This is a genomic window from Deinococcus sonorensis KR-87 (genome assembly GCF_040256395.1).
In the GTDB taxonomy this organism is placed as follows: domain Bacteria; phylum Deinococcota; class Deinococci; order Deinococcales; family Deinococcaceae; genus Deinococcus; species Deinococcus sonorensis.
The window spans coordinates 57,672-113,975 of the sequence record NZ_CP158300.1; the positions used below are offsets into that span (position 1 = coordinate 57,672).

A 56,304-nucleotide genomic window follows, 5' to 3' on the forward strand; every position below is an offset into this window, starting at 1 on the left:
AGCGGCCGTACTGCACGGTGAACGGCTGGTCCAGGCCGAGCTGGTGCGAGATGCTGCGGACCGTCTCGGCGGTCGCGTTGGGCCCCGCGATCATTCGGGCCGGATTGGCCGGCACCTTGTACCCGACAAAGAACGTCAGCAGCGAGGCGAAGAGGAGCACCACCACGCTCCAGGCCAGACGACGGGCCAGAAAGGTCAGCATTCAGGTCGCCTTCTTTCCGCTCTTGACGTCGAGGGCGTCGCGCAGGCCGTCTCCGAGCAGGTTGAAACTCAGCACCGAGAGCCCCAGGAAAATGCCGGGGAAGATCACCAGCCACGGACTGACGGTCAGGTACTGCGAGCCGTCCGAGATCATGTTGCCCCAGTCGGGCGTGGGCGGCTGCACCCCGATGCCGACGTACGACAGCGCCGCCACGAACAGCACGGTGGTCGAGAAGTTAAGGGTGCTGTAGACCATCACCTGACCGAGAATCTGCGGCAGGGCGTGCCGGAAGATGATCCGCGTGTCGCTGGCGCCCAGCGCCCGGGCCGCCTCGACGTACTCGCGCCGGCGCACCGAGAGCAGTTCGGCCCGGATCACCCGTGCCAGATAGAACCAGCCCACCCCCCCGATCACGCCGATGATCACCCCGATGCCGGGCCGCAGCACCGCCGCCAGGAAGGCCGCCAGCAGCAGCACCGGAAAGCTGATCAGCACGTCGGTGACGCGCATGATCAGCGTGTCGGCCAGCCCGCCGAAGTACCCGGCCAGCGTGCCGAGCACCAGGGCGATGCTGGTGGCGATCAGGTTGGAGAGCACCGCGACCAGCAGCGACGTGCGGGTCCCGAAGATCAGGCGGCTGTACAGGTCGCGGCCCAGGGCGTCGGTCCCGAACCAGAAGGTGTGCGTCGGCGGCAGCGGCGCTCCAAGTTCAGACAGTCCATTCGGGTACTGCACCGCCGGGTCGTGCGGCGCCAGCCACGGCGCGAAGATGCAGATGATGATCAGCACCGCCGTGATCAACAGACCCAACAGCGCGCCGCGCTGCCGGCGGAACCGGCGCCACGCTGCGGACGACGCGCCCCTGGATTTCAGCTGCGGCCGGGGCATCGGAGGAGCATCAACGTTCACAATAAACCTCGCTGAACAGCTGGAGGCGGGCCCGGGTGAGGGTCGCCCGGGTGAATTCAGACCAGTGAAACCGCGAAGCTCCCGGCCTCGACGTCCGCCAGGAACCGCTTGAGTGCGTCGAAGTACGTCTGTGGGTCGTCCCACATGCTCAGGTGGCTACCGGCCTCGCAGATCGAGACGCGGCTGTTCGGCATCCGGCGGCCCATCTCCTCGATGTCCTCCGGGCGCATGGTGTCGTGGCGGCCCACCGACAGCAGCGTGGGCACCGTGATGCGGTGCAGGTCGGCCCAGCGGTCCCAGTCCTTGAAGGTCCCGGTCACCACAAACTCGTTGGCCCCCTGCATGGTGTTGTACACCGGCGTGGCGAGGTGCCCGAACATGCGCTGCACCGGCTCGGGCCACGGCACCACCCGGCAGATGTGCTGGTTGTAGAGCTGGGTGAGCAGTTCAGTGTATTCCGGGTGGTCCAGCGTGCCGGCCTCCTCGTGGCGCAGCATGGTCTGCACGTCCTCGGGGGCCATCCGGCCGCGCAACTCGCCCAGGTAGGTGAGGTACGAGGCGATGCTGGCGGTCATGTTGCTGACGATCAGGCCCTTGAGGTGCTGCTGGTACTTCAGGGCGTACTCCAGCCCCAGCATGCCGCCCCAGGAATTGCCGAACAGGTAGAACTGCTCCAGCCCCAGCGCGGCCCGCACCTGCTCCACCTCCTCGCGGAAGCGCTCCACCGTCCAGAGTGACGCGTCGTCCGGCTGGTCGGAGTAGTAGCTGCCCAGCTGATCGTAGTAGTAGAAGGTGTACTCGTCCGGCGAGAGCCACTGCTCGAAACACTCGAAATACTCGTGGGTACAGCCGGGACCACCGTGCAGCAGCAGCAGGGTGATGGGCCCGTGCCCGACCTTGCGGGTATACACCGTGTACCGCTGGTCCACGGAGATCCGCTGAACGTTCGCTTCCTCTGATCCGGTCATGTCCAGCTCCTGTCAGGCCCCGCTCAGGATGATTGGCGCTTCCCACTACAGCGACGACGTGATTCAGTGATGGATTGAAGAGTAACGGAAATTTACTGTATCGTCAACCGAAGCGAAATCCATCTACAAAAACGGAGGTTTGAGGAATTTATGCTTCCAAGACAGATCGCCCCGGACCTTGACGACATCGACCGGACCCTGCTGGAACTGCTGCAGGAAGACGCGGACCAGAACCACGCCGACATGGCCGCGCGGGTGGGCCTCTCGGCGGCCGGCGTCCACAAGCGGCTCAAGCGGCTGCGCCAGGAGGGCTACGTGCGCCGGCTCACGGCCCAGCTGGACCGCAGCCGGCTGGGCCTGGACCTGCTGTGCTTTCTAAAGATCACGTTTCGCAGCAACCTGCAGCCGGAGAACCTGGTGGACCTGCAGCGCGCCATCCGGGCGCTGCCGGAGGTGCTGGAGTGCTACACCCTGACCGGCAGCAGCGACGCGATCCTGAAGGTGGCCGTCACCGACCACATCGCGCTGCGCGACTTCCTGAGCCGGCTGTCGCTGCAGCAGCAGGTGATTGAGCGGGCCGAGACCTGCATCGCGCTGGAGGAATTCAAGGAAGGTGGCGCGCTGCCCCTCCGGGACCCGGCGTGAGCGCCCCCGCCGACCTGAATGCCGAGGGCATCCGCTACCTGCGGGTGCTGTGGTCGGACAACGCCAACGTCATCCGGGCGCGGGCGGTGCGGACCACCCAGCTGCCCGGCACCCAGGTGAGCATCTCGGCCGGGCAGCTCGCCCTGCCGGTGATGCAGGACAGCGTGGTGCCGGGCGCCGGACTGGGGCCGGTGGGCGAGGCGCAGCTGATGCCCGACTGGAGCACCCTGCGCCGCCTGCCCTACGCGCCGGGCGAGGCGCAGGTGCTGGGTGACCTGTGGCAGGACGGGCAGCCGTGGGCACATTGCCCGCGCACCTTTCTGAAGCGGCAGATTCAGCAGCTCGGGGAGCGGGGTCTGAGTGTCCAGGCGGCCTTCGAGAACGAGTTCTACCTGCTGCGGGCCGGGCCGGACGGGTATCGGCCGGCCGACACCACGGTGTATGCCCAGACCGGCAGCATGAACCTGCACCGGGCCTTCATTCACGCGCTCACCGACGCGCTGGAGCAGCAGGGGCTGGTGCCGGAACTGTACTACCCCGAGTCGGGGCCGGGCCAGCAGGAGCTGTCGGTGCGCCACACCGACGCCCTGGGCAGCGCCGATCAGCAGGTGGTGTTCCGCGAGACGGTGCGCGGCGTGGCCCAGGCGCACGGCTACGTGGCCTGCTTCCTGCCCAAGGTGTTCGAGGCGTCGGCCGGCAGCGGCTGCCACATCAACCTGAGCCTGTGGCGCAATGGGCAGAACCAGACCGGCGACCCGGGTGATCCCACCGGCCTGTCGGAAGAGGCGCGCCATTTCATCGCGGGGGTGCTGGCGCATCTGCCGGCGTTGTGCGCCCTGACGGTGCCCACGCCCAACTCGTACCGGCGGCTGCGGCCCCAGGCGTGGGCCGGTGCCTACCGCACCTGGGGCTACGGCAACCGGGAGGCGGCGGTGCGGGTCACCCGGGGCAGAGCCGGGGCCAGCCGCTTCGAGCTGAAAACCGCTGACGCCACGGCCAACCCCTACCTGGCGCTGGGCGCGCTGCTGGCCGCCGGGCTGGACGGCCTGACACAGCAGTTGCCGCTGCCCGACGAGGTCACGCGCGATCCGGGAAGCCTGACTCCGGAGCAGCGGCTGGAGCAGGGCATCGAGCCGCTGCCGGCCTCGCTGGACGCGGCCATGGCGGCGCTGGAACAGGACGGGGCGCTGCAAGGCGCGCTGGGCGCGGCGCGCGCACAAGCGTATCTGGCGGTGCGGCGGGCCGAATGGACGGCCCTCAAGGACCTGAGCCTCACGGATGAGCTGGCACTGCTGGCGGAACGGTACTGACATGCTGGAACTCGAACATCTGGCGTTCTACGATCACCACGCCCACGGGCTGTACCACGAGCCGCTGTGGCGCACGGCCCCGCTGGAGGCCTACTTCACCGAGGCCTACGACCCGCACATCCTGCAGCGCTTCGTGCCGGACACGCTGTTCTACCGCCGCAGCCTGCGCGATCTGAGTGAGCTGTACGGCTGTGACCCGAACGCGGACGCGCTGCGCGAGGTGCGCGCCGGGGTGGATTACCCGGCCCTGTGCCGCGACCTGTTCCAGCGGGCCAACATTCAACACCTGCTGCTGGACGACGGCTTCTGGCCGGACCGGCTGTGGAGCGTGGCGCAGGCCCGGGAGCGGCTGCCACTCCCGGTGCAGCGGGTGGTGCGCATTGAGAGCGAGCTGGAGCTGCTGCTGCCCCACCACGACGCGCCCGGCACTCTGCTGGACGCGCTGGAACAGGTGCTGCGCGAGGCGGGCCGCAGCGCCGCCGGGTTCAAGAGCATCATCGCGTACCGCACCGGGCTGGCGGTGGAGCCGCCGACCCCCGCCGCCCTGGAGCGCGGCTTCCGCCAGGACCGCGAACGCGGCGGACGGGTGCAGGACAAGGCGCTGCTGGACGCCGCGCTGCTGCGCGGGCTACAGGTGGCCACCGACCTGGGGCTGCCGGTGCAGTTCCACACCGGCTACGGCGATCCGGACCTGGACATGCGGCTGGCCAGCCCGCTGCATCTCAGGGGCGTGATCGAGACGCCGGCCTTCCGGGACCTGCAGGTGGTGCTGCTGCACTGCTACCCCTACGTCCGCGAGGCCGGGTATCTGGCGAGCGTGTACCGGGGCGTGTACCTGGACCTGGGGCTGACCATTCCCTACACCAGCGTGTCGGCGATGCAGACGGCGCTGCACGAGGCGCTGCACCTCTCCCCCATCAGCAAGCTCCTGATCTCGACCGACGCGCAGCGGACCCCGGAACTGTACTGGCTGGCGGCCCGCTGGGCCCGGCGGACCATTGGGGCGGTGCTGAGCCAGACGGTGGCGCTCGGCGACCTGACGAAAGCGGAGGCCGACTGGGCCGCGTCCCGGCTGCTGTGGGACAACGCGGTGGAACTGTACCGGGCCCCTGTGGCTGAGGAGCAGGCCAGCCATACGCCCTGACGCCAGCCGGCAGGTCAGGGCCACTGCACCCGAATATGAGCCGGCTGTACAGTCTGTCAGGCGCTGTTTTATAAGATGAGCAGCATGGCATCCTCACGAACCCTCCATCTCCTGCTCGTGGATGACAGTGAGCAAGATCAGCTGCTGGTCACCAGCGTGCTTCAGCAGTTGAAGCCCGCGCCGGCATACCGGACGGTGCAGACCTGCGAGGAGGCGCTGGAGCTCCTGCGCAAGCTCTCGGAGGTGGGCGAGCCGCTGCCGGACCTGCTGCTCCTCGACCTGCATCTGCCGCGCATGAACGGCCCGGAGCTGCTGCAGTGTCTCAAGGCGGATCCCACGTTTGCGTCAATGCCGGTCATCGTGTTCAGCACGTCGGCCTCCGCGCGCGACATCCGTCAGTGCTATCTGGAGCGCAGCGCCGCCTACATGGTCAAGCCCATTGAGTTCACGCAGCTGGCCGAAGCGCTGGAATGCCTGGTCGCGTTCTGGGGCAACCCCGCGGTGCGGCTGCCCAGCCACGTCCAGCGCGCTCGGCCGGCTTCCACCGCCTGAGCAGTGTGGACCCCCGGCCAGGGTCCAGCGGGCGTGCGGACCACGGCTCCGGAGGAATGACCCTGACCACGTGGGGAAAGAAGCGGGGCCGGCAGGGACGTTCCCTGCCGGCCCCGCCCGCATTCCGTTGCTCAGGCGGGCGTGCTCTCCGGCTGCACCTTCACCGGGGTGCCCATGAACAGGTTGTTCAACGACTCGCTGAGCGTCGGGTGCGAGAACACTCCCTCCCGCAGCTGCGTGGCCGTCACGCCGCCCATCATTGCCACCTCCAGCACGCTCAGCACCTCCCCGCCATCCAGGCCCAGCACCGTCGCCCCCAGCAGCTGATCGGTATGGTCGTCCACCACCGCCTTCATCAGCCCGCGCGTCTCGTCGGTCTCGATGGCGCGCGCCACGCGGGCCATCGGCAGGGTGTAGATGCGCACCGGGCGGTTCTGCTTGCGCGCCTCGGTTTCGCTCAGCCCCACCCGCGCCAGCTGCGGATCGGTGAAGACGGTGTACGGCACCGGTCGGTCGGAGGTGGAGCGGACCTTCCCGTGCAGCAGCGCGTCACGCAGAATGCGGTAGTCGTCGTAGGAGATGTGGGTGAAGGCGGGGCCGCCCTTGACGTCGCCCAGCGCGTACACCCCCTCCGCCGTGGTCTGCAGGTGCCCGTCCACGACGATGTACCCGTGGTCGTTCACCTCGATGCCCGCCTCCGCCAGCCCCATGTCATCGGTGTTGGGGGTCCGGCCGGCCGCCACCAGCAGGTGCGAGCCGCGCAGGGTCTGCTCGCCGTCCTTTCCCTGCACCACCAGCTCGACGCCTGCATCGGTGCGCTGTGCCCTCAGCGCCTGGGTCTCCAGCATGAACGTCACGCCGTCCTGCTCCAACGCCTGCTGCAGGGCTTCCGCCACGTCCGGGTCCTCCCGCGCGGCGAGTCGCGGGCCGTGCTCGATGACCGTCACCCGCGACCCAAACCGCGCGAAGGCCTGCCCGAACTCCAGTCCGATGTACCCGCCGCCCAGGATCACCAGATGTTCCGGCAGCTCTTTCAGCGCCAGCAGGCTGGTGGAGTCCAGGGCCCCCACCTCGCGCAGGCCCGGCAGGTCCGGCCAGGTGGGCCGCGCTCCGGTGTTGAGAATCACCAGGGGGGCCTGCAGGTCCTGCTGGCGTCCGTCGGCCAGCGTGACCTGAATCTGGCGCGGGCCAGTGAAGCGGGCGCGGCCCATCAGCAGCTCGGCGCCGGAGCTGGTCAGGCTGTCGGTGCTGCCGGACCGGAACTGCTCGACCACCTGATCCTTGCGGCGCTGCACCTGCGCGAAATCCACGCTCACCTCGCCCGTATGCACGCCGTAGTCCTGGGACCGGCGCGCCAGGTAGGCCACCCGGGCGCTGGCGATCATGGTCTTGGTGGGGGTGCAGCCCTCATTCACGCAGGTGCCGCCCACATGGGCCTGTTCGATCACAGTGACGCGGCGTCCGCTGCTGGCCAGCGCGCTGGCCAGCGGCCCGCCCGCCTGACCGGCACCAATCACGATCACGTCGCGCACGGAGTTGCCGTCGGTGTTCCTGGTATCCATACCTGACCTTAAAGGTCCACGTGGCCGGCAGGTGTCTGGTGGACAACAGTCTGGAGTGCCGGGCGAGGCAACAGCGCCCACCCTGATCTCGCGCAAGATGGCCGCCGTCCGTGGCAGGATGCGGGCATGCCTGACCTCTCTTCCCCTTCCGGCTGTGCCCTGGTGACTGGAGCCTCACGCGGGCTCGGCCGCGCGATGGCGCTCCGGCTCGCCCAGGACGGCTGGCCGGTCGCCGTGAACTACGCCCATGACCACGACGGTGCCCGGCAGACCGTGCAGGACATTCTCCAGCAGGGCGGCCAGGCGCAGGCCTTCTGCTTCGACGTGACGGACGAGGCGGCAGTGGCCGCGGGCGTGGCCCAGATCCGGTCGGAACTCGGGCCGCTGCAGGTCCTGGTGAACAACGCCACCGGCCCCCAGCCCCTGGTGCCTCTGGAGCAGCAGACCTGGCAGCATCACCTTGACCAGCTGACGTTTTTCGTGAAAGCGCCGCTGCTCCTGCTGCAGGCCAGCCTGCCGGACCTGCGCGCCCTGCACGGCCGGGTAATTCACATCGGCAGCGAGGTGGTGGACCTGGGCAATCCGGAGTTCGGCCATTACGTGGCCGCGAAGGCAGCGATGGTGGGGCTGACGCGCTCGTGGGCCGTGGAACTGGGGCCGGCGGGCATCACGGTCAATCTGGTGGCGCCGGGATGGATTCCGGTGGAACGCCACGCCGAGACCGATCCTGACGCGCTGGCCGGGTATACCGCCGGCGTGCCGCTGGGGCGACAGGGCGAGCCGAAGGAGGTGGCGGCAATGGTGGCCTTCCTCGCGTCGCCCGGAGCCAGCTTCATCACGGGGCAAACGCTGGCGGTCAACGGGGGCAAGACGCTGGCCTGAGCCGGCTGGAGTAGGGCAGCTCCAGGCGAGCAACTGGCCAGGCGGACGATAGGCTCCAGTTATCCCGCCGGTCTGAGGCAACTTGCCCGAGCAATCCCACATGCTCAAGGCAAAAAAAAGACGTCCTCTGCGGACGTTGATAGAGAAAATATAGCGTCATATGCACCGGGTGTCAACCGCATGCAGGTCCCAGTAGTGGCTTTCTGTGGAGGACGGGTGTTCAATGAAGCATGAACGACCCGGTGTGCCCCAAGTGCAACGGCGTCCACATCGTCAAAAACGGGCATGCCCATACCGGCAGGCAGCGCTATCTCTGTCGTGCGTGCCGGTATCAGTTCACCCCAGACGGCACCTGGCACCGTATTGCTCCTGAACAAGTGGCTCAAGTGGACCTGCTGCTGACCGAACGCCTCTCCCACCGCGGCATCTGTCGTGTGGTCGGGGTCAGTCGGTCCTGGTTCCGACTCCACCTCAAACAGCTCAACAAGACCGTGCAGCACAGCATTCCCGAAGAACAACCACACCCAAAAAAAGCTTGAGCACTCCAGCACCAGCCGCGCTGGTGCTGGAGTGCGACGAATGATGCACGTTCGTGGGTCGTCAGGATCGTCGGCTCTGGATCTGGCTGGCGATGGACCGACGCAGCCGACGAATCGTCGGCTGCTGGTTCGGGCAACGCGACGCGCCAGGCGCGCTTGGCCTGTGGCAGAGCCTCTCCACACCGTACCTGGACGCGATCTGTCACACAGACCGCTTGGCCGTGTACAAGCAGGTGGTCTTCGGAGCGCTTCATCGCATCGGAGGAACCCAGCATATTGAGCGATTCAACGCCACACTTCGAGCCAAAGTGTCGTTCCTGGTGCGGAAAAGCTTGTCCTTCTGCCGTAAGCAGGCCAACCGCGAGCTTGTGGTCTGGCTCTTCATTCACCGCTATAACGCGTCATTACTCTGAACCCACGACCCAGGTCCCGGTGGCCACAGCAGTGCCTGATGTTCAGTCTCCGGTCTCGGCCAGCAGCGGCTCGGCCAGCGCCAGCACCCGTTTCGGATCCAGCACGCCCTTGAAGAACAGCACCCGCTCCCCGAAGTCCTGCACCCCCACCCCGGCCCGCTCCAGGTTCAGCCGCTCGCTGACCGCCACGATCACGTCGGTGCGCCCGGATCGGCGCAGCAGCTCGAACTTCTTGATCAGGTACTCCGGCCGCCAGTACCCCACGATTTCCAGCAGCACACTTCGCCCGTCCGGATGCACCAGCCGGAAGTCCGGAATGATCACGCCGCCCGGCACCGGCACCAGGTCCACCTCGCGCTCCAGCCGCCAGGGGCTGCCCAGCTTGTGAAACCGTTCCTCGAAACCGCTCTCCAGCGCGCTGTCGTGCTCCTTCGGCTCCGGATAGTGCGACACATAGCCGTCCTCGCTGGTCAGCTCAAAGGTCCACTCCTCGTCGGCCGGGTCCACCCAGGCCAGGTCGCGGCGCGGCTTCAGGGCGGCCGTCAGGTCCCATTTCGTCACGTGCAGCAGCGCCGGCAGGAATTTTGCAAGCGCCAGTCCGTAGCGGGTGGTGCCGCCGAACAGCGAGGTGGGGCCGTCCATCGTCAGGGTGAACCCCGTGTCGGCGTCGCCCTCCACCGTGACCATCAGCCCGAACAGCTTGGTGTACTTCAGCAGCTGCTTGTAGCGGGCCGGCTCGTTGCGCCGCGCCGTGATGATCAGGGAATAGGCGCGGTACAGCATGCCCTGGGCCTGAGCGAGGTTGAAGCGCGTGAGCAGCGCTTCCGGCTCCGGCGGTTCGAAGCGGGTCAGCAGCTGCTCGCCCGGCAGATCGGCGTACAGCAGCCGGTCGATTTCCTCCGGCGTCTGACCGAGGGTGGCCGCCACCTGCGCCAGCACCGCCCCGCGCCGCAGCCGGCTGGGCGGGTGCGCCTGCACCAGCTCGAAGACCCGGCTGCGCACGCTGGCGGGGTCGGTCAGGCTGCCGGTCTCGAACTCGCTGTGGTCGGTGGCCAGGATGTGCGCCAGGCCGCGCAGCACCCGGTAGTCGCTGCGTCCGGCTTCCAGCAGCTTCAGCTCATCTTCCAGCTGGGCGCGCTGACGACCCAGGCTGCTCTGGAAGGTCTGGATCAGCAGCTCCGTGAGCTGGCGGTTGCCGGGAGTGGGATTCAGGACCCGCGGCTGCACCAGCCCGGCTTTGACCCGGAACATCAGCAGGTCAGTCGGAAGCATTGACCTGCTCCCACACCTCGGCCGCCACGTCCGGCGCGGCGGCGGGGCGCCACTGGCCGCGCCGCTGCTGGCTGACCCGCTCCTCGCTGGTGCCTTCCGTGACCACCTCGTACAGCACCGCCTGTTTGCCCTCGGCCCGGCGCAGGATGCGGCCCAGCCGCTGGATGTGCTCGCGCTCGGTGGCGGTGCCGGACAGCACGATGGCCACGCTCGCCTCCGGCACGTCCACGCCCTCGTTCAGCACCCGGCTGGTCACCAGCACCCGGTACTCGCCACTGCGGAACCGCTGCAGCAGCGCGTGCCGCTCCTTGACCGGCGTCTGGTGCGTGATGGCCGGAATCAGGAAGTCGCGGCTGACCCGGTACACCGTGGCGTTGTCGTCGGTGAAGATCAGGGTGCGGTCGTGGGCGTGGCTGGCCAGCAGTTCCTCCAGCACCCGCAGCTTGCCTTCGGTGCCGTAGGCGAGGCTGCGCGCCTCGCGGTGCGCCAGCATGGCCCGCCGGCCTTCCGGCGAGCCGCTCTGCATCACAAACGCTTTCCAGCCGTCCAGCGAGCCGAGCCGGATGCCCGCCTTCGCCAGGAAGCGGTTGCGCGTCTCGATCAGCTCCTGGTAGTGCTGCTGCTCGTGGTCGCTCAGTCGCACCATCAGCTGCACTTCGCGGTAGTCGGCCAGCGTGTCGCCGCGCAGTTCGTCGGGGCGGCGCTGGTACACCACCGGCCCGATCAGGGTGTCCAGGTCGCGCTCGCGACCATCCGAGCGCTTGGGGGTGGCGGTCAGGCCCAGCCGGTACGGCGCCACGCTCAGTTCCGCGATGGCCCGCGTGAAGTCGCCAGGGAGGTGGTGCGCCTCGTCGAAGATGATCAGCGCATACCGGCCGCTCAGCTCCTCGGCGTGAATGGCAGCCGAGTCGTAGGTGCTGACCAGGATCGGGGTCTCGTCGCGGCTGCCGCCGCCCAGCAGGCCCACACTCGCGTCCGGGAAGGCACTCAGCAGGCCCGAATACCACTGGTGCAGCAGGTCCAGCGTCGGCACGCAGATCAGGGTGCTGCGTGGGGTGGCCTGCATGGCCAGCTGCGCCACCAGGGTCTTTCCGGCGCCGGTCGGGAGCACCACGGTCCCCTGGCGTCCGGCCCGTTTCCAGGCGGTGAGCGCTTCCTGCTGGTGCGGGTAGGGCGTGATGGTGCGGGCGAAGCGCAGCTCCAGCGGCTCAAAACTGGCGGCCTCGTCGCGGTACGCCACAAGGTGCCCGCGCAGCAGCTCCGAGACCTCGCGGTAGCTGCGCCCCGGCGCCCGGTAACTCTGGCTGCGCGCGTCCCAGGTAAAGAGGTGCCGCACCACCTCCGGCACCTCGCGCATCGTCAGGGTGCCCCGGTCGAGCCTGAGCACCGCGGTCATGTGCTCAGGGTACGGTGCCGTGCGTCAGGCACGGCACCCGCCCATCCTGAGCGAGTCTTAATCCGCCGCCTGATCACTGCCGGCTTCCGCCTGCCGCTGCTTGGCGGCCCGGTAGACGGTCGCGGCCTCACCCTCGGTCAGCCCGGCCAGGCTGCCCACCTCGAAGCCCAGCACCCGCGACGCGAACACCGAGTGGTCCAGCGTGCTGATGTCCGTCTGGCGCAGCGCAATGCCCAGCTGCTCGTGCAGGCCACGGGCCCGCTCCTCGCCGATGGGCGGCGGCCCCTCCTCGCCTCCGGTCACGCCGCTCAGGCCGCCGGGGGTGTACCCCACCACCTTCAGCGCCTGGAAGCGCGGCAGCTGCGGCGCGCCGCTCAGTACCGCCTCGGTCAGCCGCTGCAGTTCCGCCTGCGCCTCGCGGGTGATGAACCAGGTGTTGCCGTACTTCTCCACCTTGGCGCGCACCTGTGGGAAGCGGTACAGGAAGGCCCCGATGCCGTACTGCACGGCCGCCCGCTTGAGGGCGTCGCTGTAGAGGTCTTTGGTGTCGCTGTCGGCGCGGGGGCTGGGCTCCACGGTGCCCACGTCGCTGCGGGTCACGCCGCACACGGTCAGGCGGCATTCCAGCGCTGGAAAGCCCACCGTTACAGGGGGCAGGGCGTACTCGGTGCTCCACTGGCCCGGCACCACGTCGTCGAGGTGGGCCGCGACCGTACGGGCGTCCACGAACACCACCACGACAGCGTAGGTGTCACCCTGGTTCTCCTTCGGGTTGGCCTGCACCTTCCAGCGGATGTGCTCAGGCGCAAACGGCTGGCGCAGCTTGCGGACCACCGAGGCGTTCAGGGTGGTGGGGGTGGCGGTGCGGCTGGAGCGCGGCGCGGTCGCCGCAGGCGTCTTGGCAGTCATCGGTCTCCTTCCGGGGACTTCGCCCCTGGCACCGGGCATCCGGCGCGATAACCTATTCTACTCTATACGTAATTGGCAAATGTGCTTCAATTACTTGCAGAATGGATGCGCTTTCATGAGTGCTCTAGCATATTCATTAAAGTAAAGATGGACCTTTGCTTTAGCATCGCTTAAGCTACTGGGGATGGGTGCGATGTCTCCTACCCCCGACCGGCAGGCGGGCGCGGACGGGCAGTTTCGGCTGCTGGACGCGCTGCCGCAGATGGTCTGGCAGGCCAGCTGCAGCGGTGAACTGCGCTTTGCCAACCGGGCGTGGCAGCAGTACACCGGCCTGCACACCCTCCAGCCGGGGCTGGGGTTTGAGCAGGCACTGCACCCCGACGACCGCGAGGCGGCCCTGCAGGCGTGGCAGGCGTGCTGCGCCAGCGGCCAGCCCTTCGTGCAGGCCGTTCGGATGCTGCGGCCGGACGGCAGCGTCCGCTGGTTCGAAATCGAGGGGCGGGCGCTGCCGGAGGCGCTGTGGCTGTGCAGCTGCACCGACATTCACGAGCGGGTGGTGGCGGACGACTGGCAGCAGCAGACGCTGGCGGCCCTGCAGGCCCAGCACGACCGCGCCCGGCAGGACGCCCGCCAGGCCGAGGCGCTGCTGGCCCTGACCCGCCTGCTGGCCCACGCGTCCGATGAGGCGGAGGTGCTGCGGGTCCTGACCGACGAAGGCGTTTCGGCGGCCGGAGCCGCCATGGGAGCAACGGTGCTGGCCTCCGCGGATGGGCAGACGCTCGAATGGCTCAGCGGGCTGGGCGCCCCGGAGACCCTGATGCAGCGGCGAACGCAGGAGGTGCAGCAGAACATCCGGTTTCCATTGACCGAAGCCCTGTTGACCCGTGAACATGTGTACGTGTCCACGCGTGAGGAGCAGCTGGAGCGCTACCCCGCCTGCACCCTGGACGCCGCCGGGCTGCGGGTGGAAGCGTGCGCCGCCCTGCCGCTGCAGGTGGGCCAGCAGACCGGTGCCCTGGCACTGATGTTCCGCGAGGCGCAGGAGTTCTCACCGGAACAGCGACGGTTTCTGGAGGTGCTGGCCGGCCAGCTGGGGCAGGCACTGGAACGGGTGCGGCTGGCCCGCACTGAACGCGAACACCACCGGGCGACGGAACTGCGCGCGCAGCAGAGCGTTGCCGCGCTGAAGACGGTGATGGACAGCATTCCGCTGATCCTGTACGCCGTGGACCCGCACGGGCAGCTCACGGTGGTGGACGGTCAGGGACTTGCCGTGCTGGGCGTGAAGCAGGGGGACCTGGTGGGGCGCTCGTTGTGGGAGCTCGCCCACACCGTGCCGAAGATCGTCCAGCCGACCGAGCAGGCGCTGGCCGGCACCGCGGGGCAGCACACCTTCCAGATGGCCGGGCACGACTTTGAAGGCTGGTTTGTGCCGCAGCCCGGCAGCGGCGGCATGATCGGCGTGCTGCTGCCGATCACCGAGCGGGCCCAGGCGCAGCGCGATCTGCTGGAGGCCAACGAGCAGTTGCGGCGCAGCAACGCCGAGCTGGAACGCTTCGCCCACGTGGCGGCCCACGACCTGCAGGAGCCGCTGCGCACCGTCACCAGCTTTGCCGGGCTGCTGCACCGGCACTACGCCGGGCAGCTGGACAGCCGAGCCGACCGTTACCTGAACAACATGGTGGGAGGGGCCGAGCGCATGAAGCGGCTGGTGGACGATCTGCTGACCTATACGCGGCTCAGCCAGGACCAGCGTCCCCACATCCCCGTGGACCTGAATCAGGTGCTGCAGCACGCGCTGCGCCTGCTTCACGGCCCGCTTCAGGCCAGCGGCGCGTCGGTGCAGGCCGGTCCGCTGCCGCAGGTGCGCGGCGACCGCGCCCAGCTCACCACCCTGCTGTACCAGCTGATCGGCAATGCCCTGAAGTTCCGGGGAGCGGAGCCGCCGGTCATCCGGCTGAGTGCGGCTCGTCAGGGCGGTCAGTGGCAGCTGAGCGTCCACGACAACGGCCTGGGCATCGGCGCCGAGTACCGGGAACGCATCTTCGAGCTGTTCGAGCGGCTGCATACCCGCGAGCAGTACGACGGCAACGGCATGGGGCTGGCGGTCTGCCGCAAGATCGTGCAGCTGCACGGCGGAGAGATTCACGCCGAGGACGGCACGGGCGGCGAGGGCAGCACCTTCGTCTTCACGCTGCCCGCCACCTGAGGCGAGCCGGTACACTGAGGGCCACCATGACCGATATGACCTGTGCGGGGAGGCCCGCTTGATCCTGGTGGCGGGCAGCGCCAACGTGGACTTCCTGACGCCGGTGCCGCACATCCCCGCGCCCGGAGAGACGGTGCTGGGCGAGGGCTACAGCACCGCGCCGGGCGGCAAGGGCGCCAACCAGGCGGTGGCCGCCGGACGGATCGGCGGCGCGGTGGCGCTGCTGGCCGCGCTGGGCCAGGACGCCTTCGCGCCACTGCTGCGGGCCTCACTGCAGGCCAGCGGCGTACAGGACCTGACCGTGACGGTGGACGCGCCCACCGGAGCCGCCTTCATCAGCGTGGCGGCCGGGGGCGAGAACGCCATCACGGTGGCGAGCGGAGCCAACGCCCGGCTGGCCCCCGGTCACCTTCCCGCGCTGGACGGCGTGTCGTGGCTGGTGCTGCAGCTGGAGGTACCGCTGGAAACCAGTCTGGCCTACGCCCGGCAGGCCCGCGCCCGGGGCGCGTCGGTGCTGCTCAACGCCGCGCCGGCCCGGGCGCTGCCGGATGAGCTGCTGCGCTGCATCGACCTGCTGGTGGTCAATGAGGGAGAGCTGGAGGCGCTGGCCGGCGTGAGCGGCCCGGTCGAGACGCAGCTGGAAACGGTGAGGCAGCGCGGCCCCGGCACCGTGCTGGTCACGCTGGGCGAGCGTGGCAGCGTGGCGCTGGACCCCTCCGGACTGCAGCACTGCCCGGCCCATCCGGTGCAGGTGCAGGACACCACCGGAGCCGGCGACACCTATGTGGGTGTGCTGGCCGCCGCCCTGCACGACGGGAAGGCACTGGCCGAAGCGATGCGCCGGGCCTCGGTGGCCGCCGCGCTGGCCTGCACCCGCCCTGGCGCGCAGCCGAGCATGCCCACCCGCGCCGAACTGGACGCGGCGCTGGCCTGAAGGCCGCGCCGCTTCCGGAAAGGGCAGAGTTCAGGCGCGCAGCGCCGGGTCGTGCAGGATGCAGCGGGCAAAGTGGCCGCCGCCCAGGTCGTACATCTTTGGTAACCCCTCGTTGCACACCGGGCGAGCGTGGGGGCAGCGCGGCGCAAACGGACAGCCGGGCGGCAGGTGCGTCAGGTCGGGAATCTCGCCGCGCGCCTGCAGCTCGCTGCCCCTCAGGTCCGCGTCCGGATTCGGGGCCGCCTGTTTGAGCAGCTGGGTGTACGGGTGCTGTGGCGTCCCGATCACCTCACCCGCCGGCCCGATCTCCAGCAGGTGGCCGGTGTACATCACGGCCACCCGGTCACTCATGTAGCGCGCCCCGGCCAGGTCGTGGGTGATGAACAGCATGCTCAGCCCCTCCTGATCGCGCAGGTCCAGCAGCAGGTTCATGATGTCCAGCCGGATGCTGACGTCAAGCGCGCTGGTGGGCTCGTCGGCCAGGATCAGGCTCGGTTGCGCGGCCAGCGCCCGTGCGATCACCACCCGCTGCCGCTGCCCGCCCGACAGTTCGTGCGGCCGTTTGGAGGCGTAGCTGGCCCCGGGTGAGAGGCCCACCCGCTCCAGCAGGGCATTCACCTGCGCCTGCACGGCGCTGCCGCGCGCCAGCCCGTGGATTTTCAGCGGCCGGCCCACCTGATACCCCACCGTGTGCAGCGGGTTCAGGCTGGCGTAGGGGTCCTGAAAGATCATCTGCACCTGCCGGCGGTAGCGCCGCAGCGCCGCCGCGCCCATGCGGTCCGGGACCGGCTGGCCGGACAGCGCCACCGTGCCGGCGGTGGGCTCGTGCAGGTGCGCGATCAGGCGGGCGATGGTGCTCTTGCCGCTGCCGGACTCGCCCACCAGCCCCAGCACCTCGCCGCGCCGGATGCTGAACGACACGTCGTTCACGGCGGTGAGCCGGCGGGCGCTGCGGCCCACCGTGAAGTCCTTGCGCAGCTGCTGCACCTCCAGCGCGCTGGGCGGCGGCACCAGCCGCAGCGCCTCAGACGACGGAACGCTTGTCATAGACGGCCACCTCCTGGGCGGCGGGACTCTGAACGGTGGCGGGGCTGTGCAGGAAGCAGGCCACGCTGCGACCCGGCTCCAGCTCGGCGCGGGCCGGCTTCTGCACGTCGCAGGTGCCGGGCATGCGGCTGGGGCAGCGCTCAAAGAAGGGGCAGCCGGGCAGCGTCACGCTGAGGCTGGGCGGGCGGCCCGGAATGCCCTCGCGCCGCTCGCGCGGGCCGTCCAGCGGCGGGAACGCACTCATCAGCCGCCGGGTGTAGGGGTGCTTCGGCTCGGCGTACAGCTGGTGGGCGGGGGCCTCCTCCACCACCTCACCGGCATACATGATGGCGATGCGGTCACTCATCTCGACCAGCAGGCTGAGGTCGTGGGTGATGAACACCACCGCGATGCCCAGCCGCCGGCGCACCGCGTCGATCTCCTGCAGGATCTGGCGCTGCACCACCACGTCCAGCGCGGTGGTCGGCTCGTCCATCACGATCAGGCGCGGTTCCAGCGCCAGCGCGATGGCGATCACCACCCGCTGCTTCATGCCGCCCGAGAGCTGGTGCGGGTAGGCGTTCAGGTAGTCCTCGCGGATGCCCACCAGCGCGAACAGCTCCTTGGCCCGCGCCTCCAGTTGTGCCGGGTCCCGGACCCCATGCGCCTGCATCGCGTCGTACACCTGCTCGCGCACCTTCAGCACCGGGTTCAGGGCGTTCATGCTCGCCTGGAACACCAGGCTGTAGTCCTTCCAGCGCACCCGCCGCAGCTCCTCCGGCGACAGGGCCAGCAGGTCCTGACCGGCCAGCCGAGCCTCGCCGCCGAACACCACGCCCGGGGCGTCCAGCAGGCGGGTCGCGGCGAAGGCCAGCGTGCTCTTGCCGCACCCGGACTCACCGGCCAGCCCCAGGAACTCGCCCGGCTGCACGTCCAGGCTCACGTCGCGCACGGCCCGCACGTTGCCGTTCGGGGTCACGTAGCCGGCGTCCAGGTTGCGGATCGCCAGCAGCGCCTGACCCTCGGGGGCGGCTTTCACCGGCGCCGCGCTCTTTTTGCGCAGCACCCGGGTGGCCCGGCCCGCATGCACCACCTTGGGGTTGGTCACCTCGTCAATGCCGAAGTTGATCAGCGCGAATGCGGTGCCCAGCAGCGCGATGCACAGGCCCGGCACGGCAATCCACCACCACGCGCCCTGCAGCAGCGAGCCCTTGGCCTGCGCCCAGTACAGCATGGTGCCCCAGGTGACCTGCCCCACGTCGCCCAGGCCCAGGAACGCCAGGCTCGCCTCGCTCAGCACCGCGTACAGCGCGGTGCCGAAGAAGCTGGCGGCGATCAGACCGGCGAGGTTTGGGAGCATTTCCGAGAAGATGATCCGGCCCGCCCCTTCCCCGGAGGCGATGGCCGCCTGCACGAAGTCGCGGTTGCGCAGCGCCAGCGCCTGAGAGCGCAGCACCCGCGCGCCCCACGCCCAGCCGGTCAGACTGATCACCAGGATGATGGACCACACGCCGCCGCCGCGCAGGAAGGCGCTGGCGATGATCAGCAGCGGCAGCCCCGGCAGCACCAGGAACACGTTCAGCAGCACGTTGATCGCCTCGTCGGTGCGGCCCCCGAAGTAGGCGGCGGCCAGCCCCATGGCGGTGGCGATGGCCGTGGCGATCAGGCCGGCCGTGAAGCCGATCAGCAGCGTCAGGCGCGCGCCGTACACCAGCTGGGTCCAGATGTCCTGCCCGAGCGCCGTGGTGCCCAGCAGGTGTCCGGGAGCGCCGGGTTTCAGCCAGGTGCCGAACTCCTGCGAGGTGGGACTGTAACGGGACAGCAGCGGGGCCAGCAGGGCCAGCAGCAGCAGCACCAGCAGCAGGCCCAGGCCCGCCGACGCGCGCGGCGAACGCCGCAGGACGGCAAAGAGCCCGCTCATGCGCCCTTCCCGTCCCGCACGCGCGGGTCCAGAATCACGTACATCGCATCCACCACGAAGTTGGCGATCAACACTGCCAGCGCGATGAACAGGAAGATTGCCTGCATCAGCGGGTAGTCCAGGGTGGTGACCGCGTTGTACAGCTGCAGCCCCAGCCCCGGATACGAGAACACCGTCTCGGTCAGGATGGACCCGCCCACCACGAAGCCGAGCGCCATGCCGAAGGCCGTGAAGCTCGGCAGCAGGGCGTTTCTCAGCACGTAGCGGTTCAGCAGCCGCCGCTCGCTAAGGCCCTTGGCCCGCGCGAAGGCGATGTAGTCCTCGCTCATCACGCCCATCACGTTGTTGCGCATGGTGATCAGCCAGCCGCCCGCCGCCGTGATCACGATGGTGATGGCTGGCAGGGCCGCGTGACGCAGCATGGACAGCCACCACTCGCTGCTCAGCGGCGTGAGAAACGGGTCGAGGTTGCCGCTCAGCGGAAAGACGCTGCTCTTGAAGGCCAGCAGGTACAGCAGCAGCAGCGCCACCCAGAAGTACGGCATGCTGTTCAGGAAGAGGCCCAGCGGCGGCAGCGCGTCGGCCAGGCGTGTGCCGCGCCGCCACGCACTGTAGAGGCCCAGGGCGCTGCCCAGCAGGAACGAGATGATGGTGCACACGCCGATCAGCCCGATGGTCCACGGCGCGGCCTGCGCCACGATGTCCCACACCGGAGTGGGGAACTGCCCGATGGAGCGCCCGAAATCGCCACGCACGATCTTGCCCAGATAGGTGAAGTACTGGCTCAGGGCGCTGCTCTGGTCGTTGAGCCCGTAGGCGATCTTGAGGGCATCCACGGCGCTCGGGTCGAGCTTGCCCTGGTACTTCGCCATCATCGCGCCGATCGGATTTCCCGGCACCAGCCGGGGCAGGATGAAGTTGAGGGTCACGGCCACCCACAGCGTGAACAGCAGGAGGCCAAACTTGCGCAGCAGATACGGCATGGTGCACTCCAAGCACGGCGGGGGAGCCCCAGGAGGAGCCCCCCCGCCCATGAACAGGTCTTACTTGGGCTTGACGTTCAGGTACATCAGCCGCGCGCCCAGCTGGTCATCGGGCGAGCCGTCGTTGTACGGGTTCTCGTTGCTGGGGAAGCCGGTGAAGCGGCTGGTGTTGAACAGCGCGAAGTTCAGACGGTCGGTGAGCGGCATCCAGGGCATGTCCTTCATCACGGTGCTGATGACGGTGCCCATCAGCTGCTTCTGCTGGGCCGGGTCGCTGGTGGCACGGAAGCTGGCGAGCGCCTTGGTGACCACGGGGTTGGTGTACCGGCTGAGGTTCGAGGCGGCCGTCTTGCCGACCGGAGCGCTGAAGTCCGGCGCGAAGCTCTGGTAGTACAGGTAGTAGGGGTTCGGCCCGCCGCCCCAGCCCCAGCTGATGCCCATGTCGTAGGTGCCGCCCTGGAAGCCGCCCGAGTAGCTGCTCCAGGCCTGCTGGTCGATCTGGGTGCTGATGCCGACCTTCTTGAGATTCTCGCTGATGACCTGCCCCATGGTGATGAAGTCGGTCCAGCCGGCGCCCACCAGGATCTTGTAGGTGGGCAGCGGCTTGCCGTCCTTGCCCAGACGCACGCCCTGCGCGTTCTTCTTGTACCCGGCCTTGGTGAGCGCGGCGTCGGCGGCGGCCGGGTCGAACTTCACCTGCAGGCTCTTGGCGCTGGCCGGGAGCCACTGCTGCTGCTGCGCCGGAATCACGCCGCTGCTGTTGGCCGGCTGGGCCGCGCCCGCGTAGGCCTTCTGCGCCACGTCGGCGGTGTTGATCGCCTGCGACACGGCGCGGCGGAACGCCGGATCATTGAACGGCGCCTTGGCGGTGTTGTAGTACAGGTAGTTGTCGCCGGTCACCGGCCAGAAGTAGCTGTAGTTGGGTCCCTTGGACGCGTACTCGCCCTTGGGGTCCGAGATGCCGATGTAGCCGTAGTCGGCCTCACCCTTCAGCAGCTTGAGCAGCGCGGCGTCGTTGCTGTTGGTGGCGGTCCACACGATCGCGTCGATGTACGGCTGGCCCTTCATCCAGTAGTTCGGGTTCTTGAGCACCCGCAGCGCCTGCTGGCTGTAGGCGTCGAACACGAAGGGGCCGGTGCCGACCGGCTTGGCGTTGGTCTCGGTGACCGGGTCCTTGATGGTGCTCCAGATGTGCTGCGGCACGATCATCTGGTTGGCCACGTACTGGAAGATGGGGGTGTTGGGCGCGCTGAAGGTGAACACCACCGTGTTGTTGTTGGTGGCCTTCACGCTGGAGAGGCCGCTCTTCCACAGCCCGGAGGTGTCGATGGCCGGGTACTGCTTGATGTAGTTGAAGGTGAAGGCCACGTCCTGGGCGCTGAAGGCCTGCCCGTCGCTCCACTTCACGCCGTCGCGGGTGGTGAAGGTCAGGGTCTTGTTGTCCTTGCTCCAGCTGTACTTGGTGCCCAGCACCGGCGTGGCCTTGCCGTTCAGCGCGTTAACGTAGTACAGCGACTCGTAGATCACGCTGTTGGTGGGCAGCAGGTGCTGATCGCCCGGGGCGAAGGGGTTGAGGTTCTGGGCGCCCCACTGCGTCGAGCGCACGACGGTGAAGACGTTCTTCGGCTGCTGTGCGGCGGCGGTCACGGCCAGCACGGCGGTGGCAAGGGCGGTCAGTCGGAGCAGGGTACGGTTCATGCAGTCACCTCGGTCAAACGGAATCGGGCCGCGCTGGTGCGGAGGACGGGAAAGAGAGCGGCGCTCTGGCCCGCGGAACAGGGAAGGTCGCCCGCCGGGGGCCGCTGTTCACGGGGTCATGTGGCCCCCTTCATCGGCCGGACCGGGTCCGGCGGCTGAACCACACCGGGCGGCGCGGTGGAGTCGCGCACCACCAGGCTGGCCGGAAAGCGTGGGTGGGCCTGCTCCGGCACTTCCCGGCGGATCAGTGCGATCAGCAGCCGCGCCGCCGCCGCGCCCATCTCCTCCAGCGGCTGCCGGATGGTGGTCAGGGCCGGGCGGGTCAGCGAGGCCACCTGCACGTCGTCATAGCCGACCACCGAGAGGTCGTGCGGGACCCGCAGGCCCAGCTGCTCGGCGGCCCGCAGCACCCCGATGGCCGAGCGGTCGTTGGCGGCGAAGATGGCGGTGGGCCGCTCAGGCAGGCTCAGCAGGGTGCGGGCGGCCGCCTCACCCCCCGCCTCGGTGAAGGCGCCGTCCGCGATCAGGTGCGGCGGCAGGCCCACCCCGGCGGCGTTCAGCTCCTGCGCGAATCCATCCAGCCGGTCGCTGGCATCGTGGCGCGACACGGAGCTGAGGCCGCTCACGTGACCGATGTGACGGTGCCCCAGGTCCAGCAGGTGCTGGGCAGCCAGCCGTCCTCCCTGGCGGTCGTCCACGCTGACCGTGTAGGCGCCGGCACTGCCGACCGTGACGACCGGCACCGCCGGCCCGAAGACCGTCTGTTCGTCGGCGGCCGGAATGATCAACAGCACCCCGTCCACCAGCGTGCGCAGCAGCATCGCCCGCTCGCGCTCCACTCGCACGTTGTCGCTGGTGGTGAAGATGGCGAGGTCCAGGCCCGCCTGTTCCACCACGCGGCTGGCTCCGTGCAGCAGCTCGGTCACGTAGGGCCAGTTGATGCGCGGCGCGATCACGCCCAGCAGGTTCATGCGCCCGCCGGCCAGCACCCGGGCGGCGGCGTTGGCCACGTAGCCGCTCTGTTCGATGGCCTGCTGCACCCGCTGCCGGGTCTGCTCGGTCATGCCTTCGCGGTTGTTGATGACATTCGACACGGTCATCTTGGAGACGCCGGCCAGTCGGGCGACGTCGGCAAGTGAGACCGTTCTGGAGCCTGTCTCCTCCATCACGTGACCCTTCCTTTCCGGCTTTGCTTTACCGATAAAGTAAGGCACGGCCGGGCCACTGTCAACCGGCAGGCGCAGGCCGGAGCTTCTCTTGAACCCGGTTCAATTATCATGGCGGGGTGACGCTCCCCTCCCCCACCCGCCACGACGGCCCGGACGGCAGCCGCATCTACGCGTTTCCGGTGCGGGTCTTCGGCGACTTCACCGCCAACATCCACCTGCTGATCCACGGCGACTACCGCGCCCTGATCGACACCGGCAGCGGCAGCGAGCAGAGCAACCAGGACCTGCTGGCCGGCATGGCGGCCGTGCAGACGCAGTACGGCGAGCCGGTGGACTGGGCCGGGCTGTCCCGCATCGTGGTCACGCACGGCCACATTGACCACCACGGCGGCCTGGACCTGCTGCGGTCCCTGACCCCGGCCCCGGTGGCAGTGCATGAGCTGGACGCCCCGGTGCTGACCCGGCACCGCGAACGGCTGGCGCTGTCCCGGCGGGCGCTGCGCATCTTCCTGGCCACCGCCGGGCTGAATGCCGAGCAGCAGGCGGCCATGACCCGGCTGTACGGCTCGGCGCGCAGCACCTTTCAGGGCGGCCCGGTGGAGACCATCCTGCTGCACGGCGACCTGCTGGATGACCGGCTGGAGGTGCTGCACACCCCCGGCCACAGCCCGGGGCAGGTGTGCCTGCGGCTGGGCGACGTGCTGCTGAGCGCCGATCAGCTGCTGGCCCGCACCACCCCGCACCTCGCGCCGGAGAGCATCCTGCCCGGCACCGGCCTGAACCACTACCTGCATTCGCTGACGCTGCTGGAACGCCAGCCGGGGCTGCGGCTGGCGCTGGGTGGCCACGAGGAGCCGATGCCGGATGTCTACGACCGCATTCAGCAGATCCGCGACTCGCATCAGCGCAAGCTGGAACGCATCGTGGAGCTGTGCCGCGAGCCGCGCAGCATCGCCGAGGTGCGCGACCTGCTGTACCCACAGGTGCGCCACTACGACGTGCTGCTGTCGCTGCAGAAGGTGGGCGCGCTGATGGAGTACCTCAACCAGCGCGGCGACCTGCAGGTGGCCAATCTGGAGCCGCTGGAACAGGACCCGGCCGTGTTCCCCCTCTACGTAAGCTGAGCGCTACGGCTGCGCCTGCAGCGTCTCCAGCAGCCGCACTCCGTCCGGGCTGCCCAGGCCGGTGCAGGCGTCCCAGCCGGGCTGGGCGGTGTAGGCGCCGTTGCTGCCGTCGGTGATGTCGCGGATGGCCCCCAGCGGGTACAGCCGCGGATTCAGGAAGCCCAGCGTGCCCTTGCCGGACTGCTGCCGCGCCTGATTGAGCCGCGCCACCAGCCCGGCCCACAGCGGCGACACCGCGCTGGTGCCCCCGATAACGGTGTCCAGGCCGTCCACCCGCACCTGATAGCCGGTCTGCGGGTCGGCCACGCCCGACACGTCCGGCACGCCGCGCCCCACCCGCTGGCCGGGATTGGCCGAGACCGGCACGCCCGCTGCCCGCTGATAGTCCGGCAGGTCGAAGGTGTCGCTGACGCCGCCGCCGGTGGCGCCCGCACCGGGGCCGTTGTTCCAGACCACCTCGGCGGTGATGCGCTCACCCTCCACCGTCAGGCGGGTGCCGCCGCAGCCGGTGCAGGCGGGACTGGAGGCCGGGAAGTCGGTGTGGGCGCGGCCGTCCGCGGCGCGGTCGCTGGACCCGTCGTCGCCGGCGGCGGCCAGCACCGTGACCCCCAGCATGCCCGCCTCGGTGAAGGCGTCGGTCATGGCCTGCATCGCCTGTACGGTCCAGGCGTTCTCCGGCGCACCCCAGCTGATCGAGATGACGCTGGGCCGCCGCACCGAATCATGGACCGCGCGGGTGATGGCGTTCAGGAAGCCGGCGTCGGTGTTGGGCGCGAAGTACACCGCGATGTGCGCGCCCGGCGCCAGCGCGCCGGCCACCTCGATGTCCAGCATCACCTCGCCGTCCGCCCCATTCGGATCGCCGGTCGGCCGGTTGCGCGCGCCGTCCACCGACACCGCGCTCACCTTTGGCTGCGGCACGCCAAGCCGCTGAAAGTAGGCCTTCAGGTCGGCGGTGCGGTAGCCGCCCCCCAACTCGATGATGGCGATGGTCTGCCCGCGCCCATCCAGCTCCGGCGGAAAGTTATACACCTGGGCCAGCTGAAGCGGCGTAAAGCTCTGGGTCACGGCCTGCGGGTGGGCGATGCCCGGACCGGCGCCGGGATAGCGGAACTGCGGACGCGCCTGCGGCCGGTCGTCCAACCCGAAGATGCCCTGGATGATGCCGTCCAGGTCGGCCGGCACGCTCAGCTCGCCGCTGCGCCCCCGGAACTGCTGTCCCTGCCAGCGGTACAGCTGCAGCTGCACCGCGAAGGCCGCCTCCAGCTGCGCCACCGTGCCGCCCAGCACCACCGTGCGGCGCTCGGCACTGGCCTCCACCACCGTCAGCTGATGCTCATGGGCGAAGCGCTCCACCCGGTCCAGGTCATCCGGGGAGGTGCCGTAGGCCTGCGCGAAGTCGTGCCGGGTCATCGGCTCGGCGGTGGCGGCGCGGGCCGCAAACTGCTGGCGGCCACGCAGCCGCAGCGTCACCTGCAATTCTTCGGCCGGGTCCGGCTGCCCGACCTGTTCGGCCTGAGCCGGCACCTCACGCGCGCTGCCGGCCAGGGGAATACGCTGCTCATCTGAGGACATCGGGACCTCCTGGCCCCAGCATTTCCCGACCATTCATGAGTTTGCTCAGGCGCGCCGGCCGGACCCCTGGGCCGGGCTTCAGGACGGCTCAGACGGCTCCCATGCGCCTCGGCCCGCCGCGGATGGTAAGCCGACCTTCTATACAAGGGTGCGGCGGGGCACGTATAACCGGACCATGAGCGACGCAGAACAGGGCCAACAGTCCCAGCAGGACACCCACGGCACGGCCGTGGAAGGCGTGGGCACCCCCGCCGACCCGCGCATGGCGAGCGGCGAAGGCACCCAGACGCTGACCACCCGGCAGGGCCACCCGGTCTACGACAACCAGAACCTGCGCACGGTGGGCAGCCGTGGCCCGGTCACGCTGGAGAACTATCACTTCCTGGAGAAGATCAGCCACTTTGACCGGGAGCGGGTGCCGGAGCGGGTGGTGCACGCGCGTGGCGCGGGCGCCCACGGCGTGTTCGAGGCGTACGGGAAGGTGGGCGACGAGCCGGTGAGCCGGTACACCCGCGCCAAGCTGTTCCAGGAGCCGGGCAAGCAGACTCCGGTGTTCGTGCGCTTCTCCAGCGTGATCCACGGCGGCCACTCGCCCGAGACGCTGCGCGACCCGCGCGGCTTCGCGGTGAAGTTCTACACCGAGGACGGCAACTGGGACCTGGTGGGCAACAACCTCAAGGTCTTCTTTATCCGCGACGCGATGAAGTTCCCGGACCTGGTGCACGCCTTCAAGCCGGACCCGGTCACCAACCGTCAGGACGGCCAGCGCATCTTCGACTTCATCAGCCACACGCCCGAAGCGATGCACATGATCACCTGGCTGTTCTCGCCGTGGGGCATTCCGGCCAACTACCGCGAGATGCAGGGCTCGGGCGTCAACACCTACAAGTGGGTCAACAAGGACGGCGTGGGCGTGCTGGTCAAGTACCACTGGGTGCCGCAGCAGGGCGTGCGCAACCTGACCCAGGAACAGGCCGAGCAGATCCAGGCCAAGAACTTCAACCACGCCACCCAGGACCTCTTTGACCACATCAAGGCCGGCGAGTTCCCGAAGTGGGAGCTGTGCGTGCAGATCATGACGGACGGCGAGCACCCGGAGCTGGACTTTGATCCGCTGGACGACACCAAGATCTGGCCCGAGGAGCAGTTCCCGCTGCTGCCGGTGGGCATGATGACCCTCAACCGCAACCCGGAGAACTACTTCGCCGAGGTGGAGCAGGCGGCCTTCGGGACCGGCGTGCTGGTGGACGGTCTGGACTTCAGCGACGACAAGATGCTGCAGGGCCGCACCTTCAGCTACTCGGACACCCAGCGCTACCGGGTGGGCACCAACTACCTGCAGCTGCCGATCAACGCGCCCAGGAAGCACGTGGCCACCAACCAGCGCGACGGCCAGATGGCCCTGCGGGTGGACACTGCCCCCGGCCAGAACCCGCATGTGAACTACGAGCCGAGCGTGCTCAACGGCCTCACCGAGTCGGCCCCGGCCGGCGCTCCGCACGAGCCGTACGTGGAAGGCCGGCTGGTCCGCCAGAAGATCGAGCGCACCAACGACTTCCAGCAGGCGGGCGAACGCTACCGCCAGCACGAGCCGTGGGAACGCGACGACCTGATCAGCAACCTGGTGACGGCGCTGCAGCCGGCCGAGCGGGTCATTCAGGAGCGGATGGTGGCGCTCTTCACCCAGTGCGACCCGGACTACGGGCGCCGGGTGGCTGAGGGCCTGGCGCTGATTCCTCAGAAGGAACCGGTCGCGAACGACTGAGCAACGAGCGAGGGCGCCGCACCCCACAGGGGAGTGCGGCGCCCTCGCTTTGCCCCTACTTCAGCCAGATTGTCCGGACCGCACCACGCGATACCCACGGGTGAGGGCGAGTCCCTCCTGGCGCGGATTCTTCCCTTTCGGACGCCCTCCGTTCGGAAACTACGGCGTCGGCTACTGGCACACGCACTGGCACATACTGGCACAACCCGCGCCCGGGCAGCCCGCTGAGTGAACGGCTGAGCGAGCTCGCATGGTCTGTAGCTCCGCGCATCGAACTACACCATCAGCTATCCGGTGGCCGCGCACAGAGAAGCCTTCCGCGACAAGATTACTTCACAGGTACTGATGGATCGACTGCGCCGCTGCGCTGCAGTTGGTCGTCGACAAGAAGATCAGCGCCGAAGCACTCGAGGCCGCGGCCGTGAAGGCGCCTATCACCCCGGCGCTGTGCGACGCTGAAAACGAGCGTTGTGATCGGGCTGGTCCTCCTCAGTGCCGCTACCCTGCCGTGTGTGTAGACCACCGGCGAGGAGAGCGGCGAGACGTTCTTCAACCTGCCAAGCGTTAGCGACGCACCGCTCACCGAGCAGGACGCCCTGCGCCTTATCCCCGGGCGCGTCTGCCGCTCCCGCCTGCTTTCCAGGCGGTGCGCCGCGTGGCTGAAGACTTTCCGCCCAGCGATGCGGGTCGAGGTGCATACCGACAGGACGGCCCTGAGTCCTCCTCCGAGTACGGCATGAGCAGTTCAATTATCATGTCCTGCACGCGGCAGTAGAGCGTCTCCCCTGAGCTCAGCAGGGTGTGCGCGAACCAGCCAGTCATCAAGGCCAGATGCCCGCCGTGGTCGGCACTCCGGAGGATCCGTTTTTACCGGCATCGACCACGAGGAGCTGGAATGACGTTACATGCGTTCGTTTTCACCCGGAAAGCTCCGATTAAGAGCGTCCAAGGCCTGGTCCATTGCTGCAGCAGCGTGCTGGACTGCCTTGTGGGCTTCGGCCAGGTCGGCCCGGATCTCGTTCAGGCCCCGGGTGGGGAGGGCTGGTCTGGAGACGTACCGGCTCGGCTGCCACGAGTGGTCGTTCTCGGCAATCCGGGCCTGGGGGACCGATTCGTGGATGGCGGGCGATTCCGGGTCGTTCCGGGTGGCGATCAGGGTGGTCAGACGGTCGACCACCTCCGCGCTGAGGATGTGCTGCCGGCCGTCCCTGACGCCCAGCTGCGACGCGTCGACCATCAGGACGTCGTTGCCGGCGGCGACGGTGCTGGTCGGGCGGTCGAAGACGGTGAGCGCCACCGGAACATTCGCGCCGGTGTACAGCGCGCTCGGGAGGGCCACGACGGCCGTCAGCCAGCGGGCGACGTAGTCGTTGCGGATGTCCCGTTCGCTGCCGCTGCGAAAGAGGGGGCCGTGCGCCGTCGTGAACACCGCCCGGCCGCCGGGCGCCAGGGCCGCGAGGCCGTGCAGTATGAGCGGCCAGTCCGCGAAGCGCGGCAGCGTTCGCGCGGCGAGGAAGCGCGGATCGAGGTTCCAGTCGGTTCTGGGCCTCAGCGGGAGCCCGAAGGGCGGATCGGCGATCACCCGGTCGAAGGCGCCCGGTTCGGTCTGGGGGGCGGTGAGCACATCTCCGAGATGCAGGCTGAACCGGGTCAGCCCGTGCAGCTGCAGGTGGCAGGCGGCGACGATCAGGTTTTCCGGGCGGATGTCCTGGCCGACGAACTGCACGCTGTTCGGATCCAGGCCCTGCGCGGTGAGGCGGGCGGCCACGGCCAGCCAGGTGCCCCCGTACCCCAGCGCGAAGTCGAGGACGCGCATGCCCGGCCGGACGTCCAGCACGGCCGCGCTCAGCTGCGACAGGGTGCGTGGGGTGAGGTGGTCGGCGTCCCGCTGCGAACGGCTGGCCTGTTCGAGCAGCTCCGTGAAGGCCGCCGCGATCACCTGCCGGCCGGTGCCGTCCGGGCTGGACAGTTCGGTGCGCTGGATGCTGAGGTTGATCAGCGTGGACAGCTCGGAGAGCACCTCAGGCGGCAGCCCATGGTCGTGCAGCTGAATTGGGTGGTCCAGCCGGTCACCGAGCAGCGGCGCGAGGGCCGCTTCGATCTGCTGGAGCAGCGCGGCGCCGGTGGGGTGGTCTTCCGGGGCGGTGGACAGGGAGAAGTCCTGCGAGACGTGCAGCAGCGTGAGCGCGCCGATCAGCGGCGCGGCGTCATGCACCGTGAGGTAGCTGCGGATTCTCTGGAGCGCCGGGGTGAAGAGGTCGTTCGCGGCGGGCGGGGTCATCAGGAGGCCTCAGGGATCAGCGCGGACAGCCGGGCTTCGATCGCTTCTGTCTGCAGGGCGAGCACCGCGTCGACCGCGCGGCGGTAGTTGTCCCGGGCGGCAAACGCGGCCGCGTAGTCGGCCTGGCGCTGGAGCGAAGGCAGGTTGATCCGGACGTCCCGGAGGGTCGAGAGCGGGATGCTCTGGACGGCGGTGCCGCTGAACATCGGGGCCAGGTACCGGCGCATGGCGTCGGAGCGCAGCAGGCCGGCGATGAAGTGCGGGTCGGCGACGTCGGGGTTCACGGTCAGGACCATCAGGCCGTTGGTGGCGACCGCGTCGCCGATCTGCTCGGGCACGACGGCCGTTCGGACGTCACTGGTTCTCAGGGCGATCAGCACCTGACCGGGGCGGACGAGCGCGTCCCGGTTTTTGCGCAGGTCGAGGTGTTCACTGCGGCCCTGCTCGTCCGCGGCGTCCAGGCTGTCGAGATCGGTGACCTGTAAGAGGCGGACGCGGGGGGCGGTGGGGTCGACGTGGCGTTTGTACGTCAGGCCCTGGACCAGCACCCCGATCTCGGCGAGGGAAACGGTGGACACGTTCATACCGGACAGGTTCACACATCGGCCGAACGGTTGTCAAATTTCGCACATTGAGAATTGCACTTGATGTCAAGAGCAAAAAGCACTACAGTGTGGAGGTGACCCTGCCTGTCTCTGCCTCCCCTGCCACACCCCCAGACACGGCAGAGGCCCTGTCCGGACGCCTGCTGTTCGGCCCCGACAGCTGCCCGATGCCGCTGCTGCCGCCCGCCGCCGGGCTGGTCGACCTGGGCGCGTGGCTGGCCACCGACGCCACCCAGCCGGGCAGCACGCCACTGACGGTCGCGCTCGTCCCCGGCACCCGCCGCTTCGCCGCGCTGCTCGCCGCGCTGGGCGTGGTCGACGCCCTGAAACTGCGCCGCCCCGACTCCGGCCAGGTATTCGACACGCTCTACCAGGCCGGGCAGACGCTGAAACCTGGCGAAGAAGGCCCGCAGGCCCGCTGGCGCAATCGACGCCCACCCACCGAACACCGCAGAACACCTGAGGGCACCGAACACACCGGTCCCCTGATCGGCAGCTCGATCAACGCCCAGGGCGAGCGTCAGTTGAGCTTCCAGGTGTACGTGCGCCGCCGGGTCAAGACCCGCGGCGCACCCAGCCGGATCAAATGGACGCCCGGTGAGACGCACCACGTTCCCGAGCGCATGCGCGACGACATCCTCGCCACCGGCGAAGATGCCCTGGACGGCAGCGCCCTGCAGCAGCACCGCAGCCGCAGCCTGGGCATGAGCCCGTGGCGCGAAGCGCTGTTCTCCGGCGTCACGCCGTACGACTACACCTTCTACGACCGCCAGGACGTGCTGCTCATCGGCAGCGAAGCGGCGCTCACCCAGGAAGCCCGGCTGCCGCTGTACCTGCGTGGCCCGGACGGCGCCCTGCTGACCGGCTGCCCGCTCGAAGCGCTGCGGGCCCACCCCTGGGTGGACGGCGGCGGCCTCAACTGCGCCTTCCTTCCCGCCGTCAGCGACGCCGAACCAGACGCCTTGCTGGCCGCCACCGCCGAGCACACCGTCACGATCTTCGACGGAGGCCACGCCTACACGCGCTACGGCGCGCACCTGGGCGGCCACCACCTGGTGCTCCTCGACCCGGCCCGCCCCGGCTTCGAGGCGGGCGACAGCGCCCTGCGCGAGGCTTTCCGCGCGCGTCAGGACGACGCCGAACTCCCCGCCACCCTGGCTGAGCCGTGGCCGGGACGCGCCCTGGCCTTCCGGAGGTATGCATGACCGCCCACGACGTCAGCGCCGACCTCACCGCCGAATTCGGCCTGAGCCTGTGGATCGACACCTGCGCGGACACCCGCGCCGCACGCCTGCAGGTGCCGTTCCCCGCGCTGGCGGCGTTTGCCCGCCGGGTCTCCGCGCTGGGACAGGTGGCCGCGGCCTGCGGGCAGGACGACGTGTTCCTCCCCGCCCTGCGGCTGCTGCGCCGGGCGCGCTACCTGCTCGCCACCTCGCCGCTCTCCACCGGCCACCCGCTGCTGTGGCCGGACGCCGGCCTGGAGGACCTCAAGCGGCTGCGCCGGCTGCTCCCCGCCATGCACGAGGAAGCCGCGCCGCTGGCCGAGGAGCTGTGGACGCTGGTCACCGACCTGCGCCAGGCGGACGTCAGCCCGCTGAGCGTGGCCCTGAACGCCGAACTGACCCGCCTCTCGGCGCGGCCCCGCCCGCAGGTGATCCCCGGCATGCCCCGCCCGCAGGCCCGCTGGGCCCTGGTGATCCCCAACACCCCAGCCCTGCTCGCCTGCCAGGCCGACCTCGAGGCGCGCTGGCCTGAACTCGACCTGCTGCCGCCGGGAGAGCTGCGCCGCGACACGCCGGCGCCCAACGAAGCGCACCGCGACGTCGTCTACGAGGCGGTGTACATCTGCGGCAGCCTCGCCGCGCAGCACGTCCCCGCGTGGGTGCTGCACACGCCCCGGGCCGAGCAGACGGTGCTGCTGCAGTACGACTGGCTGTGGGACGACGAGCCGGGGTTCCCCCTGAGCGCCCTGAACGACCTGCTGGCCCCTGAGCCGCTCACGGTGCGCCCGGCGGCGCCGGATGCAGCCGCGCTGGCCGTGCCGCTGCCCCCACGTCGGCCACGCCCGAACCGGGGCCGCACCGAACTGCTGGACGCCGCGCAGGTCCACGACGAAGACGAAGAAGAAGACCCCACCAGGACCCATGCCGCTGAACCCACGGCACCCAGCGCCCCCGCAGAACACCGCCAAGGCCCCCGCGTTGCCCCAGTCCGGCTCGAACCGTGGGCCCCCGACTACAGCCAGGCGCGCGGCACGGCCGGCACCGGCGCCCACGGCGAGAGCACGGTCCCCGCGCGGCTGCTGATCCTCCAGGGCGGGCATCAGGGGCTGCTGGGCGTGTGGATGGAAACCGAGGGACGCGCCTACATCGTCGAAGCCGAAGACGGATCGGCCGTGTGCGACCTGCCGCTCGGCGAGGTCCGCGCCGGGCAGCACCTGGTGCTGCGCGAACGCGGGGACCTGCAGCTGATCCACGGTTACGCCGCCGCGCGCCACGGTGAAGCCTACGGCCTTGCCCGCGAGGTGCACCTCGACTTCAAACGCGACCTCCGGCGGGCCGCGGCACGCTACGCCACCCGGGACCTGGCGTGCGCGGTCCTGGCCAGCTTCGGCGCGGTCAGTGCCAACCCCCAGAACTTCTCCAACTGGTGCCGTGACGACAAGCTGCGCCCGCGCGAATGGGCGGACATGGCCGCGCTCGTGCGCTTCGCCGGGCGCCCGGAGCGCGACGCCCAGCCGCTGTGGGACAACGCCGACCAGCTGTGGACCTGGCACCGCGAGGCCGGACGGCAGGTCAGCGAGCTGCTGGAACAGGCAGTGGCCGGCGCGGACCTCGCGCCGCTGCGGCGAAGCGGCACCCAGCGCTTCACGCTCGGCGAAGAAGGGCACACCCTGGTTGCCTACCGCATCGAGGACGTCACCGCCGAACTCGCCGACGTCCCCCAGAGCCGGCTGGAAAAACCGTTCCGGACCGCGCTGTGAGGCCCACCCTCTACCCGCCCACCCTGCCCCCGGACACCGAGCAGCGTCTGGCCGGCGAAGCCCACATCTTCCGCCGGCTGGCGACGTGCGACCGCCCGTGGACGGTCCTGCACTCACTGGGGCTGCCGAACCACCCGCTGTTCGAACGCGGCGAGGCCGATTTTGTGGTGCTCGCACCGACGCTGGGCGTGGCGGTGCTGGAGATTAAAGGCCACGGGCAGGCCTGGATCGACCCGGACACCCGGCTGTGGCACCTGGGGTACGATCCGCCGCGGGCGCGCGGGCCGGTGCAGCAGGCGCACGAAGCGATGTACAGCGTCCGGGAACGGCTGCGCCGCCACGACCAGCGTTGGGGAAGCTTCCCCTACGCCACGCTGGTGCTGCTGCCGTTCGCCGAGCTGGACGGCGAAGGCGAATGGAAGCCCTGGGAGCTCGCCGATCGCCTCCGCCTGAAGGCCTGCGCCCTGCAGGACCTGATCGAAGGTGCCCTGCGCGGCGCCCGGGAAGGCGCGGGTGGCCGTCCAGACGTGAACGACGTCCGAGCGATGGCCGACGTGCTGCGCCCAGCCCTGGGACGAGCCCCGGACCTGGCCCACCGGCGCGCCGCTGAACTCGCGCGCGGCGAAGCGGAGCTGAAGGTGATCCTGGACGCGGCGTGGGACAACCCCCGGCTGCAGGTGCACGGACAGCCCGGCGCAGGCCGCGGCTGGCTGGTCCGCCACGCGGCTTCTCGCGCGGCGGAAGAAGGCCGCCGGGCGTTGATCGTCACCCCACCGGGCGCGCTGCTTCCACAAGCGCCCGAGGGGGTCACCGTGCAGTCGCTCGACCAGGCGCTGGAGGACGATGGCGCCTTCGACTGGCTGGGCATGGACCTCGGCGAGTCCGCCGCGCCACCGGAGGCTCTGGACACGCTGTTCTCCCGGCTTACCGGCGGCCCGAGCGGCGGCCGCTGGCTGTGCGCCGCGCCCGGTGATCTTCCCGGCGCCCCAGCGACACTGACGCTGCGTACCAACCGCCGGACCCTGCCGCGCCCGGCCGCCTTCGCCCACACCCTGGGGCGGCTGACCCCACCCTGGCCGGCCGTGCAGCGCCCCGACGACCTCGCCGAGGTCAGCTCGCGCTGGCCAGCGCCCGGAGACGACATCGGCGCGCTGGCCGAGCTGCTGAACGACCTGCGCGCCCTGGGCTTCGCGCCCGGTGAGATCGCCGTGCTGTCCGGCGCGCCGGCCCCGCAGAGCCTGGCCGCACGCGCGGCCGCCGCGGGACTGCCGCTCGCCCCCTGGGCACCGCAGTCCACCACCGTCGGCTTCGCGTCCATCCTCGACTACGCCCGCCTGGAAGCCCCGGCGGTGGTGCTCACCGACCTGCCCCACGGCCCGGAGCCGCAGGCGCACCTGCGGCTGGGCGCCACCCGCAGCGTCGGTCACCTGGCCGTGATCGCCGGCCCGACCTTTCTGACCACCTACCTCACCCCAGTGGAGACCCGATGACCCTGCCTGACCCCCGCTTCTTCCACCCGGACGGCACCCCCAATCACCTCAAAGGCCGCGACGAGGTCCTGCTTTCCCTGCGCCGCGAACTCGTCGGCCCGGACGACGGGCGGCGCGCCGCGCCGCTGGACACCGCCGCGCGCCCCACCCTGGAGATGGCCGACCTCGATCAGGCCTGGAAGGACCAGGCCACCGGCGCGGAAATCCTCACCCGCGCCTCGCCCACCCGCCAGTACGCCGTGGGCGTGCTGTACGCCCAGGACAGTGCGCTGGCGCCGGCACGAGGCGAACCCAACCCCGAGGCGGTGGCAGAGGAAGACGCCGACACGGACGACGACGCCGTGCCGGCGCTGGACCGCACCGAAGAGCAGGCGATGCGGCAGCTCGCAAAGGACGCCCGCGTCATCGAAGGACGAACCGGGCACGGCGAGGAACGCGTCACGGTCGACGAAGCGGGCGAGGACGACGCCACCACCGGAGCGGGCAGCCGCGGCCTGCAGGCTGCGCTGAGCCTGAGCTTCCTGGCCGAGCTCCCGCCCGGCTCGCGGCTGGAAGTGCGGCTGCCCGAGCGGCATCACCGCCTGGACATGCCGGTCAACGGTTACTACGAGCGCTTTCCGGTGAACCTGAAGTCGCAGGACCGCCGCACCGGGCAGCCGCGCATCACGACCCGCAACATGCACGTGCGCCGCCAGGCGAGCGCCTGCTGGACCCTGGACGCCGCGGCGCTCAGCGCCGACCTGGGACCGCACGTGGCCGCGCAGGTCGAAGGCGCGCAGACCGGGCCGCTGCGGCTGGACGTGCAGGCGCTCTCCCGGGTGAATCCGGACGCGCCGGGCACGCGGCTGATCACCGTCAGCGTGATCAACCGCACGCCGGTCACCGATGAACTCAGCCGCGACCGCGCGGCGCTGTACCAGACGCACCTCGAAGTGCGCGTGGTGAACGGCGCGGGCGAGGCGCTGCCGGCGGTGCTGCCGTACCCCGAGCCGCCGCGCACCGACCCGGAGCTGCAGTCCAACGCCCTGCTGTACCGCGACATGCCCGCCTTCGCCGCCGGGCGCGGCATCTCCGCCGAATGGAATGGGGTGGGCCAACAGGCAGACGGATGGCGTGCGAGCGTGCTGTACGGCGAAGCGCTGCCGTTCGTGGAAACCCCCTCGATCACCCCCGACGTGCTGGACGAGCACCGCTTTCCCTTCGCGGTGAGCATGCGCGAACTGGCCGGGCTGGACGGCACAGACGCCGGCCTGGGCACCCTCACGCGGGTGTGCGAGCTGTACAGCGATTGGATCGCCGCGCGCCGCCTCGACGTATCCGGCGTGCCGACGCACCTGCAGGACGCCGCTGAGCGGCACCTCGCGCAGTGCGAGCAGGCCCTGACGCGCATGCGCGAGGGCCTGGCGTTCCTGCAGGATCCCGCCTTCCCGCACGCCGCAACGGCGTTCCGGCTGGCGAACGAGGCGGTGCTGCTGCAGCAGCTGCGCGCCGCGCTGCCGCCGCGCGAACCGGCCGCCCTGACCGCGTCGCGCACCACCTGGGATCCGGCCGCGTACCCGGCCGTGACCGACCGGCCCGCCGGCCGAGACCTCGGGCAGTGGCGCGGCTTCCAGGTGGCGTTTCTGCTGCTCTCGCTGCCCTCAGCGGCCCTGGGCGACCACCCGGACCGCGACCTGGTCGACCTGATCTGGTTTCCCACCGGCGGCGGCAAGACCGAAGCCTACCTGGGCTTGACGGCCTTCACCACCTTCTACCGCCGCCTGCAGGAGCCGGGGGACAGCGGCGTGCAGGTGCTGATGCGCTACACCCTGCGGCTGCTCACCGCCCAGCAGTTCCAGCGCGCCACCAGCCTGCTGTGCGCCATGGAATACCTGCGCCAGCGCGAAGCGGGGCGCGGCCGCCTGAACCTGGGTGACGAGCCGTTCTCCGCCGGCATCTGGCTGGGCATGGACACCACCCCCAACACCCGCAAAGACGCGGTGCGCACCCTGCAGCTGATGAAGAACACCCAGACGCGCACGAAGATCGACAATCCGTTCGTGCTGCGCGCCTGCCCGTGGTGCGGCGCGGCGATGGGCGTCCGCCGCACGTCACCCCCCCACAAGGGCGGCACCGCCGGGCGCGTGGTGCTCGGCTACAGTGAGGCGCAGCACGGCCGCCAGAGCTGGGTGATGCTGCACTGCCCGGACGCCAGCTGCGCCTTTCACCACGCGCGCGGCGGCCTGCCGGTGTACGTCACCGACGAGGACATCTACATCCGCCGTCCGTCGCTGGTGATCGCCACGGTCGACAAGTTCGCGATGCTGGCCTTCACCCCCAAAGCCCGGGCGCTGTTCGGCCTGAACGAGCGCGGCGAGCGCGTCTGCTCGCCGCCCGGGCTGATCATCCAGGACGAGCTGCACCTGATCTCCGGACCGCTCGGCACCCTCAGCGGCGTGATGGAAGGGGTGATCGAGACGCTGTGCACCGAAGACCGCCCCGGCCGGGTCCCGGCGCGGCCCAAGATCGTGTGCTCGACCGCGACCATCCGTGCCTACGCCGATCAGATCAAAGGCCTGTACGCCCGGGTGAACCGGCACGGCGAGGGCCACGCCGCGCTGTTCCCCCCGCCGGGCCTGACGGCCGCCGATTCGTTCTTCGCCCGCTACGCGACCCTGCAGGAAGCGGATGGGCGCTACGGCGAGGACCCGGCCCCGGGACGCCTGTACGTCGGCATGCCCGGTCACGGCTACTCCTCGCTGCCGGCCGCGCAGGCCAAGGCGTACTCGGCGCTGCTGCACGCCCCGGTGGAGCTGCCGGAAGCGGCGCGCGATCCCTGGTGGACCCTGCTGGGCTTCTTCGGCTCGCTCAAGGAACTCGGCGGCGCGGTGACGATGCTGCGCGGGTACATGCAGCCGTACCTGCGCAGCCTCAGAAACCGCCGTGGCCTGCCCCCGCGCGACGGGCGCTACGTCAACAGCGTGCGTGAACTGACCGGGCGGCTGGACGCCGAGGAGGTGCCGGAGGTGATCGGGGCGCTGATGCAACGCTACGACACCGCGGCGCGCGGCTCGGCGCGGGCGATCGACGTGGCGCTGGCCAGTTCCATCATTGAGGTCGGCATCGACATTCCCCGGCTGAGCCTGATGTGCATCCTGACGCAGCCGAAGACGACCGCGCAGTACATCCAGGTGTCCGGCCGGGTGGGGCGGCGCTGGTGGGAGCGGCCCGGGCTGGTGCTCACGATCTACTCCAACACCCGCTCGCGCGACCGCTCGCACTACGAACGCTTCCGCAGCTACCACGAGCGGCTGTACGCGTTCGTGGAACCCACCTCGGTCACGCCGTTCTCCCCGCAGGCGATGGAACGCGCCCTCCACGGCGCGCTGGTGGCGTACGTGCGGCAGAAGGGCCCGATGGTCGAGCACGACGACGCGGCCTTGAGCCCCGAGCACTTCCCGGACCACCTGTTCGAGCGGTTCTCGCAGATGATGCTCGGGCGCATCGCCCGGGTCGACCCGGCGGAGCAGCCACGCATGGCGGCGCTGCTGGCCCGCAAGCGCGACAACTGGCTCAGCTGGGCCTACCAGGACTACGAAGGCGCGGGCGGCACGGTAGCGCTGCTGACCCGCGCCGGCAGTCACCTGGACGACGGCCAGAAACGGCGCACCTGGCAGACCATGACCTCGATGCGCACCGTCGACGCCCAGTGTCAGGGCGAAATCACCACCCTGCCGATCCTGGACGCCGACAGCGCCAGCGCCGAAGCGCGCGAAGGAGTCACCCCATGAGAGAAGCCCCCCTGCGCCGCGCGCAGCTGATCACCACCACCGGCGTCGGCGCGCTGACCGTCGACAAGCTCGGCCGCACCCTGGTGTGCGGCGGTCTGGACTACTGGTTCCGCCGCACCAGCGACCAGGGCACCACCGCGCGCAGCCTCGACGAGTTTCGGGTGCAGGAATGGCGCCTCGAGGCTCTGCTGGGCGTCGACACCTTCCGGCTGCCGCCCGACTACCGCACGCCGAACCACGCCGGCACCGTTCCCAACACCAAGCTGACGATTCCGCTGCTGCGCTTCCCCACCTGGCACGTGTGCACCAACGACACTTGCGGCTTCCTGAAGCGCAAACCGAAGACCGCCACCGAGCCCCGAGTGGACTGCCCAGAGTGCAACACCGTCATGCAGCAGGTGCGGGTGGTGATCGTCTGCGCGCGCGGGCACCTCACCGACTTCCCGTGGCACGAGTGGGTGCACCACAGCGCCCACCCGGCCTGCCCGCCGGACCGGCTGCGCCTGAAAACCCTGCCCGGCGGCGGCTTCGCCGACCTGCTGGTCAGCTGCGACCACTGCGACAGCAGCCGGTCGCTCGAAGGGGTGCTCGGCTGGGATGAGCGCGAAGAGGGCGGGTACGTCACCGTGCTGTCCACCCGGCTCTCCCCCATCCCGAATGAGGTCTTCCTCTGCCGCGGCGAGCGCGCGTGGTTCGGCGACGAAGTGCCGCGGCAGGGCTGTGACCAGCAGGTGTACGCCACGCTGACCGGCGCGTCCAACACCTACTACAGCGACACGGTCAGCGCGATCTACCTGCCGGAAGGCACCGCCGGCGTGGTCGACCCGGCGTTGATCGAAGCGCTGCGCGAACCGGTGCCGGCGCAGTTCATCACCATGGCCCGGCAGCTGTACGCCTCCGGCAACCTCAGCCTCACCCCCGCGATGGTCACCGACTCGATCGAAAGCACCCAGGCCAGCCTGGTGGCGCGCTACGGCCGTGCGGTCGTCGAGGACGTGGTCGGCAAGCTGATCCGCGGCGAGCACCTGGGGGCGCAGACGCCGGAAACCGAGCAGGACCTGCGCTACGGAGAATGCCAGGCACTGCGGCAGGCCCGGGAAGAGCCGGACCTGGTGGTGCAGCCGCGCGACCCGGCGCTGTACGGCGACGTGGGGGCGCTGTTCTCGAGCATCAACCTGGTGCCGAAGCTCCGCGAGACACGGGTGCTGACCGGCTTCACCCGCGGCACCACCCAGAGCGTGACGCGCCCCGATGAGCGCCGCGCGCTGATGTGGCGCGACTTTCACCCGGAGCGCGACAACTGGCTGCCGGCCAGCGTGACGTACGGCGAGGGCCTGTACCTGGAACTCAGCCCCGCGCTGCTGGACGAGGCGTGGCTCGCGCAGGCCAGCCAGCATCTGAAGCGCCTCGCCGAGCGGCACGATGACGCCCAGGAGCGTCACGGCGCTGCAGGTGGCCTGGCGACGCCCCGGCGGGTGCTGGTGCACACCTTCGCGCACCTGCTCATCAACACGCTGACCTTCCACTGCGGGTACTCGGCCGCCAGCCTGCGCGAACGGCTGTTCGTGAGTGACGAGCCGGGCCACGAGATGGCCGGCGTGCTGATCTACACCGCCTCGGGCGACGCCGAAGGCACCCTGGGCGGCCTGGTGCGCATGGGGGAACCCGGCCGGCTGGAAGGCCTGATCCGCACGGCCGTCGAGGAGGCCGCGTGGTGCGCCAACGACCCGGTGTGCCTGGAAGCCGGTCAGGGGGAGCAGCAGGGCCAGGGCACCGGCGGCATCAACCTCGCGGCCTGCCACGCCTGCGCGCACCTGCCGGAAACCAGCTGCGAGCTGTTCAACGCCCTGCTGGACCGCACCCTTGTGGTCGGCCGGCCGCGTGAGCGCGAGCTGGGCTTCTTCTCCCGCCTGCTGCGCTGGTAAGCGCCCCCAGGGCGGACCAGGATCGCAACGCGGCCCCAGGCCCCTCTGCGGGGGCCTGGGGCGAGTGCTGTTCGGAGGCCCGTATGTTTCGAGGGATCCGGGCGCTTCCGGTGCTGGCCGCCCGCCTGCCCGAAGGTGCCCTGGCCTCCGTCAGGGACGGTCTTCTGCTCACCAGGACCTTCCGGATGGGCCAAATTCTTCTGTACGCCCTGTGATGCAGGTCGGGCCGCGTGACCCGCGCGTTTCCCGCGCTGAGCGCCGCACCTAGACTGAGCGGAATGACCCCTTCCTCCCCTGCCCTGTGGTCCTGCCTGCCTGACCTGCCGCTCGCCTGGGACCGGCTGCCCGAGCACGGCGTGACCCTGCCGGACGGCACCGCCCTGCGGTGCACCCACGCCCCGGACGGCACAGGGTACCTGACCGTGACCCTGCACGAGTCTGAAAGTTTCGAGGAGCTGTACGACGGCCGCGGCGCGTACACCGAAGAGGAGCACGACGATCCGGACACGGTGGTCGAAGCACGCTGGACCGAAGCGCAGCGGGTGATGGACGCCCGGGTGGCCGAGGCGACGGCCGTGCTCGGGCCGCCGAGCGCCGATCCGGCCTCGAGTCTGTACCTCAACTGGCCGCTGCCGGGGCGGACCGTCTCGGTGGGGCTGTTCCAGGCGGACCGGGAGTGCCCGGTCGAAGTCTGCGTGTGTCTGCTGCCGCCCGGCCAGACGCCCGGCGGGCTGGGACTCTGAGCGCCCGGGAACGCCCGAGAAACGTGCGTTTCGACAAAATCCCGATTCGGGATTTTGTTCTATACTTATCTTCTGCACCACCGGGAGACCCATGGCTAAGAACGACGCACCCATTAAAATCATCGGCACCTCCGACAACGCCAGCGACAAGAACCGCGCCCTGATGGGCGCCATGGCGCAGATTGAAAAGAACTTCGGCAAGGGCGCCATCATGCGCCTGGGTGCCGAAAGCCGCCTCGACGTCCACAGCATCAGCACCGGCAGCCTCAGCCTCGACCTGGCGCTGGGCGTCGGCGGCATCGCCAAAGGCCGCATCACCGAGATCTACGGCCCCGAGTCCGGCGGCAAGACCACCCTGGCGCTCTCGATCATCGCGCAGTGCCAGAAGGCCGGCGGCACCGCCGCGTTCATCGACGCCGAGCACGCCCTCGACCCGGCGTACGCGCGCGCGCTCGGTGTGAACACCGACGAACTGCTCGTCAGCCAGCCGGACAACGGCGAGCAGGCGCTCGAAATCATGGAGCTGCTCGTGCGCAGCGGTGCGGTGGACATCGTGGTGGTCGACAGCGTCGCCGCCCTGACGCCCCGCGCGGAAATCGAAGGCGAGATGGGCGACAGCCTCCCCGGCCTGCAGGCCCGGCTGATGTCTCAAGCGCTGCGCAAGCTCGCCGGCGTGCTCAACAAGACCGACACCGCCGCCATCTTCATCAACCAGGTGCGCGAGAAGATCGGCGTGATGTACGGCAACCCCGAAACCACCACCGGCGGCAAGGCCCTCAAGTTCTACGCCACCATGCGCCTGGACGTGCGCAAGATCGGCCAGCCGAACAAGGAAGGCAACGAGGCCGTGTCGCACACCGTGAAGATCAAGGTCATCAAGAACAAGGTCGCGCCGCCCTTCAAGGAGGTCGAGCTGACCATCGGCTACGGCTCCGGCTTCGACCAGCTCTCGGACCTGGTGACGCTCGCGAGCGACTACGACATCATCAAGAAGGCCGGCAGCTTCTACAGCTACGGTGATGACCGGATCGGCCAGGGCAAGGACAAGGCCATCGCGTACATCAAGGAGCGCCCCGCGCTGGAAGACGAGATCCGCCAGCGCGTCACCGCGCGGATCCTCAGCAACCAGAACGAAGCGGCCACCGCCGTGCTCGGCGAACCGGCACTCAGCGAAGCCATCAACTGAACACAGCGAGACAGCGGGCGACCATCGTGGTCGCCCGCTTCGTTCTGCCGGCGCAGGCTCACTCGGAGCGAAGCAGCCGCGTCACGAGGGCGGCCGCCGCCTGCTGCTCGCCGGTGAGGTCCGAAGAGGCCGGAAGGTACCGGGTGCTGCGGCCGGTCCGCACGCCGACCTCGCATCCGGACCCGGCACGGCGGGGGTGCTGCGCCAGCGGCCGCAGCACCCGGAAGGCGCTCAGCAACCGCGGCTGTTTGGCCGCCGGGATGCCTTCGCTGTGCGACCCGAACTGCGCCCCGCCCCGCCTGGGCATGTGATACGAGCTGCGCTTGTACCAGCTGACGTCCACCTCGGTGTGAGAAACGCGCTGCCCGGCGTCCAGGGAACAGTCGACGACAAACGCGTCCGCCCCGGCGAACACGTCCTTCAGCGCCGGGTCCGGCGCGCAGGCGACCAGGGACGCGGTGAACAGCGCAGCGGCCACGAACGGACGAACAGCAGACAGCGGGTGGCTCAGGGACATGTCCCGAGTCTATGAAGGCCGTTCAGGGCGGCTCAGCGGTCCAGGTCTGAGGGGATGTGCCGCTCTGGGTGCTGCAATCGCACGAGCAGCGGGCGTTCGCGGCGGCCCAGCCGGAACGCCTCCACTGTCGCTCGCACGTACGCGTTGCCGATGTGCTCAGGGGCTGCCATCCGGCGTACGGCGCGCTACGCCACATGGCGGTGGTCGCTCCCGCCGGCCCGCACTACGATGTCCCTCAGAACAGCACCGAAGAAGGAGGTCCGCCGATGAACGATCTATCCACCGATTCCGCCCTGTCCGATCTATCTGACGATTCGCTCGCGGACCTTGCCTCCGCGCCGCGCGCCGGTCTGTAAAACCAAGCCCCTGTTCATCCATGCCAGACTGACGGAACCGGTATACGTGTCAGCCTCAGAAGCTGAATTTTGCGAGTTCGAATCTCGCGTCTGGTACCACCTGGATTCGTAGCGCAGTGGTCAGCGCACCCGGTTGTCAGCCGGGGGGTCGTGGGTTCAAGTCCCATCGGGTCCGCCAAAACACAGGTCCGGAACACCCTGTTCTGAACAGGGTGTTCCGGACCGTCTGCGGTTCGCCTCACTGAAAGCGGGGCAAGTCGCTACAGTACCCGCATGCGGCTGATCACCTCGAAACGCTACTCGGATGATTCCCGGCTGCTGCTGGAAGCCGCGCGGCAGCAGGGGTGGGACACGCTCCGGCTGCAGTCGAACACGGTTCCTCCGGAGGCGCTGGGCGCGGCCTGCTGCGTATACGCGGAAGGCTTCCTGGCCGAGCACCTCGCCGATCAGCTCGGCATTCACCTGCTGCGCCCGGCGAACGACGCGCTGGCCCGGCTCAGCCGGGCGTTGACCGCCAGGGCCATCACGTTCTGCACGGCAGCGGAGTTCCAGCCGCTGACCCGGCCGATGTTCGTCAAGCCTGCCGATCAGAAGCTGTTCGCGGCGGCGGTGTACCGCCCGGGTGAGGACATTCCAGGGCTGGAGACGCTGCTGCCGGACGATCCGATCCTGATCTCGGAGGTGGTGCACTTCACCCGGGAGTACCGCTTCTTCGTGCGGGACAGCACCGTGAGGACCGGCTCGATCTACTGGCACGGCGACCGGGTGCCGATGGTCGACGTCGGGTACGAAGGAGCCGGGGATGCGCTGTGGGACCAGGCGGCCGCGTTCGCGCAAGCGGTGTGCGCAGCCCATCCGCTTCTGCCACGCAGTTACGTTCTGGATGTCGGGCAGCTCGACTCGGGCGTCTGGGCGGTGATCGAGTTCAACCCGGTGTGGGCGTCGGGCATCTACGGCTGCTCGCCGAGCGCGGTGCTGGACTGCCTCGCCGTCGCCTCGACCACCCGGCCAGCACCCGGACCCTGACCTGTCCGCTGTCCCGTTCCATCATCCGGAAAGCAGCGCTCGACCGACATCCATCAGGCGGAGCACGGCCAGCACGCCCATCACCACCGAGCCATCTGGTCAGTCGTCAGTCGATGTCGGCGTCGAGCCGGCCATCCGCTGATTTGATGTCCCGTACGTCGGTTAGGGCTTGGCCGCCAATCTCGAACAACGGCGTGTTTATGATGACCCCCATGTTCTTCCCGCCCCAGGTAACGACCTTGCTGACCTGCTCCGGCTTGAACCGGTTACCGGGCACGTATGCGTGGCCGGCCGCATACGCCTTGATGAACCCGAGCAGCTCGACGCCCCAGGTGAAGGTCGTCTCGATCTCAGTCAGGTAAGGTTTCAGAGCGATGGGACGACTGTTGTACTCGATCACTGCAAGCCGCTCGGTGGGGCTTTCCTTATCTACAGAGGCGATGTAGTGGATAGCGTTCCTGGCCTTAACCGTCGCATTGAGCGACTGAACCTCAAAAGCACCCGAATAAGTGCGGTCGGAGTGCTTGAGCGCACCGTATTCGGCCCGCTGGCCGTCCCCGAGGTAATTTTCAAGGATGTGGTGGGCAAGGTCCAGAAATCCCTGCTGCTCGCTCGGGTCCTTGTAGATGGCCTGAGCGAGTGCCAGAAGATCCTTGAAGACGCCTGCACTCAGGTCCACCTTGGGGTTGGTGGTGGCATTGTAAAGATCCTCGGCCAGCGCATCGAGGTGGTTATTCCGATACCGGGTCAGCCAGAAGCCCACGGCGTTTGGCGCCTGAATGAAGGCGCACAGCAGGGCGCATAGGTACTCGCAGAGCTCGAGGTGATTCTGGCGCATAGCGCTCAGCGCGTGGTGACCGTTTTTTGAATCGAGCTGCGTCACGAAGGACCGGTGTTTAAACCGGTGATAGTCGAAACTGATTCCGGCGATGTATTCGGCGTTCACGATGTCCGGATCGACCTCGATCCACTTGAAGGGGGCTTTGCGATCGCCGACGAACACGCTGGTTACCGTGACCTGGCTGCTGGGTTCCAGCCTGGGAAATCCAAATCGATGCTGCATGTAAGATGCTACACGGTGCGCTTTCTGAGAGGGGAACATCTGCTGCAAGCCACGTTTCAGGCCGCGTCTGCATATCGCCACTGGCTTCACCGATCTGTGCCAGCGTGGTCCTGCTGAGCCTCCCTGTCGCGTGGAACGCCGCCGTGGGCCACGCCCGGTACCAGGCGCTGCCGGAGCGCACCATGGCCTTCAGCTGCAGAGCGGCGAGCGGGTGACGATCCCGCTGCGCCGGAAAGGGCTCAGCTGCCTGCTGCGCCAGCACCAGGGGCGCGTCATCCTGCGGCGCGGCGCGGACGAGCAGGTGATCCGCGCGGTTGACCTGCCACCGCAGGTGCGCCGCTCGGCGCTGCGTCTTCCAGACATTACCCTCGCCACGCTCCCCTGCTCGCCGCTGTTCGTCGGCGGACCCGCCTCGGACCTGCAGACCACCCGGCACGGCGAGACGCTGACGATCGACTTGGCGTTCCGCTGACACCAGCATCTCCGCACCGCCCCGGTATCCTGAGTCATGTCCTCGACCGCGGCTGCCGATGTTGCCCAAGACGCCCAGACCGTCCACTTGGAGCGCGACCCGGACGGCGTGTGGATCCTGACGCCAGGAGGCGACACGCTGTTCCCCCGGCACCTTCGGGAGCTGCACGAGCCGCTGGCCGTGTCCGGACGCTTCCTGCAGGCCATCGCTGACCTGCCCGGGGGCACCAGCGCAGTGTTCATCCTGACCTGCTGCAGCTGCGGAGACCCGGGGTGCGGCGGCATGAGCGCCCGGTCGCTCGGCATGGATCAGGACGGGCTGCTGCTGGATGTCTGGCCGACCATCCGGGGCCCCGGCGCCCCAGGCGCCGTGCGGCTGCGTCCTCCGGCCGGGGGGTTCACGGCGGTGCAGGAACTCAGCGCCGACTTCCTGGTCGACCCGCAGGACCTGCTGGTGGTGCAGGACCTGCAGGACATCCTGCTACTCAGCCGACCGGACGTGTACCGCCCGGTGCCCGGGTCCGCCCGGCTGCTCGAAGCCGCGCAGGGCCGCGTTCGCCCGAACATCGGCGGCTTTCCCGCCCAGGCGTTCCAGCTGGAGACGCCCGGCGAGCCGCCACGGTTCCTATCGCTGGCCGAAGCGCTGAGCGCCTGAACAGACACCGGAAGCGCAGGACTTACTCGCCCGGCACGGCCGGGCAGCTGCTGACCGCCTGCACCGTCGACCCGGTCGGCAGGGGCACCGTATTGAGCAGGAGGGTGCCGGAAGCATTCCTGGTCAGCAGGGTGCTGCACCGCACCGGCTTGTTCGGGGTGAAGATCAGGAAGGCTGGCCGTGGTGTCACGCCGAGCGTCGTGACGCTGTAGAGCAGCACCAGCCAGCTGGCCAGCGCCGAGATCCCGACACACCACCGCGAAATCCTCAGGTACCACCGGGTGGCCTTGATCGCCGCGACCGTATCCCGGAACAGCACTTCGTCCGGATCCCGACCGACCTCACCGCTCCGCAGGCGGCCCTGGGCGGCCAGCTGCGCGACGATCACGCCGATGCCGTACACCAGCAGCACCACGACCACCACCAGGCGACCAGAGACACCGGTGGACACCAGCGGCCCGAGCGTCTTGTCGGCCACGGTCAGGCCGAACACGCCGCCCAGGGCGATCAGCGTCGAAATCGACCCGGCCCATGTCGTGGCGGCCGCCTTGACGACCGTCAGTTCCGCTGCCACCAGCGTCTGCAGCGGCCCGTAATTGACCGGCCGCTCCGTCAGCGTCACGAGCCGGCTCCGCGCGGCGGCCGGACGTGAAACCTCGCGCCGCAGCCTTTGGTGCCCGGTGAGTGCGTGGACTCGCAGGCGCAGTCCCGGATCAGCACCACGTCCCCGGCAATCACCTGCGGGCCGGGCACCGTCTGCACCTGCACGGTGAAGGCCGCTGCCGGGTGCTCCGGCAGGTAGTACTCCACCTGGGTGCGGTCTCCGCAGCGGGGGCAGTCGAACGACTTGACGTACAGCTTGAAGCCCGCCGCCGGCTGCTGCCACGGCATTGCATTGATCGCGTGGTCCCACTCCGGGCGCTGCTCATGGGCGAACGGGACATCGTGATGCCCGTCCGGCTGCTCTGCTGGCCGGGCGGCCAGCCCTTCCCCGTCCTGTCCTGTCATCGAACCTCCACACCGGCGGGCAGCAGTCTTCAAAGCAGAAACAATGCGGAACGTGAGGAACATGTGCCGGTAATGAATCACTGTACCAGACGCCGGCCCGGTCAGGCAACCGCAGACCCTACCCTGCACGCGGTGAGACGCGGCAGGGCATGAACATCCGGCAGAGCACCCGACCTGCGTCTGAGTGCAGCAGCGGCTGGGGAGAATGCAGCCCATGCCCGTCTCCCCTCTTCCTGAAGCGCCCGCCCCCTGCGCGGTGATCGGCCTCGGCCCGGTCGGCCTGAGCCTCACCGCCCTGCTGGCTGCCCTCGGTCACCCGGTCTGGGCGGCCGAGCACGATCCGCTCCGCCGCGCGCAGCTGCTCGCCGGGCAGCTGCCGTTTCACGAACCCGGCCTTGGGGAGACGCTCGCACAGGTCTACACCCAGGTGCGGTACGTTCCCACCAGCCTGGACTTCCCGGGCGACGTGACCTGGGTGTACCTGTGCGTCGGCACGCCGGGCACGCCTGGCGGGGCGGTGGACCTCACGGCCCTCGACCGCGCCTGGGAGACGCTGTTGAGCCGGGCGGTGGTGCCGCCGTTCATCGTGCTGCGCAGCACCCTGCCGCTCGGCGCGGCCGAACGCTACCAGGCCGACCTGAGCCGACGGGCGCCCGGTGCCGTGCTGCTGTACCAGCCGGAGTTCCTGCAGGAAAGCCGGGCGATGACCGGGGTGTTCTTCCCGGACCGGCTGGTCATCGGCGGACCCACCGCGGCCGCACAACAGCTCGCGCAGCTGCAGCGCCCAGTCACCGAGGGCACCCTGCAGACACCGACGCTGACCCGCCCGCCCGGCTGGACCCCAGCGCCGGTGCAGCGGGTGAGCCTCACCGAGGCGACGCTGATCAAGCTGGCCACCAACGCCTTCCTGGCGATGAAGATCAGCTTCGCCAACGAAATCTCCGACCTCTGTGAGCACGCCGGCGCGGACATGCGGACCGTGTCCGCCGGGCTGGGCCTCGACCCGCGCATCGGCGCGGCGTTCCTCGATCCTCGAGTCCGGCCTCGGCTGGGGTAGCAGCTGCCTCGGCAAGGACCTGGGCGGCCTGACCCACCACGCCGAAACCGCCGGCCTGCCGGCGCCGCTGCTGGAAGCCACCCGGCGGGTCAACGAAGAGCGGACCAGCGCGGTGATCGGGCGCCTGCACCGCCACCACCCGGACCTGCAACCTCAGCTGTGTCCAGCCGCAAGACGCTGCGAACGGCACGACTAATCCACCTCAGACGTAAGTCCCCCGTTATCGTCGTCTTCCCGAACGCCCTATTCCTACCGATGTGCCGGGCAGGTCGCAGAAGCACACGCATGTGCGACGCTCGGGGCATATTGATAACACACTGCTCGCATCCGACGCCCTCCCCTCTTTCCGTTCCTCCGTCCGCCGCGGATCTCAAAGCCGCCCGGGCAGACTGGGACGACTACGAACGCCGCATTCACCGGCAGTCTTAGGGCCAGCACCGCCGGATCCTGCAGCAGCTGATGGTGTACCTGCGGTTCGTGTCGGCCAGGAACGCGGACTTCCCGGCGTTCCTGGCCGCGCCACTGACCGGCGTGGCGTTGTCGATTCCGTCGTCCCTGCCGATCTGGGGGCTGGGCGGGCACATCACCCGCGCGGAGCTGTTCCTGCGGCTGATTCAGCTGTTTCAGGCCGAGCCGGTCCGTCCGGACGCCCTGGAGCTGCCGGACGCGAAGGACATCGACCGGATGGACTTCTTCGCGATGCAGTCGGCGGTCATCTCCGAATGCCGGACCGGGGCGGTGGACGTGCTCGACAGCGCCGCGAGACTGGCCTCTGCCCCGCTGCGGCGGGTGCGGGAGCTGATTGACCTGCGGGCGTTCTGCCAGGCGGCGTTGATGCCGGTCATGGGGCAGCTGGAGATCGACCGGAACTACGGCCATACCCTCGCTGAGCCGCTGCGCATCACGTTCGACCATGACCTCGACCGGCTGCTGACGAGCCTCGACCCACACGGCCCCTACCGGGTGCTGTGGGAAGATCACCGCCACCGCGGGGTGATCCTCGCCAGAGGTGAACTCGCGATGGCCTGCAGCACGAACCTGGTCTCACCGTGGGTGCCGGGGCCGGAGCTCAGCCGGCTGCTCGGCTGCGCACCGTACACGCTCGGTTCCTGAACTTCCTTCTTCACGGCCCCCGATGCAACTCGGGGGCCGGTTCTTGCACCTGTCTAGCATCCTGCACCCCAGCTGAACGTCAGCTTCCAGGCATGGTGACTATATTGCGACATCGACACAGGTACCACCCTTCGGTGTGCGAGTCTGATTGCAGAGGTAACGTCCATGAGTATGAATGAAGAAAGGGCTCTTCGACCCCTTGAAATCGACGAAAAGTCGCAACAGGAGAAAATAGACCGAGCGTCCGACTACATGCGACGGTCCGACGGACATCCGATGGACGACATACTTGACACAAGAAGTCAAACAGGCCTCAAAAACCTGAATTTGGCTACCTTCCTTCGAGATAATCAAACACTGCATGACTTTGGCATGTCAGCAGAGAACGTAAAAGTCGATGTCCACTTCAGGGAACTGGACAAGAAGCTGATCGATGAGATCAATCGTGCCGACATCGTCGTTGGATCCGTGGCTTGGCTGACACACCTTGACATTCTTGAAGCGCTCTCAAAAAAGCGAGCGGTGTCGATTATCGTCCAGAAAGAAGACTTCCTCAGGCCAGACTCGAACCCGAGGTCAGGCTGGGAGCAAAAGCTACGGTCAGCCTACCGAAAATTGCGGTGGATGACCCGAGTGAATTCAGCGGTTGCACGAACAAAAGTCGGCGAAATCTATACGCAGGAAATAATCGACATCGCGGCAGTTCGGTGCCTCGGAATACACAATTCCGATAAAAAGTCCGCCATGCCAAGAGCACACAACAAGTTCCTGGTACTGTGCAGAAACATTCCTCTACCTGAAGATCCGGATCCAGAGGGCCCAAACGCCCGCGTGTTTCCTGCCGGTGACGAAGTAGGACACTTCGAGCCATATGCAGTCTGGACCGGGTCATTCAACTTCACGAACAACGGAACGAACTCACTCGAAAATGCTGTTGTATTGCACAGCAGAGAAGTCGCTGAAGCTTACTTCCAAGAGTGGGGGCAAATCGCCGCAATCTCCGAATCTTTGGACTGGACCAGCCCATGGGTAACCTCTGACCTTTGGCCAGCGACGTAAACGGAGCATCTGAGAGACCTGACCAACGGGCGCCTCATGCTTCGACCACCGCCTGGTACGGGCCCGTCCATTCCTGCTCGAACAGCGCGACGAAGGTCCCAGAGGGCTGCGAGCCACGCGCCAGCTGCTCCTGGCAGAAGACGTCCAGGTCAAGCCGTTGCTGCGTGGACAGCTCGTCTCGCCTAAGGGTGCTCATAGATTCCCGTAGTTTCTGAAGGATGTTCCGGCCTGGGTGCCGGGGCCAGCTGTCACGCGCACCGGTTCGTCCCTGCACCCTGCCGGCCGTGAAGCACCTTCAACAGCGTCGCTGAGCCTGCGCACAGCGGCGTGCACAGCACGTCTGTGCAGCACAGCAATCCATAGGCTTGACAGGGTTCCTCTCACATGTAAGATGACCTGAGACGCTAAGATTTGGCAAGGTGGTGAGAGATGAGCATGCACCGGAACGAGATCAGGACAATCGAGGATTTTGATCGTGAAGTCAGCGAGCTGCTCGCTCGACCCTCGATCGAAACCATCTCCGAAGCGACCAGAGCACAGGACAGGGCCAGCTTCGAGAACGCCCGGGCGCGTTCGATGAGCTACTTTCTCGGCGCGATGAAGGAAACCGTCCATCACTGACCACCGTCACCCCGCGCTGACGTGAACGGCCCACCCCTCCCACCCGGAGGGGTTTCGTGTTCCAGGCGAATGGAAAGCAGCGGTAGAATGGGCGTCAATGGCCTTCTACCCTTACCAGAACACCCACAGCTTCCCGGGCGACTTCACCAGTGGAATGAGTGCGTTCGAACGGAGGGAGCTGCTGAACGCCTGTGGGAAACGGCCGCTGGATACCCTGCAGCAGGCGCTCAAGACCATGACCGGCTGCGGGACGTTTCTTGAGTTCAAGCACCGCGTCGTCTCGCCGCACCGGATGATCGACCCGGACCTGTCTCTGGTGCTGATCACCGAGATCCGGTGGGACGGCACAGAACAAACGCTGTCGTTCCGGGCGCTGATGCGCGACGAAACGCAGTACAAGCTGATGGCCACCACAGGGCAGCTGATCTATCACGCGGCGACCGCTTCCAAAACCGTGAAGCACAACCTGATGTACGTCTCTCCGGACGAACGCGACGCCGAAGGACAGCTGATCAGGCCCATTCGCCGTCAGGGCCTGGCCTCCGTTGTCGCCCAGAGCCAGGAAGACGCTTGGGAAACCGCCGGATACCACGCCGTGACACTCACCGCCTCCGAGGCTGCTCCAGAAACCGTGAAGTTCGGTCCGCAGCAGCTCGCGGTCAAACGCTCGGATTTTAACGGGCGAGTGTTCTGGGCGAAACAGGGGTACGATTTTGACCCTCACCATTCCGCCACCGCACAGACGTACATCAGGAGCGCCTTTCGCCGGCTGATCGAAGACGCCAAAGCCAAGGGAGAACTGCCGGAGGCGTACGCGGACGCCGTCCTGGCACGGGTTCAGGACGTCCCACCCTGGGTGATCGAAGATGTCGTGGCCGAAACGCACGACGGAAAAGAACGGTGGCTCGGGCGCATGGCCCTGGACGGGCAAGACTGGGACGCCCGGAAAGAGCTGAATCCCAACGCAGACGGCGCACGCGCCGGACTGGAACGCCGGCTCGAGTCCCTCCGGAAGCACCCGCTCCGCTGAAGCGCAGCGATCCCAGCGGCACGTCACCAGCCTCCCCGGAGGGTCCGGCGAAGCTGACCGGGTCTGCTCGGCCTTCTTCCTCCTCATCCGCCCCCGCGGCACAGCGTCATGAGAACGCGGAGGACGGCCTGGCCGTCCTCCGCGCGTCAGCGCGTCGTTACAGGCTCTTCTTGAGGTCGCTGGCGATCTTGAAGGCGACCTTCTTGCCGGCGGGAATCTGGATCTTCTCGCTGGTGCCGGGGCGCACGCCCTGACGGGCGGCGGTCTCCCGGACGCTCAGCGTGCCGACGCCGGGCAGGCCGATCGTCTGGCCGCTCTTCAAGGCCTCGCCCATGATGTCGAGCCGCGCGCCGAGCGCGCCGACGGCGTCCTTCTTGCTCAGGCCGGCGCGGTCGCCGAGCATGTCGGTCAGCTCGGTCTTGCCCAGCTTGGTGCTGGCCGCCGGCGCCGCGGCCTTCGCGGCAGGGGCGGCCTTCTTGCTCAATTTTGTCATGAGTACACTCTGAAAGACATTCCATCTATGTCAACAGAGGGCTAGACACAGAATGCCATGCAGCACAGACCTGAGCTGCAATGAAAGACAGAAGACGCCCACTGACAGGGCCTTCTCGTTGATCCAGTGCTGGAGTGTGTGATCAACGAGCACGGACAAGGTTGCACGCCCTCCCGGCCGGATGCCCCCGTTAGCACAGAGGCGCCCGGCCTGAGGGCATCATCAGGGCGTCAAGTCAGCAGTGAGATACAGGACATCAGGCAGGGAATGGACGGCACCGACCGGGACGTGTGGAACACCGTGCTGCCGCTGACGCTTACTAGTCTGGCACTCGGCGCACCACCCTGCGCGTCAACTGGGTCCACGTCAACGGCTGGACACCGCCAGAGGCAGCTCCCCTCCAGCCCCACCGAGCCTCCAGCGAATAATCTCGACACCGAGAAGTTCAGGAGACGCGGCGAAACCAGAGCCTGGAGTACCCGTTACGCCTGCACAAGCTCCGGCGCGAGATACCGCTTCTGTTTTGGAAACACATCGATCAGACACGAGCAGCCGCTCCGGCTGCACTCGAGCATTTGACGACGGCCGTTCACAGTGGCCCGGGTCTTGAGCCGCATCGGTCCTTGCCCGCAGGTGGGACAGCGCCTGCCGATGGTGGCTTTCCCTTCCTCACCGGCACCGCAACGACAGCAGATGTTGTAGGTACTCTGACCGTCGGAGATCGGACTGTCACGGGAATCGATAATGTCATCACACAACCAGCAATCGGTGAGTTTGACCGGTATCGGGTGATGCTCACACGCGAATACTGTCACCGGAAATTTCGCCATGAACTTCGCGTATTTCTTTCTGGGATGCATGATTGTGCTGCACGTCTGGCAACGAAGCCGCGAGCGGATCTTGTTGAGCCGGTTCAACCAGCCGCCCAGGCGGCTAACGAGTTCCTCGTCGTTTCGCAGTTCCGGATAGAGCTCCTTCGGCTTCAGGCCTGCGTGGTGAAGGAGTTCCAGCACGCTCCACTGGGCGGGAGGCAAGGTGAGATTCGGCCTGATCCAGGCTGGGCCGTCGATCCTCATGATCGTCGGGGAGGCACCTCTGAGGTCCAGGGTGCAAGGTCCGCGCAACGTCGGACAATACGCGGCGTCGCTCATCCAACGGCTGCCTTCGCAGTGCGTGCAGCTGACCGCCTTGTTCCTGCAGGGCGGCACCAGGGGAGTGAAGTCGAGAGGGTCGGTGTTCAGATAAGCCCGGCTGGCCACCATGTCGAAGAGCCCGTCGAGTGCTGCCCGCGCCGAAACGCGGTCAGTGGCCTGGGCCACCGCGAGTGCCGTCACCACCTCACTCTTCCAGGGCACCGTCCTGACGCGGGCATCCCCGGCAACCAGCCAGGTGATGGCGACCCGGTACTGAATTTGCCAAGGAAGGTACTCCAAGACGCCCGCCCTGTCGGCAGCTCTGAGCAGCAGCACCATCGCCGCCTCGCCGTGAAGGTGCAGAAATTCCTGCATCCGGCGGAGCGCAGACGCATGCTCCTCGACTGCAGCAACAAGAATGGCGCAGAGCTGCCCTTGCAGGTCCAGCCGCGGATACAGCTTTTCATCAAGCGCCATCGGATGGTCGGCAAGATACGGCAGAGGCACCTGCGTGGTGAACACGTCCCGGAAGAAAACCTCCATCTCCAACTGGGTCGGCGCTCTGGAGAGGAAGGAGCGGTACAAGGCCTGGACCATGTCTTCACGCAACGGCTGATCGATCGGCAATGTCTGATCCAGCACCACCTGCGCCAGCCCATCATCGAGCGGGTGATCCTCCAGCCGCCCGATCGCCGCGCGCAGGAGGCCACACTGCCGTGCCTGCTCAGCAGCCACCCGTAGGCGCTCCTTGTTCGCGGCGTACACGGCATCCAGATGTGCTTTCTGACGTGCCGTCGCCTCCTGATGCTTCACTTCCCGCTCGTGCATCACCTTTCTATGGAACGCAAGCTTCTCAACCGTCAGCCATACCGGCAGTGTCTCCTGCCTGTTCCGCTGCCTGGTGCGTTTCCCGCGCCGTTCGCTGGTCCGATGAGAAGCACCATCAGTCATGACCATGCTCCCAATTCCTGAACTGACACGGGTGTAAACGAGACCCAGGGGGTGCCGAGACGTCTCCGTGGCTCATGCCGACCTTGATCCTGCGCAGACTGTGCGGGTGGCCAGCTTCTTCCTGAGGACGGCTGTCCAGGCGTGTTGACTGATGAGAGGGGCGTCCAGGGGCAAGGGCGTCATCGGCGCACATGATGTCCTCAGACGGGCTAAGAAGGCCATACGATTCCCGACAGACGCGCACTTGAGGCTCAGCCCCTGACGCCCGCTCAGCTCCTCAGCCGTCATGCTGCTGGTATCCACAGGTGTAGTGAGCTTGGTATTCGACTCCACCTCGACGCGCTGTGGGGCCTCCCAGCCGCCGAGTTTAGCAAGCAGGGCAACCATCGGCACAGCGTCATGCAGCTCCGAGCTCTGGCCCGGGCTTGAGCTGACTTTCTTGACTGCGAGACGCTGCTGAGCACTCATGCTTGTGATGTTCCGCAGGTTCAGGCTGCCAGAGACGAACTCCGCCACGTCCGGCATGGTGATCGTTAGCGCTGCCATGGCCTTCTTCGCTAGGGCGACCACGAACGGGTTTTAGCCGACGCCCTCCGCCTCGATTTGCTCGTCCACTAAGATGGCGATTCGAGCCGCGACTTTAGGGGGTGTTTAAGCAGCTGAGGATCCTGACTGTCGGCCGTCTGAGGGCTGTAGCCGGCGCACAGCGCATTCTGAGATGCGCCCGGACTCGACGTATTGGCGGGCGAACCGCTCCAGCATCAGGTTCGTGCGCGGGTCGGTGTTTGTCTTCCCGAGTGGGATGTTCGTCGTGCTGGCGTGGTTGTTGCTGGTATTCGCGGGCGAGTGGCCGTGGCAGCCTTTCCCTTCTGCTTTGGCGGCCATCGGCTCACCTCCTATGTCTATCTGTATGCTGAGCGGGTGGATCAAGAGCACTCGCTTGCCGTGGTCACAACTGATGCCGTCGGATGGCTTTTCAACCACATCATCTGGCCGTTCGACATTGTGTTTTCAGACCCGGGCTGGCCGTATGCCGGCCTGCCCTTCTGGGTGCTGGGACTGTGCGCTGTTGCCGCTATGTATGCAGCGGCAGGGGCGCTGATCTATGCGGTCGTCGGGGCGCTCCGCAAGCCGATCCTCGCCGGGTTCAAGCTGCTGGGCCTTCCCTACTTAGCCGCAGGGCTGCTGGCCTGTCTGATCACCTGGCACATGTCCGACTGCGTGAAGGCAAGCCCGCACTCCATCGCCGGATTCCTGATCTTGTTCCTGGGTGGTCTCTGGATGATGGCGGCACCCGCTCTACTGCTCATGGTCCTCGGCTTCCTGGTCTATTGCATGGCCCGCTACGCCGAGCATCGAAACGGTCCAAACCGCGATCAGAGTTTCCAGTTGTAATCAACCCGCTCACCTCCTGTGATTGAATTGCAGCGTGGCAAACGACACCGACACTGCGCTCTTAGACAGCTTCAAACACACTCTCGTCTCACTACTGCTCCAGCAGAACGGTCAGACTCTCGCGGGCATTCTGGTGGACAGTACGTTCACGTTTGAAACCGACGGCAACAACCACGAACAGATCATCGTGATCGAAGTGCCGGTCGCCTACTTCAGCTACTTCGGCGACGGACCTGATTTTCCGTTTGCTGCGACAACACGGGACG

52 protein-coding genes and 2 tRNA genes (2 of these 54 running past the window's edge) are annotated in these 56,304 nt (G+C 68.3%); 32 read left to right on the forward strand and 22 right to left on the reverse strand.

Translation table 11 applies throughout. The features are described 5' to 3' along the window. The 3 genes from ABOD76_RS20415 to ABOD76_RS20425 all read right to left on the reverse strand — a co-directional run. Positions 1-202 carry the 5' portion of an ABC transporter permease gene (locus ABOD76_RS20415; RefSeq protein WP_350245555.1) on the reverse strand. 719 nt of this gene lie to the left of the window's left edge, so only the first 202 of its 921 coding nucleotides appear in the window; the start codon lies at positions 200-202; the stop codon falls past the left edge of the window. Beyond that, positions 203-1,090 carry an ABC transporter permease gene (locus ABOD76_RS20420; protein ID WP_350245556.1) on the reverse strand — a complete coding sequence of 296 codons (888 nt, stop codon included), beginning with the start codon at positions 1,088-1,090 and terminating at the stop codon, positions 203-205. It lies immediately after the preceding gene. 77 nt (positions 1,091-1,167) lie between these two features. Beyond that, positions 1,168-2,079, reverse strand: coding sequence for a proline iminopeptidase-family hydrolase (locus tag ABOD76_RS20425; protein ID WP_350245557.1), 912 nt, complete (start codon positions 2,077-2,079; stop codon positions 1,168-1,170). Between the two features lie 150 nt (positions 2,080-2,229). On the opposite strand from ABOD76_RS20425, the gene ABOD76_RS20430 reads away from it, so the two are divergent. The 4 genes from ABOD76_RS20430 (at position 2,230) to ABOD76_RS20445 (ending at position 5,730) form a co-directional block, all read left to right on the forward strand. Continuing rightward, the gene (locus ABOD76_RS20430) at positions 2,230-2,724 is read left to right on the forward strand and encodes an Lrp/AsnC family transcriptional regulator (protein ID WP_350245558.1); all 495 of its coding nucleotides are present in this window, start codon (positions 2,230-2,232) and stop codon (positions 2,722-2,724) included. After that, the gene (locus tag ABOD76_RS20435; protein ID WP_350245559.1) at positions 2,721-4,034 is read left to right on the forward strand and encodes a glutamine synthetase family protein; all 1,314 of its coding nucleotides are present in this window, start codon (positions 2,721-2,723) and stop codon (positions 4,032-4,034) included. Before ABOD76_RS20430 ends, ABOD76_RS20435 begins: the two co-directional genes overlap by 4 nt. A 1-nt stretch (position 4,035) precedes the next feature. Beyond that, positions 4,036-5,178 (forward strand): amidohydrolase family protein, encoded by a 1,143-nt coding sequence (locus ABOD76_RS20440; protein ID WP_350245560.1) that lies wholly within the window; start codon positions 4,036-4,038, stop codon positions 5,176-5,178. An 84-nt stretch (positions 5,179-5,262) separates the two neighbouring features. Beyond that, the gene (locus ABOD76_RS20445; protein ID WP_350245561.1) at positions 5,263-5,730 is read left to right on the forward strand and encodes a response regulator; all 468 of its coding nucleotides are present in this window, start codon (positions 5,263-5,265) and stop codon (positions 5,728-5,730) included. A gap of 131 nt (positions 5,731-5,861) precedes the next feature. Here ABOD76_RS20445 and ABOD76_RS20450 read toward each other — a convergent pair whose 3' ends face one another. Then, on the reverse strand, positions 5,862-7,292 hold the full coding sequence (locus tag ABOD76_RS20450) for a mercuric reductase (RefSeq protein ID WP_350245562.1): 1,431 nt from the start codon (positions 7,290-7,292) through the stop codon (positions 5,862-5,864). 126 nt (positions 7,293-7,418) lie between these two features. Between ABOD76_RS20450 and ABOD76_RS20455 the strand changes: the two genes are divergently transcribed. From ABOD76_RS20455 to ABOD76_RS20465, 3 genes are all read left to right on the forward strand, one after another. Further along, positions 7,419-8,174 carry an SDR family oxidoreductase gene (locus ABOD76_RS20455; protein WP_350245563.1) on the forward strand — a complete coding sequence of 252 codons (756 nt, stop codon included), beginning with the start codon at positions 7,419-7,421 and terminating at the stop codon, positions 8,172-8,174. 230 nt (positions 8,175-8,404) lie between these two features. Further along, entirely contained in the window at positions 8,405-8,713 is a 309-nt protein-coding gene (locus tag ABOD76_RS20460) for an IS1/IS1595 family N-terminal zinc-binding domain-containing protein (protein WP_350241363.1), read from the forward strand. A gap of 53 nt (positions 8,714-8,766) precedes the next feature. After that, entirely contained in the window at positions 8,767-9,126 is a 360-nt protein-coding gene (locus tag ABOD76_RS20465) for an IS1 family transposase (RefSeq protein WP_350241365.1), read from the forward strand. 42 nt (positions 9,127-9,168) lie between these two features. Here the strand turns inward: ABOD76_RS20465 and ABOD76_RS20470 are convergent, their stop codons facing one another. Genes ABOD76_RS20470 through ABOD76_RS20480 form a run of 3 tightly spaced genes read right to left on the reverse strand, consistent with a single transcriptional unit; the run spans position 9,169 to position 12,703 of the window. Further along, a complete protein-coding gene (locus tag ABOD76_RS20470; RefSeq protein ID WP_350245564.1) occupies positions 9,169-10,398 on the reverse strand; it encodes a DUF790 family protein in 1,230 nt (409 codons plus the stop codon). After that, a complete protein-coding gene (locus ABOD76_RS20475; RefSeq protein WP_350245565.1) occupies positions 10,385-11,794 on the reverse strand; it encodes a DEAD/DEAH box helicase family protein in 1,410 nt (469 codons plus the stop codon). Before ABOD76_RS20475 ends, ABOD76_RS20470 begins: the two co-directional genes overlap by 14 nt. Positions 11,795-11,851: 57 nt before the next feature. After that, the gene (locus tag ABOD76_RS20480) at positions 11,852-12,703 is read right to left on the reverse strand and encodes a Rad52/Rad22 family DNA repair protein (RefSeq protein WP_350245566.1); all 852 of its coding nucleotides are present in this window, start codon (positions 12,701-12,703) and stop codon (positions 11,852-11,854) included. A 193-nt stretch (positions 12,704-12,896) separates the two neighbouring features. Here ABOD76_RS20480 and ABOD76_RS20485 point away from each other — a divergent pair, with 193 nt between their 5' ends. Together ABOD76_RS20485 and ABOD76_RS20490 are read left to right on the forward strand one after the other, a co-directional pair. Next, positions 12,897-14,912: a PAS domain-containing sensor histidine kinase gene (locus ABOD76_RS20485; RefSeq protein WP_350245567.1), complete on the forward strand. Its 2,016-nt coding sequence runs from the start codon at positions 12,897-12,899 to the stop codon at positions 14,910-14,912. Between the two features lie 67 nt (positions 14,913-14,979). After that, on the forward strand, positions 14,980-15,846 hold the full coding sequence (locus tag ABOD76_RS20490; protein ID WP_350245690.1) for a ribokinase: 867 nt from the start codon (positions 14,980-14,982) through the stop codon (positions 15,844-15,846). Between the two features lie 30 nt (positions 15,847-15,876). Here the strand turns inward: ABOD76_RS20490 and ABOD76_RS20495 are convergent, their stop codons facing one another. The 5 genes from ABOD76_RS20495 to ABOD76_RS20515 form a co-directional block, all read right to left on the reverse strand. Continuing rightward, on the reverse strand, positions 15,877-16,893 hold the full coding sequence (locus ABOD76_RS20495) for an ABC transporter ATP-binding protein (RefSeq protein WP_350245568.1): 1,017 nt from the start codon (positions 16,891-16,893) through the stop codon (positions 15,877-15,879). Next, positions 16,871-18,793 carry a dipeptide/oligopeptide/nickel ABC transporter permease/ATP-binding protein gene (locus tag ABOD76_RS20500; RefSeq protein ID WP_350245569.1) on the reverse strand — a complete coding sequence of 641 codons (1,923 nt, stop codon included), beginning with the start codon at positions 18,791-18,793 and terminating at the stop codon, positions 16,871-16,873. Before ABOD76_RS20500 ends, ABOD76_RS20495 begins: the two co-directional genes overlap by 23 nt. Next, positions 18,790-19,776, reverse strand: coding sequence for an ABC transporter permease (locus ABOD76_RS20505; RefSeq protein ID WP_350245570.1), 987 nt, complete (start codon positions 19,774-19,776; stop codon positions 18,790-18,792). Before ABOD76_RS20505 ends, ABOD76_RS20500 begins: the two co-directional genes overlap by 4 nt. Positions 19,777-19,836: 60 nt before the next feature. After that, on the reverse strand, positions 19,837-21,474 hold the full coding sequence (locus ABOD76_RS20510; RefSeq protein WP_350245571.1) for an ABC transporter substrate-binding protein: 1,638 nt from the start codon (positions 21,472-21,474) through the stop codon (positions 19,837-19,839). Positions 21,475-21,590: 116 nt separating this feature from the next. Beyond that, on the reverse strand, positions 21,591-22,640 hold the full coding sequence (locus tag ABOD76_RS20515) for a LacI family DNA-binding transcriptional regulator (protein ID WP_350245691.1): 1,050 nt from the start codon (positions 22,638-22,640) through the stop codon (positions 21,591-21,593). Positions 22,641-22,759: 119 nt separating this feature from the next. On the opposite strand from ABOD76_RS20515, the gene ABOD76_RS20520 reads away from it, so the two are divergent. Then, complete coding sequence (locus tag ABOD76_RS20520; protein ID WP_350245572.1) at positions 22,760-23,767, forward strand: MBL fold metallo-hydrolase; 1,008 nt, start codon at positions 22,760-22,762, stop codon at positions 23,765-23,767. Positions 23,768-23,770: 3 nt separating this feature from the next. On the opposite strand, the gene ABOD76_RS20525 is transcribed toward ABOD76_RS20520, so the two are convergent. Beyond that, a complete protein-coding gene (locus ABOD76_RS20525) occupies positions 23,771-25,342 on the reverse strand; it encodes a S53 family peptidase (RefSeq protein WP_350245573.1) in 1,572 nt (523 codons plus the stop codon). 175 nt (positions 25,343-25,517) lie between these two features. On the opposite strand from ABOD76_RS20525, the gene ABOD76_RS20530 reads away from it, so the two are divergent. Then, a complete protein-coding gene (locus ABOD76_RS20530) occupies positions 25,518-27,107 on the forward strand; it encodes a catalase (protein ID WP_350245574.1) in 1,590 nt (529 codons plus the stop codon). 901 nt (positions 27,108-28,008) lie between these two features. Here the strand turns inward: ABOD76_RS20530 and ABOD76_RS20535 are convergent. Beyond that, positions 28,009-29,388: an HsdM family class I SAM-dependent methyltransferase gene (locus ABOD76_RS20535; protein WP_350245575.1), complete on the reverse strand. Its 1,380-nt coding sequence runs from the start codon at positions 29,386-29,388 to the stop codon at positions 28,009-28,011. Continuing rightward, positions 29,388-29,972, reverse strand: a complete 585-nt coding sequence (locus ABOD76_RS20540) for a hypothetical protein (protein ID WP_350245576.1) — start codon at positions 29,970-29,972, stop codon at positions 29,388-29,390. Before ABOD76_RS20540 ends, ABOD76_RS20535 begins: the two co-directional genes overlap by 1 nt. Before the next feature lie 95 nt (positions 29,973-30,067). Here ABOD76_RS20540 and ABOD76_RS20545 point away from each other — a divergent pair, with 95 nt between their 5' ends. The 7 genes from ABOD76_RS20545 (at position 30,068) to recA (ending at position 42,090) form a co-directional block, all read left to right on the forward strand. Next, positions 30,068-31,198, forward strand: coding sequence for a hypothetical protein (locus ABOD76_RS20545; protein ID WP_350245577.1), 1,131 nt, complete (start codon positions 30,068-30,070; stop codon positions 31,196-31,198). Next, positions 31,195-32,976 (forward strand): hypothetical protein, encoded by a 1,782-nt coding sequence (locus tag ABOD76_RS20550; protein WP_350245578.1) that lies wholly within the window; start codon positions 31,195-31,197, stop codon positions 32,974-32,976. The genes ABOD76_RS20545 and ABOD76_RS20550 overlap by 4 nt, the downstream gene beginning before the upstream one ends. Then, complete coding sequence (locus ABOD76_RS20555; RefSeq protein ID WP_350245579.1) at positions 32,973-34,466, forward strand: hypothetical protein; 1,494 nt, start codon at positions 32,973-32,975, stop codon at positions 34,464-34,466. The genes ABOD76_RS20550 and ABOD76_RS20555 overlap by 4 nt, the downstream gene beginning before the upstream one ends. Beyond that, positions 34,463-38,236 (forward strand): helicase-related protein, encoded by a 3,774-nt coding sequence (locus ABOD76_RS20560; RefSeq protein ID WP_350245580.1) that lies wholly within the window; start codon positions 34,463-34,465, stop codon positions 38,234-38,236. The genes ABOD76_RS20555 and ABOD76_RS20560 overlap by 4 nt, the downstream gene beginning before the upstream one ends. Beyond that, positions 38,233-40,161 carry a DUF1998 domain-containing protein gene (locus tag ABOD76_RS20565; protein WP_350245581.1) on the forward strand — a complete coding sequence of 643 codons (1,929 nt, stop codon included), beginning with the start codon at positions 38,233-38,235 and terminating at the stop codon, positions 40,159-40,161. The genes ABOD76_RS20560 and ABOD76_RS20565 overlap by 4 nt, the downstream gene beginning before the upstream one ends. Before the next feature lie 278 nt (positions 40,162-40,439). Beyond that, positions 40,440-40,904: a hypothetical protein gene (locus ABOD76_RS20570; RefSeq protein ID WP_350245582.1), complete on the forward strand. Its 465-nt coding sequence runs from the start codon at positions 40,440-40,442 to the stop codon at positions 40,902-40,904. Positions 40,905-41,067: 163 nt separating this feature from the next. Next, positions 41,068-42,090, forward strand: a complete 1,023-nt coding sequence (recA, locus tag ABOD76_RS20575) for a recombinase RecA (protein WP_433961779.1) — start codon at positions 41,068-41,070, stop codon at positions 42,088-42,090. A 58-nt stretch (positions 42,091-42,148) separates the two neighbouring features. Here the strand turns inward: recA and ABOD76_RS20580 are convergent, their stop codons facing one another. Beyond that, complete coding sequence (locus tag ABOD76_RS20580) at positions 42,149-42,607, reverse strand: hypothetical protein (protein ID WP_350245584.1); 459 nt, start codon at positions 42,605-42,607, stop codon at positions 42,149-42,151. 56 nt (positions 42,608-42,663) lie between these two features. Here ABOD76_RS20580 and ABOD76_RS20585 point away from each other — a divergent pair, with 56 nt between their 5' ends. From ABOD76_RS20585 to ABOD76_RS20600, 4 genes are all read left to right on the forward strand, one after another. Beyond that, on the forward strand, positions 42,664-42,963 hold the full coding sequence (locus ABOD76_RS20585; RefSeq protein ID WP_350245585.1) for a hypothetical protein: 300 nt from the start codon (positions 42,664-42,666) through the stop codon (positions 42,961-42,963). 22 nt (positions 42,964-42,985) lie between these two features. Further along, positions 42,986-43,062: transfer RNA gene (locus ABOD76_RS20590), tRNA-Leu, on the forward strand. A gap of 3 nt (positions 43,063-43,065) precedes the next feature. Next, a tRNA-Asp gene (locus ABOD76_RS20595) sits at positions 43,066-43,141 on the forward strand. Between the two features lie 95 nt (positions 43,142-43,236). Next, positions 43,237-43,989 carry an ATP-grasp domain-containing protein gene (locus tag ABOD76_RS20600; RefSeq protein ID WP_350245586.1) on the forward strand — a complete coding sequence of 251 codons (753 nt, stop codon included), beginning with the start codon at positions 43,237-43,239 and terminating at the stop codon, positions 43,987-43,989. 106 nt (positions 43,990-44,095) lie between these two features. Here ABOD76_RS20600 and ABOD76_RS20605 read toward each other — a convergent pair whose 3' ends face one another. Further along, positions 44,096-45,052, reverse strand: coding sequence for a hypothetical protein (locus ABOD76_RS20605; protein WP_350245587.1), 957 nt, complete (start codon positions 45,050-45,052; stop codon positions 44,096-44,098). A 211-nt stretch (positions 45,053-45,263) separates the two neighbouring features. On the opposite strand from ABOD76_RS20605, the gene ABOD76_RS20610 reads away from it, so the two are divergent. Both ABOD76_RS20610 and ABOD76_RS20615 read left to right on the forward strand, forming a co-directional pair. Then, complete coding sequence (locus ABOD76_RS20610) at positions 45,264-45,524, forward strand: hypothetical protein (protein ID WP_350245588.1); 261 nt, start codon at positions 45,264-45,266, stop codon at positions 45,522-45,524. A 36-nt stretch (positions 45,525-45,560) separates the two neighbouring features. Continuing rightward, positions 45,561-46,178 (forward strand): hypothetical protein, encoded by a 618-nt coding sequence (locus tag ABOD76_RS20615; protein ID WP_350245589.1) that lies wholly within the window; start codon positions 45,561-45,563, stop codon positions 46,176-46,178. 22 nt (positions 46,179-46,200) lie between these two features. Here ABOD76_RS20615 and ABOD76_RS20620 read toward each other — a convergent pair whose 3' ends face one another. Both ABOD76_RS20620 and ABOD76_RS20625 read right to left on the reverse strand, forming a co-directional pair. After that, positions 46,201-46,800, reverse strand: coding sequence for a hypothetical protein (locus tag ABOD76_RS20620; RefSeq protein WP_350245590.1), 600 nt, complete (start codon positions 46,798-46,800; stop codon positions 46,201-46,203). Further along, the gene (locus ABOD76_RS20625; RefSeq protein ID WP_350245591.1) at positions 46,797-47,186 is read right to left on the reverse strand and encodes a hypothetical protein; all 390 of its coding nucleotides are present in this window, start codon (positions 47,184-47,186) and stop codon (positions 46,797-46,799) included. The genes ABOD76_RS20620 and ABOD76_RS20625 overlap by 4 nt, the downstream gene beginning before the upstream one ends. Before the next feature lie 214 nt (positions 47,187-47,400). On the opposite strand from ABOD76_RS20625, the gene ABOD76_RS20630 reads away from it, so the two are divergent. The 4 genes from ABOD76_RS20630 (at position 47,401) to ABOD76_RS20645 (ending at position 50,415) form a co-directional block, all read left to right on the forward strand. Next, the gene (locus ABOD76_RS20630) at positions 47,401-48,243 is read left to right on the forward strand and encodes a hypothetical protein (RefSeq protein WP_350245592.1); all 843 of its coding nucleotides are present in this window, start codon (positions 47,401-47,403) and stop codon (positions 48,241-48,243) included. Further along, complete coding sequence (locus ABOD76_RS20635) at positions 48,137-48,439, forward strand: hypothetical protein (RefSeq protein WP_350245593.1); 303 nt, start codon at positions 48,137-48,139, stop codon at positions 48,437-48,439. Before ABOD76_RS20630 ends, ABOD76_RS20635 begins: the two co-directional genes overlap by 107 nt. Before the next feature lie 263 nt (positions 48,440-48,702). Next, complete coding sequence (locus tag ABOD76_RS20640; RefSeq protein WP_350245594.1) at positions 48,703-49,356, forward strand: hypothetical protein; 654 nt, start codon at positions 48,703-48,705, stop codon at positions 49,354-49,356. Between the two features lie 165 nt (positions 49,357-49,521). Further along, positions 49,522-50,415: a hypothetical protein gene (locus ABOD76_RS20645; protein ID WP_350245595.1), complete on the forward strand. Its 894-nt coding sequence runs from the start codon at positions 49,522-49,524 to the stop codon at positions 50,413-50,415. A 34-nt stretch (positions 50,416-50,449) separates the two neighbouring features. On the opposite strand, the gene ABOD76_RS20650 is transcribed toward ABOD76_RS20645, so the two are convergent. Further along, the gene (locus tag ABOD76_RS20650) at positions 50,450-50,611 is read right to left on the reverse strand and encodes a hypothetical protein (protein ID WP_350245596.1); all 162 of its coding nucleotides are present in this window, start codon (positions 50,609-50,611) and stop codon (positions 50,450-50,452) included. Positions 50,612-50,844: 233 nt separating this feature from the next. Here ABOD76_RS20650 and ABOD76_RS20655 point away from each other — a divergent pair, with 233 nt between their 5' ends. Together ABOD76_RS20655 and ABOD76_RS20660 are read left to right on the forward strand one after the other, a co-directional pair. Next, positions 50,845-51,036 carry a hypothetical protein gene (locus ABOD76_RS20655; RefSeq protein ID WP_350245597.1) on the forward strand — a complete coding sequence of 64 codons (192 nt, stop codon included), beginning with the start codon at positions 50,845-50,847 and terminating at the stop codon, positions 51,034-51,036. A 97-nt stretch (positions 51,037-51,133) separates the two neighbouring features. Further along, positions 51,134-52,066: a hypothetical protein gene (locus tag ABOD76_RS20660; RefSeq protein ID WP_350245598.1), complete on the forward strand. Its 933-nt coding sequence runs from the start codon at positions 51,134-51,136 to the stop codon at positions 52,064-52,066. Positions 52,067-52,223: 157 nt separating this feature from the next. On the opposite strand, the gene ABOD76_RS20665 is transcribed toward ABOD76_RS20660, so the two are convergent. After that, entirely contained in the window at positions 52,224-52,559 is a 336-nt protein-coding gene (locus tag ABOD76_RS20665) for an HU family DNA-binding protein (RefSeq protein WP_350245599.1), read from the reverse strand. Between the two features lie 482 nt (positions 52,560-53,041). Then, the gene (locus ABOD76_RS20670; protein ID WP_350245600.1) at positions 53,042-54,643 is read right to left on the reverse strand and encodes a hypothetical protein; all 1,602 of its coding nucleotides are present in this window, start codon (positions 54,641-54,643) and stop codon (positions 53,042-53,044) included. An 852-nt stretch (positions 54,644-55,495) separates the two neighbouring features. Between ABOD76_RS20670 and ABOD76_RS20675 the strand changes: the two genes are divergently transcribed. Beyond that, positions 55,496-56,038 (forward strand): hypothetical protein, encoded by a 543-nt coding sequence (locus ABOD76_RS20675; RefSeq protein ID WP_350245601.1) that lies wholly within the window; start codon positions 55,496-55,498, stop codon positions 56,036-56,038. A gap of 34 nt (positions 56,039-56,072) precedes the next feature. Then, positions 56,073-56,304, forward strand: partial view of a hypothetical protein gene (locus ABOD76_RS20680; RefSeq protein ID WP_350245602.1) — the start only. 560 nt of this gene lie beyond the right edge of the window; 232 of the gene's 792 nt are visible here — the first part of the coding sequence; its start codon is at positions 56,073-56,075; the stop codon falls past the right edge of the window.

Coding starts and splice junctions, on each gene's coding strand:
- ABOD76_RS20420 (WP_350245556.1), bottom strand. CDS start 1,090: ATGCCCCGGCCGCAGCTGAAATCCAGGGGCGCGTCGTCCGCAGCGTGG.
- ABOD76_RS20425 (WP_350245557.1), bottom strand. CDS start 2,079: ATGACCGGATCAGAGGAAGCGAACGTTCAGCGGATCTCCGTGGACCAG.
- ABOD76_RS20430 (WP_350245558.1), top strand. CDS start 2,230: ATGCTTCCAAGACAGATCGCCCCGGACCTTGACGACATCGACCGGACC.
- ABOD76_RS20440 (WP_350245560.1), top strand. CDS start 4,036: ATGCTGGAACTCGAACATCTGGCGTTCTACGATCACCACGCCCACGGG.
- ABOD76_RS20445 (WP_350245561.1), top strand. CDS start 5,263: ATGGCATCCTCACGAACCCTCCATCTCCTGCTCGTGGATGACAGTGAG.
- ABOD76_RS20450 (WP_350245562.1), bottom strand. CDS start 7,292: ATGGATACCAGGAACACCGACGGCAACTCCGTGCGCGACGTGATCGTG.
- ABOD76_RS20455 (WP_350245563.1), top strand. CDS start 7,419: ATGCCTGACCTCTCTTCCCCTTCCGGCTGTGCCCTGGTGACTGGAGCC.
- ABOD76_RS20460 (WP_350241363.1), top strand. CDS start 8,405: ATGAACGACCCGGTGTGCCCCAAGTGCAACGGCGTCCACATCGTCAAA.
- ABOD76_RS20470 (WP_350245564.1), bottom strand. CDS start 10,398: ATGCTTCCGACTGACCTGCTGATGTTCCGGGTCAAAGCCGGGCTGGTG.
- ABOD76_RS20475 (WP_350245565.1), bottom strand. CDS start 11,794: ATGACCGCGGTGCTCAGGCTCGACCGGGGCACCCTGACGATGCGCGAG.
- ABOD76_RS20480 (WP_350245566.1), bottom strand. CDS start 12,703: ATGACTGCCAAGACGCCTGCGGCGACCGCGCCGCGCTCCAGCCGCACC.
- ABOD76_RS20485 (WP_350245567.1), top strand. CDS start 12,897: ATGTCTCCTACCCCCGACCGGCAGGCGGGCGCGGACGGGCAGTTTCGG.
- ABOD76_RS20495 (WP_350245568.1), bottom strand. CDS start 16,893: ATGACAAGCGTTCCGTCGTCTGAGGCGCTGCGGCTGGTGCCGCCGCCC.
- ABOD76_RS20500 (WP_350245569.1), bottom strand. CDS start 18,793: ATGAGCGGGCTCTTTGCCGTCCTGCGGCGTTCGCCGCGCGCGTCGGCG.
- ABOD76_RS20505 (WP_350245570.1), bottom strand. CDS start 19,776: ATGCCGTATCTGCTGCGCAAGTTTGGCCTCCTGCTGTTCACGCTGTGG.
- ABOD76_RS20510 (WP_350245571.1), bottom strand. CDS start 21,474: ATGAACCGTACCCTGCTCCGACTGACCGCCCTTGCCACCGCCGTGCTG.
- ABOD76_RS20515 (WP_350245691.1), bottom strand. CDS start 22,640: ATGGAGGAGACAGGCTCCAGAACGGTCTCACTTGCCGACGTCGCCCGA.
- ABOD76_RS20525 (WP_350245573.1), bottom strand. CDS start 25,342: ATGTCCTCAGATGAGCAGCGTATTCCCCTGGCCGGCAGCGCGCGTGAG.
- ABOD76_RS20530 (WP_350245574.1), top strand. CDS start 25,518: ATGAGCGACGCAGAACAGGGCCAACAGTCCCAGCAGGACACCCACGGC.
- ABOD76_RS20535 (WP_350245575.1), bottom strand. CDS start 29,388: ATGACCCCGCCCGCCGCGAACGACCTCTTCACCCCGGCGCTCCAGAGA.
- ABOD76_RS20540 (WP_350245576.1), bottom strand. CDS start 29,972: ATGAACGTGTCCACCGTTTCCCTCGCCGAGATCGGGGTGCTGGTCCAG.
- ABOD76_RS20550 (WP_350245578.1), top strand. CDS start 31,195: ATGACCGCCCACGACGTCAGCGCCGACCTCACCGCCGAATTCGGCCTG.
- ABOD76_RS20560 (WP_350245580.1), top strand. CDS start 34,463: ATGACCCTGCCTGACCCCCGCTTCTTCCACCCGGACGGCACCCCCAAT.
- ABOD76_RS20565 (WP_350245581.1), top strand. CDS start 38,233: ATGAGAGAAGCCCCCCTGCGCCGCGCGCAGCTGATCACCACCACCGGC.
- ABOD76_RS20570 (WP_350245582.1), top strand. CDS start 40,440: ATGACCCCTTCCTCCCCTGCCCTGTGGTCCTGCCTGCCTGACCTGCCG.
- recA (WP_433961779.1), top strand. CDS start 41,068: ATGGGCGCCATGGCGCAGATTGAAAAGAACTTCGGCAAGGGCGCCATC.
- ABOD76_RS20580 (WP_350245584.1), bottom strand. CDS start 42,607: ATGTCCCTGAGCCACCCGCTGTCTGCTGTTCGTCCGTTCGTGGCCGCT.
- ABOD76_RS20600 (WP_350245586.1), top strand. CDS start 43,237: ATGCGGCTGATCACCTCGAAACGCTACTCGGATGATTCCCGGCTGCTG.
- ABOD76_RS20605 (WP_350245587.1), bottom strand. CDS start 45,052: ATGCAGCATCGATTTGGATTTCCCAGGCTGGAACCCAGCAGCCAGGTC.
- ABOD76_RS20615 (WP_350245589.1), top strand. CDS start 45,561: ATGTCCTCGACCGCGGCTGCCGATGTTGCCCAAGACGCCCAGACCGTC.
- ABOD76_RS20625 (WP_350245591.1), bottom strand. CDS start 47,186: ATGACAGGACAGGACGGGGAAGGGCTGGCCGCCCGGCCAGCAGAGCAG.
- ABOD76_RS20630 (WP_350245592.1), top strand. CDS start 47,401: ATGCCCGTCTCCCCTCTTCCTGAAGCGCCCGCCCCCTGCGCGGTGATC.
- ABOD76_RS20640 (WP_350245594.1), top strand. CDS start 48,703: ATGGTGTACCTGCGGTTCGTGTCGGCCAGGAACGCGGACTTCCCGGCG.
- ABOD76_RS20645 (WP_350245595.1), top strand. CDS start 49,522: ATGAGTATGAATGAAGAAAGGGCTCTTCGACCCCTTGAAATCGACGAA.
- ABOD76_RS20650 (WP_350245596.1), bottom strand. CDS start 50,611: ATGAGCACCCTTAGGCGAGACGAGCTGTCCACGCAGCAACGGCTTGAC.
- ABOD76_RS20655 (WP_350245597.1), top strand. CDS start 50,845: ATGAGCATGCACCGGAACGAGATCAGGACAATCGAGGATTTTGATCGT.
- ABOD76_RS20660 (WP_350245598.1), top strand. CDS start 51,134: ATGGCCTTCTACCCTTACCAGAACACCCACAGCTTCCCGGGCGACTTC.
- ABOD76_RS20665 (WP_350245599.1), bottom strand. CDS start 52,559: ATGACAAAATTGAGCAAGAAGGCCGCCCCTGCCGCGAAGGCCGCGGCG.
- ABOD76_RS20670 (WP_350245600.1), bottom strand. CDS start 54,643: ATGACTGATGGTGCTTCTCATCGGACCAGCGAACGGCGCGGGAAACGC.